Consider the following 56895-nt stretch of genomic DNA (forward strand, 5'->3'; position numbering starts at 1 on the left):
TTGGCGATCCTGCCTCCGCCCACGGAGAGATGGGTAATACCGGGGAGCGAGCGCTGTCGTTGCCATGCCCAGAGATAAGGATGGCGATCACCTCGCCGGGACGAAACTCACGGCTCATCGTCATAGCGCTCACCGCGCGCCAGCCGTCCGACAGCCTCATCAAAGTGGACGGCGTGTTCGTCCGGCATTTCCGAGACACGGTAGGCGCGGCGCGAATCGGCGCCCGCACGCATCCGCTCGTAATGCTCATAGCTCATGAGAACGAAACGGGGGTTATTGTGCCGGGTGAGGACAACCGGTTCGCGGGCGGCGGCATCGGTGACATCGCCAACCTGCTTGTCGAGATCGCGTGTCGTAAACTGTCGCATCGGCATTCCCCTTTCGTTTCTCCATATTGACCATGTTTTCCTTTGCGAGAAAACGGCGCTCAGGCGCGCCCTCTCCTCCGAAGCGCCAGACCTGGATGCCGAGGCGGCGGCTTTTGTCGGTGCGGTCGCCGGTAATGCCGGAGCCTGGGAAGATGATGACGCCGGCGGGCGTGACCGACAGCATATCGTCGTTGCCGCGGAAGGGAGACGCCTTGGCGTGCTTCGTCCAGTTGGGCTAGCAAACCAGGCGTCCGGGATCAGCTACGCGTGACACCAGTCAGCCTTCGGGCTGCTGCCGCGTTTTTGACAGTGAGCGCGATTTTCTTGAGGAAGGCGGGACTGAAACTACCAAGCGGCGTGGCTGACTCGAAATCAAATGCCTTGTCGAGTTCGACCCGGTTGTATTCGTCGAGAACAATCCAGCACGGAAAATCCAGACCGGCGCGACGGCATTCCATTTGGCTGATGGCAAGAGAAAACCGGTCCGTGTCGGGCAACTGAGATGTAATGGGAAACAGGAACACCACGCCCGGTATGGCAGCAGTGCGAACAACTACACAGACTGGTCGGGCTTTACGACCGGATTCTTCGCCCGCTCTGGCTTGGCGCTTCCACAGGTAGAAGAAGCGGAGAACCTGGCCTGGCTCAAGCATTGTCGGCCTCGATAATATCCTCAAGACCGGTCATGAGTTCCTGGTGGATTTCTTCGGGAGCATCCATCAGGCCGTATGCGACGGTGTGGGAATAACCGATGAGCTTGCGGTACTGCTCGGCGGTCACAATGACGAGTTTGTCCTTGCCGCGCTTCGTCAATGTCACAGGTTCGATCAAAGCCGCTTCGAGGATTTCCCCTGAGGCTCTGTTCATATCTGAGAAGGTGAATTGCTTCATTGCCGTGGTCTCCTTGCCGAAATACGTATAATACGTATTCTATGCGATTAACGCAATTGGAATGGCAATTATCGGTTTTTCTTATTGAGGAAACTCTGCTTAATCAGTGAACTGGTGCGCTAATAACCGAACCGGGCGTGCTGCTCGGGAGAGGAGAATGAAGCAAACTATTCGCGGAAGCGGCGGTGGCACAATTAAGGAACACCCTGGAGCGCAGAAAATCCCCGGAAAGATTCATTTCCGGGGATCCGCCGGTTCTCGAATTAGCGGAAACTGACACCTCCGAAGCGCCAGACGGGGATGCCGAGGCGGCGGCTTTTGTCCGCGAGATTGCCGGTAATACCGGAACCCGGGAAGATGATGACGCCGGCGGGCATAACCGACAACATGTCGTCGTTGCGACGGAAGGGAGCAGCCTTTGCGTGCTTCGTCCAGTTGGGCTTGAAGCTGATCTGGGTCACCTTGCGGTTTTCGGCCCAACAGGCGGCAATGCGTTCGGCGCCTTTCGGCGAGCCGCCGTGCAGCAGCACCAGGTCCGGGAATTTGGCGCGGGCGCGATCGAGCGCATCAAAGATGCATTCATGATCGTTGTAGTCCATGCCACCGGAGAAGGCGATCTTGGTACCGGCCGGGATCAATACCTCCGTCTCTGCATGGCGGCGGGCGGAAAGGAAATCCCTGCTATCGATCATCGCCGCCGTCATATTGGCATGGCTGACCTTCGAGCCGGTGCGCGGACGCCAGGTCGAACCGGTCTCAGCCCCGAACAGGTCGGCAGCATAGTCGCGCATGAATTCGAAGGCGTTGCGGCGTTCCAGCAGCGTGATGCCTTCGGCGATGAGACGTTCGAGCTCGACGCTTTTCACCTCGGAACCGTCCTGCTCCTCCTGCCCGCTGTGCTGCGCGTCCTCGTTGCGCTGCAGTTCGCGCTGGATGCGCTCGCCGGCGCGGTGGAAGAGATTGACGCTCGACCAGAGCAGGTCTTCGAGATCGGGTTCCAGCCGCGTGTCGCCGAACATCTCGACGAAGGCGTCGAAGATTGCGGTGATGGCCGACTGGACGACCGGCTCTTCCGGCAGTCCACGTGGGTCTGGCTCGTCCTGGAGGGGGCGGTGGCCGTAGAGCTGCATTTCGTAAATGAAGCGGTCGGTTGGTGACGATGCGTGGTGAGGCTCAAAGCCGTCGTCGAGGGGCGCCAGCAGGTTCATGTCTCGTCTCCTTGGGATTGGGGCCGCGCCTCTCGCGGCCAGACGGCCATCCCCTCCCACGCGCCAGACGGTCCGGAACCGCAAGCGAAGCGAAGCGGCCCAGCGAAGCGCCGGGCGGGGACAAGAAGGTTTCTTGACCCGCGAGGAGCGCCGGCCTGGCGTATCGGCTCGAAACCGGAACCGGTTTGAGGAATAGCCGATACGCAAAAAGAACGCCGGCGCGGGGAAGAAACCTGATTGACCCGCAGAAGGACCTGATGTCGCGTGGTAGGGGTCGCCTCACGGCAGGCCGCGGGCGCGCTCTGTTCTGGAGAAAGACGGACAAGCACCTTGCCCGCACCGAGATGGCGCGCAGTCGCAACTGCCTCCCTCGGCTGGCTACCGTCAAACCGGGAGAAAGGCCATGGCGTCATCCGGGATGAGCTGCTCACGCAGCCGCTCCCTCAGCCGGTCCGGTCCCAGTTGCCGCAGGTCCTCATTGAAGTCACCGAGCTCCGGCTCGATGACCAGCGGCAGGATGCCGGCGGCCTGCGCGCGCCGGCTCAATCCTTCGATGCCGTGGCGACCGGCCGCATCGGCGTCGGCGGCGATGTAGAGGCGCACGGCACCGGGGGGAAATCGGAAGGCGACGAGGTGATTGGCGGTGAGCGCCGCCACCATCGGCATGCCAGGCATCACATGTGTGAGTGACAGCACGGTTTCCAGGCCTTCGCCGCCGGCCAACACCCGCACGGGCCCGCCGACCGGAAAGCGGAAGCGCACTGCGTTGCCGAGAAGGCCGCCCAGCGACCGGCGAGGATCTTCGACCGGCGCCTTTCCGCCGCGCTCCGGATCGAGCCAGGTGCGGTGCACCCCGGTGATCGTGCCGGCTCCGTCGGTAACGGCGGCGATCAGGGCGGGGAATACCGAGGTCCCGCCGGTCACGAGATCCCGATAGTAGCAGGACGGATGGAATCGGAGCGCCGCGTGAGCGGACGCCCGCAGGATGCCGCGCTGGCGCAAATAGGCGTCGGCCAACGTCCCATGCAGCGGCTTGCACATGGCGAACAGCCGGCGTGCTCGGTCGGAATTCGAGCAATTGGCTGACCGGGTGCCAGTCGCCTCATGCTGCAGGGCAGGTTGCGGCTCCGGCTGTGGCAGGCTGAGAAACCGGCGGGTTTCATGGGCGACGTCGCGGAAATCGACGAGGCCGCAAGTCTCGCGGACAAGGTCGAGGAGATCGCCATGCTGGCCGGTCGCCGCATCCGTCCATTTGCCGGTGCGCGGGCCGGTCAGATGAACATAGAGCGAGCGGCCCTTGCTGTTGGCGACATCGCCGACGATCCAGTAATGACCGGCGCGAACGCCGGCCGAAAGATAGTGGCGGCAGACCGCCTCGGCATGCTGTGCGAGACGGCCCGCCAGGTCTGACGCGGACAGCATGATTGGCTCCCTCAATGGCGGCTGGCAACATTGACCAGGCGATCCCGCTCCATCAGGCGCGACAGGATCGTCGGCCTCTCACCCGTCTTGGGCACGAAAACCGGGTTTCCCACGCGATGATCTCGCAGAACAGCCCGATCGCCCTCAACCATTCGCGCTCGCCCTCCGTGAGGCCGGTGAGTTCGGGATGGGCATTGCAACATCCTTTCGGACACGGCGATGCGACCGCCAACAGGGTCGGTCGGCATCGCGATGGAACAGAGGGGGTATCTCTGTGCGGTCAGGCTGCCTGTTCGAGGAGCTTCTTGGCCTTGCCTTCCAACTCGAGACGAGTGTCCTGATGGGTCTTGTCGCGCGCGAGCGCGGTGATCCCCTGCACGAAATCGAAAATGCTCTCTGGAGGACGCCCCTCCTCCGAGAGAACGGTGTCGATGATTTTGCCGGTTTCGCCCTTGGTGAATCCACGGCGCCGCAGGAATGCGTCCCGATCCTCATCGTTGCGGGCGACGATCCGTTCACGGGCAGCCTTGATGCCGGCGACGAATGGAGCAGGCGAGGAGTTGGCGAAACGCGTCAGCGCTGGCGCCGCCTCATGGGCGAAGCGTTGCCCGGCGAACTTCGAATGGCGGATATTGATCTCTTCGAAATTCTCCGTGCCCCACAGGTTGCGGTTGGCGCAAACGGCGCGAAGGTAAAACGACGCTATGCCGAGCGTCTTTGACCCCACCTCGCTGTTCCAGGCATAGAAGCCGCGGAAGTAGAGATCGGGATCGCCGTTCGGCAGGCGACCGGCCTCGATCGGATGCGTGTCGTCCACGAGGAACAGGAACACGTCACGATCGCTGGCGTAGAGCGTTGTCGTGTCCTTGGTGATGTCGACGAAGGGATTGTGGGTCATCGTCGCCCAATCGAGGACGCCCGGGACCTTCCAGATCGTGTCGCCGGTTCCGTTGCCCGCGATCTTCATCACGGCCGAGACCAGCTCGTGATCCCAGATGCGGCCGTAATCCGGCCCGGTCACCGCGCGAAGCTCGACGCGACCGTCGTCGGTTTCCAGTGTCTTCACCAGTTCGGCGCGATGGTTCAGCAATCCATGCTGCAGATTGATGCCGGCAAGCGGTGCCGGCAGCTGACGCATATAGGTTGACGGAGCGCCAATCAGGCTGCAGAGCTGGCCAAAACTCCAGTGGGTCGGTGCGATCGGCCCGGATTGACCGGGAACGATCAGCGTCAGGCGCTGGGCATTGTCGCGGCTGGCTTCAACCCTGACAGCGCTGGTTTCGACCATCCGGGCATGAGCGCGGTCGGCGCGCGATTTGACGGTATCATAGAGTTCGCCAAGCGACAGGTAGCGTTCGTCGTCCGGGCGGGAGAACCATTCGGACGAGACGCGGCCGATGCGCTCGCCGCGCGAGACGTCGACCTTGAAGCCGGTGGAAACCGGGCGGGAATGCTGAACAAGATTATTCATGTTGCAATCTCCTGAAACGGAAAAACCCGGCTGATCCGCTTCAAGCGGGGGCCGGGCTGGTGGAATGGAAAGAAGAGTATGAATTCGGCAGCGAGACGCGGCGCAGCCGCCGCGCCTCGGATCGATTGGGACCGTGTCGAATTACTCTGCCGCGTCGAGGTGGGTTTCCTGAACACCGTCTTGCGCATCGGTGACGGCATCACCGACATCGGCGTCCTCGGTCAGGAAGCCCGGGAGATCGGCTGCTTCGACGTCGGGCTCCGCATCCCCGCTGCCCTGATCGATCGCCGTCGCAGTCTTATCGGACGATGTCTCGTCGCTGTCGAGCCGCAGCGGCTCCGGCAGCCATCCGCTTCCTTCGAGAAGCCGTGCTGCCTCACGGGCCATGTCCGGCCTTTTGAGATGGTCAATCAACTGTGCGGATTGCTCATCCTTCGCCTCGCGAACGGCCTGCAGGATCCTCGCTTTGGTTACCCTTCCGAGGTAGTTGTCGACCGTCGGCGTCCACCCCGCCCCGACCATGCCGAAGCCGATCGAGCGGGCGACTTGATCTGCGTGGGTAATAGCGCGACTGCGCCTGCTCCACGGTTCGATCACTGCGTTCAGCGACAGACTGGCGCAATGGGCAAAGAGCATCTGCCGGCTAACCTCGTCGAGCTGGATCAGGTAATCCCAGAGTGCGCCCGGATCCTTCGGCAGATCCTGCCCCCAGGCTTCCTGTCGCTGATCGATCTCCTTGGCCCAGGGCGTGTCGGCAAGCCCCGGCGTCTGACTGAAGTTCGCGCTCTGCAGCGTGAGTTCCAGGCATGAGTCCAAACCGTAGAGATAGAAGATCTTCAACACGAAGCTGTGGAGCACGGCGACGAACGCCATGACCGGATCGTTGGCAAGTGCATTGCGAAGCGCAACCGTTCGCGCCGCCGTCAGATCGAGGATCAGGCGATCGGGAAGCGGCCGGGTAGTGTCGTCCTCCTCCTCGGATTGATCCGAGGAGACGGCCTTGCCGTTTACGGACATGCCGTCGGTGGACGAAGCAGCACTTGCCACCTGTTCATGGGTGTCGTCTTCATAACTGCCGGCACGACGATCATCAGCTTCGACCGTCGGCTCATCTTCGGGCCGAACAAAACCGCGTTCGATCTTGAGCTCGCCGTTCGCACTGAGCGAGATGAAGACACCGCCGCGTGCGACATCCTGCGGATTGAAGACATACGGCCGGTCGTTCAGGCCATCGAGTTCGGTCCCGAGTTCCTCGAGCCTCTTCTCGGTCTCTTCGGAATGATCCTCGACTTGCGCGTATGCGGCATCGAGCTTGTCATACTCGGCCCTCAGCTCGTCGTAACGGCTGATCTCTTCCGCCGACACCTCAGCCTGTTCGCCGTAGAACCGGCGAAGACCTGACGTATGGCCATAGGGGAAATCGAGGGCTGCCTCGACCCATTTCCAGCCTTCATCAGACTTCAGGGCCTCGGCGTCGGTCTTCAGTTTGTCGAACACCAGTTGCTCCAGCGTTGCCGGATCCTGAAGCCAACCACCCTGATCCTGCTCGAACAGATCGCGCATGACCACGCCGCCGGCCGCCTCGTAGACGTCGACGCCAACATAGACCGCCCGGCGATCGCTGGCGCGGACCGCCGTCTCGGTGAGCAGCCGGCGGATGTAATACGCCTCCTTCACATGCGAGCGCGAGACCGTGTCCCACACCTGTTCCTGCTTGGCGTGGTCATTGGTGATCGAGAAGGCCATGATTTGTTCGAGGCTCATCTCGTCGCTCGCATAGAGGTCGAGGAGACGCGGCGAGACCGAGGCAAGCCGAAGCCGCTGCTTCACCGTCGCCGCGGAGATAAAGAAGCGGGCAGCAATCTCCTCCTCGTCCAGACCTTGTTCACGTAAGGTCTGGAAGGCATGGAACTGATCGAGCGGATGCAGTTGAACCCGATTGACGTTCTCGGCAAGCGAATCCTCAACCTCCAGCGTTTCACTGGTGCTGACGATGCAGGGAACGCCGGCTGTCTTGCCCAGCCGCTTCTGGCTGACGAGCAGTTCGAGGGCACGATACCGGCGCCCTCCTGCCGGAATACGGTAGATGCCTGTCTCCTTGCCGCCACCGTCACGTTCGGGCCTGACGCTCAAGCTCGAAAGCAGGCCGCGGCGAGCGATATCCTCGGCCAGATCCTTGATCGAGACGCCCGCCTTGATCTTGCGGACGTTCTGCTGGCTGAGCACCAGCTTGTTGAAGGGAATATCGCGAGCGGCGCTGAGGGTGATCTTCTGAATGGCCTGTGCCATGTCGTTTCTCCATGACGGGCCGGCCGGAGCCTCTCTCCGAACCTCCAAACCCGTCACAGAATCCCCTTCCCCCCTCTTCCTCTCAGCCGCTCTGCTCCCGCCACATCGAGGGCTCCCCAGGAAGCTCGCGAATGTCGACGCGCCCGGCTCTGTGCAAGGTTTCGACTATTTCGCTCTGTTGACATCCTGGCGATGGGGGGATGCCAATCTGTGATGAAAAATGCACGCTCAGCTGCCGGAAGTACGGCCCTGACTTTGCCCGGCAACGACGGCGCAAGGAAACCGTCGCATCCGCCGAAACACAAAGGCCGCCAAGCGGTTGCTGATCAAGCTTATGAAGAGGCAAGGAACCGCTCCAAGCGCATCGTCGCCGACAAGCTGCGGTCGTATGGAGCAGCGAAACCTCAGGTCATACCGCAGGTCGAGCATCGACTCACAAGGGATTGAACAATCGAGCTGAAAACTCGCATCTACCTTTGCAGGCAGAGTCCGAGGCTCAATCGATTCGGGCGGCGCGCAGCGTCATGTGTCCAGCATTTTCGCAACGGCTGGTCGCACTCCAATTAGGGTTTGGCATCGGCAGCGACCACCTTCCCGCGAGAGATATTTCGTGAACTAGGACCAAAGTCGCTATGCATCTAGGACCAAAGGCTGAAGCGCGCGGATTGAATTCAGGCCAGTATACACGCCATCGCAGTTCGACCTCGGACGGGCGCAACGCAGTCCGGAGGCAAGTCATGGAGAGAAAAGCGGATCCGGTCTGGTACCCCTTCCTGGAGCGCATTCATCCACCCTCGCTCGATCGCGAATTTGCCTCGGTCGAGTTCGAACTGGCTTTTGCCGTCAATATTCGGACGGCCTTGGCGCTTGTTGAAGCCACGCCCGCTTGTCGCCGGTTTGCCGACATCGCCATAAGCAATGCGGCCAGCTACAGCTGTTTACGCCACGGAGGAAAAAAGGGCGAGATTCTCGCCGATGCCTTGCGCGCGATTAACGAGGCACTGTGGCGACTAGCAACGGAATTGCGCAATTGTGAAATGAAGCTGGACACTTTCGTTGATCTCACCGCGCTCTTTACGACCGAGATTACCGATCGCCGACGCAGTCATTTTGATTTTCACAAAGTGCGCCACCAGATATTGGAAGACGATTTGCCTCCCGCCTGGTAACGGCGAAAGTTCGTCTTTCATCGAGTGTGATCTGTGCACCGGAACAATCCGGTACTTTCAATGTTGCGCATATGCCGCTCCTGTCACGGATGCGGCATTTTCAGAACGTAAACCTTTTGGCCCGCTGTTCGCCGAACAGCGGGCCGGGGCAGAAGAGAGCGATCAAACCACGATTTTGACTCAAGGCTCGGTCTCTTTGCGCCAGGCTACGTCTCTGGCGCAATTCACAGCACAGGCACTGTAATCGTATCGGCCTCAACGGCGGTCCCGATGGAAGCAGGGTCATGCTGGCTCCCTATTGGTGGAACCCGGCATACCACTGACGCGGCACGAGGCAAGTGCCTCGATCAGACCCGCCGCCGTGTCTCCGCCATCAGAAATACCGCCAGTACACAGCACAGCAGGCCAAGGGACGATGGCAGCCCCTGATGTCCGATCAGTTGCATCGCCAGTCCTGTCGCGGGCGAGCCCACGATGCCGCCGATGCCCCATACGAACGCGAATGCCGCGTTACCGGCGATCAAGGCTTGACCGGTGAAACGCTCGCCGAGCTGGATCAGCGACATGGTGTAGATCCCGAACGAGACCCCGCCCCAGACGAAAACGAGCGGCCAGATGAGCCACGAGTTGAAGATCGACGGCAACAGCAGGCAGCCGGCCAGCGAAGCCAGTGCACAGCACAACATGGTCCGCGTCGAGCCAAACTGTTCGGCCACGCGCCCGAGCAATATCTGCACCACGGCATTGCCTGCGATGAAACAGGTGATGAGCGAAGCGATGCGCTCCTCGGCGCTGCCGAGCGCGGCGCCATAGACCGTGAACAAGGAAAGCAGGATCTGCTCGAAGGCGGCAGCAGTGAAAACCGCGAACAATAGGAGCGGCGCCAGTGCAAAGAAGCCACCGACCGATGTTGCCTCGCCTTCATGCGGCATCTTCGGCAGGCGCGGCACGACCGCAAGCACGATCAGGCCGCAGAGAAGGAAGGACACGACGCCGATCATGAAGGGCGGCCAACCCTGCGTGCCGACCAGGCCGAGCGACAGCGGGCCGATGGCGAAGCCACCCGAAACAATCGATGAATACAGACCCATGATGCGGCCCCGGCGTGGCGCGGGCGTAATCGAGATCAGCCAGGTTTCGCTGATCACGTAAAGCGGATTGGCGAAGAAGCCGAGCAGGAAGCGCAGCGGCTTCCAGGCCCAGACGTCCTGCGTCCAGGCAATGGCGATCAGGGTAAGCGCCGCCAGGATCGAACACAGGATCGCAAGCCGCGCCCCGCCCACACGCCGCGCCAGCGCCGGAATGAAGGGTGAGGATACAATGAAACCCAGCGGCGTCATCGCCGCCGACAAACCGATCAGGCCGGGCGTCGTCCCCTGTCGCTCCAGGATGAAGCTGAGCAGCGGATAGGTCAGCCCCTGGGCCACGGCGAACACCGTAACGGTCGCGATGATGCCCGCCATCGCGGCCCATGGGATCCGATCCTCTCGCGGTGATGTCGTGCTTTGCAAGAGCCGGCGAACCACAGCGGCACGCGGAAACTGGCGATCCGGTGTCATTGCAGCATTCGCCTTATCGTTGCCAGAAGGGCTTGGCGATCTCTGCCTCGACCTGCCGTCTCGTCAGACCGATATCGTCGATCAAACGGGGATTGTCCTTCGACATTTGCTCAAGTTTCCAGCGAAAATGGGTCCGCTCGTCCCAGGTCGCGATAGTGCTTCGCAGGGCCGCCAGGCTGTAGTGCCGACGCGACACTTCCGCCCGCCCCACGGGCATTTCCGGCTGCGCTGCCTGATGCGGGGCCGACGCAAGGGTATCGTTCATGGCAACCTCCATAGGGTTTGAGGGTCGGAGAACCCTCGACCTGAAAGAGGATGAATTCTGCAAGATACGAGCAGCGTTGTACTTAAGCTCTCCCGAATAGTTCCAAAAACTTCCAAACGGGCTACGTGCGATCTCCTGGTATCGACCCGAAGCTGACCTGACGCGTCGACGCAGTCCGTCTGGCGAGACGCGCGATTAAGCAGGAACGTACGTCAACCTAATCACGTCCTCGCCAACGTGATCGGTGGTAACAAGGCGGAGTGGAGGCCGCGGGCCGGCGAAGAATGGCTTACCGCGACCAAGCACGACGGGGTGGAAGTAGAGTCGATACTCATCAATAAGACCAAGGTCGGTTAGGCTTCGTGCCAGATCTGGTCCGCCAACTTGGATCTCCCCAACAAGCCGAGCCCTCAGGCCACGTATCACCGCCTCGATGTCATCCTCGACAAGTGTGGCGTTGGGACCGACTGACTTTAACGAGCGCGACACGACCCACTTCGGTTGGCGCCGCCACGCCGCCGCGAACTCGCGCTGCTCCGCACTCCACTCAGGACGGTCTTCGTCCCAATAACGCATGATCTCGTACATGCGGCGACCGTACACACTGCCCGTCAGGTCGCGCACTTGCTGTATCCAGTGACGAAAGAGCGCAGGGCCTGTCGGCATTTCCAGGTGGTCGACGTAGCCGTCCAGGGACTGGTTCATTCCAAAGACGAGCTTCGCCATGCTGCAAGATCTCCACCTAAAGGTCTTCAGATTAGCTTGAGCTGCCGTTACGCGGAAGTGAGATTGGGCACAAACGGCACGCCGCTTTGTCGGTGTGACGAATAACCAGAGGTCCGCTTTCGGACCCAAAGTCGATCTTAGCGCGCATCTGGAAGTCGACCAGCCCAACCGGGTTCCGAGGAGAAGATGTCGGGGTCTCCGGTCACTCCTTTTCGCGCATTTGAGACCTTCAAACCGAAGTGAGGAAGCCGCCCTGCCAATGCGGCGCGCAGCTTTCCGCCGCGGCCCGGCTTGGCCCGTCCGTTGCAATTGGCGCTCACGCGACTATTTTGTATGCTTCGCCACCCTCCTATCTGTGGCAGAGAAAAGCGCCCGGGAGCAAGTCATGTGCCGGAATATTAAACCCCTGTTCAATTTTGATCCGCCAGCGACGCACGAGGAGATTCGTGATGCCGCGCTTCAGTTCGTGCGCAAGGTGAGCGGAACAACCAAACCATCGAAACGCAATGAGGCTGCGTTCGAGCGCGCGGTCAACTCGGTCGCGGGATGTGCCCGCGAGCTGCTTGATTCGCTGGAGACTTCCCAACCCCCTCGCGATCGCGAGGAAGTAGCCGCAAAGGCGCGCGCGAGAACGGCGGTCCGGTTCGCGTAATGGAGGCCTGTCACGCACGGGAGATCATAGTCAGGTTTCAAGTTTGGACCTTTGCGGTCCCCACAGTGTGTGACGAGTCTAGCCGGAGCCGACAATAGAGTGATGATATTCTCAAGTGGCCGCTCGTGGCGCGAGAGCGACCATCGGCTTTCGCCGATGCCATTGACCCAAGGGGCAATGCTGCGCCGACGAGCGCGGCAGTCGTCAGGAAATCTCGGCGGTTTAGTGCTGAACGGCTTTCTGCGTTCGATCCGGTTGGTTCGCTTGTTTTGTGCGTGATCTTCTCCTGGTTCTCACGGTCTGGCGAAGGGGCGATCAGTTGCCTGGGGTGGCAACTTCGTCGAACCCCAGAGAGGTCGAGAGCTGCCGATGGGCATCGATCTGCTTCTGGAGACTGGTGATCTTTTGTTCTGCGGTGCTGATGGCGTCTGCGCCTGCAATGAAGCGGGCTGGCAGTTCGTCCAAATTGGTGAGTGTCAGCAAAGCCTGGGCAAGCTTGGCGGGGTCACCGGATTGCTTGCCATTGTAGGACTTCCAGAACGCCAACTGTTGTGCCCGCCGCTCGGCATAGTCCTCGATCGAGGGGACTGCGTAATTGGTCGACTCCTCTGTCAGAAGCTCCGTGCGGAAGAAGCCTGGATTGACGATCATGGTCTGAATGCCGAATGGCGCGACCTCGGCTTGGACCGACTCCATCCATCCTTCAAGGGCGAACTTGGAAGCGGCATAGGCGCTGCCGAACTCGAAGCCGCCGAAAGCCGCGCTCGACGATATCGAGATGATTTTTCCGGCGCGCTGTTTGCGCATGACAGGAAGGACGGCACGTGTGACGTTCATCGGACCGATGAGGCTCGTCATCAGTTGCATGTCCATCTGGGCGGGTGTCAGTTCCTCGAAATATCCAGCGAAGAAGCTTGCGGCGTTGTTGACCAGCACATCGATGTGACCAAAGCGTTCGACCGCCGACCTCACCGCCTGCTCGGCATCCACGGACTTGTTCACGTCGAGTTTGACGACAAGCAAGTCTGCAGACTGTCCAATGGCTTTGGCCACCTTTTCGGGATCACGACCAGTCGCAACCACCTTGTGACCCGCAGCCAGAGCGGCCTTTGCGAAATCCAACCCCATGCCGCGCCCGGCACCTGTGATCATCCATACGTTGCTCATGTCCACATTCCTTCGTTGTCTGAAGGCAAGATACGCCACGAGCAGAGTGCTGATTAGGCGGTATTATCTGCATGTACTTAGAAAGGGGATTTCTAAATAGACGCTTTTTGACGACAACGCCCGGCAGCGATTCCTCGGCTGCCGGGCGGCGTTCTGATGTGTCTTTCTTGGAGACAGAACCGATCGAATTGTCAAACAGCGCTAATGTGAGTGCCAAACCAATCCAGAACGAGCTGCGGGTTCTGGCCGAAGTAATTGTATCCCTGGAAACGTTGGTCAGTCCCTTCAATCCAGAACAGCTTCTTGTCCTTCGACGAGATCGTGTCGTAGATTTCCTGAACATTGGACGGTTTGGTCAGGAAGTCATCGCGAACCTGGGCGACGAGGGTCGGCACGGTGACCGCCTTGGCATATTCCATCGGCCAGACGTCGGCGAGATGAAAGCCGGTCCGCTTGTGAAACGCGACGTCGAAGCGCTCGAGGCCATTCTCGATCTTCTGGTTCTCCACCGCTGTCTGGACGAAGATGCTCGGCGAGACGGGCTGCAGCGCGATCATCGCCTTGATGTGTTCGAACTCCTCCGGGTGCTTCTGCATGCCGACGATGGTCGCGTTGGCTCCAAGGCAGCGGCTGTAGAGAACCGTTTTCATGTCCTTGGTGTCGGGTCTGGATTTCGCGTAGCGCATCGAGCCGATGACGTCACGATATTCGAGGACGCCGTGGCCGTTGACGCCGCCACTGCCCGTGCCGCTGCGGCCATGATTGCGCATGTCATAGGCGATGATGTTGTAGCCCGCATCATGCAGGACCTTGTATTCCGGCAGGAAGTTAACCTCGAAGCCGCCGAAATTGGTCCACGGCTCAAGATGGCCCGGATATCCGTAGCGATTGCAGGGCATCGGATGATTGCAGATGATCAGGCGATCTGAATCGGCGGGAATAAACCAGCCCTCGATCGTCACGCCGTCCATCGCGGGGAAGAAGATTTCCTCGTAGTCCATGCCATACTCATGCGGCCAGCGCAGAATGGGAGTGCGGGTCGAGTGCGCCATCAGATCGGCCATGCCGTTGATGAATTCTTCTGATTTCGCGTCGGTCATCGTCGTTGTCGCTTTCACGTCTGCGGCCTGCGCACTGGCAGAGGCGGCGGCCATGATGGGAAGAGTGGCGAGTGCCGCGCCGGCTTTCAAAAGCTGCCGGCGGCTGTTCGACGCTGCACCGTCATGTTGAAGGGTAGAGTCAATCTGGTTGCCCATTTCAGGCTCCTTCTTGATGAGAGGTCGATGTTTGAGAGAACTCGAAGCGGCGGCGATGTCATGGCCCGCCTCGTTGCCCCGTCACTGCTTGGGAGGAACAAAGCCTTCGGTGATCACGACTGAACCTTCGGTCGACGCGACACGGAACTTTCGGGCAGCCGTATATTCCGGGGAGTCGTAGAACCGTTGCGCGTCCGCAACGCTCGGGAATTCGGCGATGGCCATGACGGACTGCGGCTTGCCTTCGACTGCTGTCGCATTCAGGTTGAAGACTATGATCTTTCCACCGAACTTCGGAGCAAGCGGGCCTGCTTCTTCCATATATTTCTGGTAGCCCGCCTGATCCTTGATCGTGTAGTTGGCGATCATGTAGCCGGGTGCCTGCAAATCCTGTGCGTGGCCCGTCGAGCCGAAAGCCACGGCCATGGCGATGGCTGTGCTGGAAACGAGTTTCTTCATGTGAGATGTCCTTTTTATCAATCGGCCACGTTTCTCCGTCGGCACGATCCGGCGGATCGTGTCGCTTGAGGAAACAGATGGTGTGATGAGAAACCCGGGTGGCGTCTCCGTCCGGCTTTCATGAAGAGGAATGTAACCGGGATCGGTCCGTAAGATTAGACGGCATAATCTGCATGAAGTCAGAAACACCAGAGATAAATCCGTCTCGCAGTTCGAGCTGCTCCGCAGGAGAACGAATGGCGCTGCGACGGGCAGCATATTGGTCCGCAGCCACTATCCCTTGTAGCGGAGCGCTTCGAGCAGGAGTGCGAAGGCCGGGGTGTGCTGGCGTCTGCTCGGATAGTAGAGGTGATAGCCGGAGAAGGGCTGACACCAGTCCTCCAGCACCCGCACCAGCCGTCCTTCCGTAATGTGGTGGGTAACCTGGCTTTCGAACGTGTAGGCCAACGCCAGCCCGTCGAGGGCGGCCGCTTCCAGCATTTCGCCGTCGTTGAGAATGAGCGGTCCATTGACCCGGACCTCGAGCTCGACACCGTCCCGCTCGAACTCCCATGCAAAGAGGCCGCCGCCCGTGGTCTGGCGATAACTGGCGCAACGATGGTCGCCAAGGTCGCGGGGCGTTTCCGGTACCTTATGTTTGGCGAAGTAGGATGGCGAGCCGACGACAGCCATGCGCAAATCCGGGCTGACCTTGACTGCCACCATGTCTTTCTGGACTTGCTCACCCAAACGGATGCCCGCATCGAAGCGACCCGCAACGATATCGGTCAGTCCTTCCTCCAGACTGATTTCGACGGAGATGTCGGGATATTCCGGGAGGAGCTTCGACAGCACGGGCCAGAGCACGGTTTTCGCCGCATGCCGGAATGTGGTGATGCGGATCGATCCAGCGGGCTTGTCGTGAAGCGCCGTGAGCGCCGCGAGTTCACTGTCGATGTGGTCGAAGGCAGGCCGGAGGCCATTGAGCAACTTTTCTCCGGCGTCGGTCAGCGACAGGCTTCGGGTTGTTCGTGACAGCAATCGGACTTTAAGGCGTTCCTCCAGCATGCGGACGGCGTAGCTCAGTGCCGATTGGGACAGCCCCAGCTTGGCGGCGGCTCGGGTAAAACTACCTTCTTCGGCGACTGCAATAAATACGGCCAGGTCGCTGAAGTCGCCTTTTCTCATTTATCAATCCCATTTCTAACTCCATGTGGATTATAAGGGTCGCGGAGTAAAGTAGCAAATGCTGCAAGGGCAAACCGGGGGTCCGAGGAAACGATGTCGGGGTCTGCCTTTGGCCGCCAGAAGCGGCGATCGACGCAGCCGTTTGAGGAGACGCCGAAGAACCCGATGGCCTGCGCGTCCGGAAAAGCGCCCGGTGGGTCGCCAACTACGCCCGCAATCAATAGTAGGATGAGACGCACACCCGTCGCGGACCGTGGAAGGGCTGGAACGTGTTGTCGTAAGCCCTGTAGGACCGGTAGCGCGCATAGCACCAGCGCGTATGTGTGTTGCCGCCATAATAGACCTGGCGGTAATTGCGCGGCGCGTAGTAGCGCGGACGGTAATAGGTCGGCCCGTAGTAGCCCTGATCGTAGTAGCCCTGATCGTAGTAGCTGGGGCCATAATACCTCGGCTGCGCCAGCAATCCGCCGATAATTGCGCCGGTCGCGAGCCCGCCGAGTGCCCATGCCCAATCGTCGTCACCATTGTGGTGTCCATGCCCGCCGTAGCCCCGATAGCCGCCCCGGTATCCACGGTCGTAGCCGCCGCGGTAACGCCTGTACTGGACCGGCTGCGCCTCTGCGACTTCGATCTTCGGCACGGCAACGGTGGGAAACGCCATGGCCGGCGGGCCGCTCGTCAGCGCCGTCATCAGCGACAGGGCAAAGATTGCTAACCTTTTCATTGGCTTCACCTTTCCTCTGCAGCGCCCTGCGTCGAATACGGCGCGCAAGGACGCTGCAGCCCTTTAAATGCACTGCGTAATTTTACCCTAAAATCGATTTTGACTCGAGAAATTATGCATTAGCAATAATGGACCCATTCGCGGTGTCGCATCGCCTCGCGCGAAAAACGCATTTCGTTGATCGCGAACGCTCGTATTGTGGGTCCTCTTTCCATCCGGTGCGGTCCTTCTGCAGGTGAGGCCGCTTTGGGGGCCTAAAGCGGCCGCCTCTCGTGTGGAGGCCTTTTTGTTGACTGCGTAACTTGGAGAAATCGGTCCTCTGCAGACGGCGCATCGGAAAATGCACAAGAACTTTCTGCTACGCACATGCCGCCAAAAATGTTAATGCAGGTAGGGGGGCAGTTTCGTCGAGGGGACATGCGCCGCCTGCAGCAGGGGGGAGTGCCTCGTGCCAATCGCCACCGTGTCAAGCCGGATGCTCGCCGTCACCGAGGAAATGCGCACGGTGATGGATTTTGCACGAAACGTCCTGGAGGGCGACGGCCTGGGGCCTGATGCCTGCGATTTCATGTTCGGCAATCCGCAGGAAACGCCGTTGCGCGGATTTGTCGATGCATTGATCCGCCACGTCGAGCCACGGGATGTTCACTGGTTCGGTTATAAAAAGTACGAAGCGCTGGCGCGCGAAACCGTGGCCCGTTCGCTCAGCCAGGCGCGAAGCCGGGACTACAAGCCAGACGACATTGCGATCACCGCGGGAGGGTTCGGCGCGATAGCGGCTGCGCTGCTCGCCGTGCTCGAGGTGGGAGAGGAAGTCATCTATCCGCGTCCCGGCTGGTTCGCCTATGGTGCCCAGATTCGCGGCGCGGCAGGGACACCCCTCGCCGTCGACCTAGCACCGGGAACTTATGACCTCGATCTCGAAAGGATCGAGGCAGCGATCACTCCGCGCACCCGCGTGGTGGTGGTCAACACGCCGCACAACCCGACCGGTCGCATCTTTCCCCGCGCTCAACTCGACGCGCTCGCCGACAAGCTCGCGGCCGCGTCCGAAAGATTTGGCAAGGTGATTTATCTCCTTGCCGACGAGCCCTATGCGCGACTGGTGTTTGACGGCCATGCGCATATCAGTCCGGCCGAGAGCTACCCGCACACGCTGATCGCCTATTCCTTCGGCAAGACCTTGCTCACGCCCGGCGAGCGCCTGGGCTGGCTCGCACTCGGGGCGGACATGCCCGAGTCCGATCGCATAAGGCTGCGCGAGGCTGTCGACATGGCGCAGGTTTCGCACGGTTGGGCTTTCGCCGGCCGTACCCTGCAGCGGGCACTGCCTGATCTCGAGAAGCTCAGCATAGATGTCGCAGCCCTCGCGCGCCGCCGCGATCGCATGGTCGAAGGCTTGAGGGCAGCGGGATACGACCTGCCGGTGCCTGAAGGTACTTTCTATCTCATTCCACGCTCCCCAATACCGGACGACACGGCCTTCGCGGCACGTCTCGCAACTGAAGGTGTCTGGGTGCTGCCCGGCAGCGTCGCCCAATTGCCTGGACGACTGCGGATCAGTTTGACTGCAAACGACGGCATGGTGGAGCGCTCTTTGCCCGTCTTTGCGCGAGCGATCCGGGAAGTCGCAGCCTAACTCCTGGCGAGCAGGAGCTCACACAAGGGCTGCTGACGTCGGATCGGACACATTTAATCCGCTTGTGGCGCAATCCGGAAGCGGACCGCCTTCCGCTTGCTGCCCCGAAGTGGACAAGTGGTTGCTCTGTCGTCCCCCCTGGCCGGGCTCGTCCATTCGGATTCTGGATGTCAACCTAGCCCCACCTATCCTATGATTCAGCGGAGTTCGTCGTTGCGACAGGAGCTAGAAAATGTTCTCGGTGGGAAGTCCGAGTGCGAATGAACCCGCGTAATGCGCCTGGGCTCCGGGCTGCATCGGATGTTAGCGCGCGCCCTGTATGTCACGGAAGCAGCGCTCCAATCCGGCTCGACGAGAGCCATGAAAACAGTCAGGCAATCTCCAGCCGTGACGAAGCGCCATCAAGTGCCTGCGGTGTTACCGATCTCCACGCAGTCTCGGATTCTTCGTGGGAAGCATTAAGACGGCGGGCTACGACATCGTGGTTGAGCCACCGCACCGGACCGCAAGGCAAAGAGGATTCACCGAAAATCAACTGCCCGGTCGCCTCCACTACAAGCGCGCTCAGGAGGTCGCTGATCATCACCTTACTGTCACGGTGCATCCGTGTGATTTCGTTGGACGTGCCGATCGTCAGGTCGGCCTGTGCCTGGCTGTTGGGCATCGGCCATGCGGAGAAGTCATAGAAAGGGATCATTACTTCGCTTGCCTGCAGGTCACTGATTCTGCGGATAACGTCATCCACTGTGAAACCGTCCACCAGAAGCTCCTCGCATGCACGCCATTGTTCGGCTGCCCATCGGCCGCCGTTCTCTTTCTTCAGCGCAAGCAGAAGGGGTATTAGAGGTAGCTCAATGCCCGTGAACACGTCGGAAGAGTTGGTCCGGATTTCGGGGCAGTTGTAGACGGCCGCCTTCACGCCCACCGCCCATGCATCCTCGGCGATGCCCTCGAGTCGCATCTTGGCGTAGCCCTGCGTGTAGTTCGTGTAGGTCTGCCAACGATATTCGTTGTCGATCAGGATTCCCGTGCCGTGGTAACCGTACGCCGTATATCTGACCTGGCCGCCCGACGCTTCGACGCGCTCGCGGATCGCCGCGCTGAAGTCGATGAGATGGCGGAAGGTGTTCGCCGAGACCTCGTCGAAATTCTGAAGGATCAGTTTGCCCATGTCGCTGTCAAGCAGGGCCTGTGACGACAAATGGCGGGACCCAGTCCCCTTGTAGATTCTGTTGGCAACGACCAGGAAAACCTTTGCCTTGGGAATGCCCCCGGCCATCGTATGGGCGAAGAAGACGTTGCGGCCGTCGGCGATCATGCCGTCTAGGATGGCCATGACCTGCGACAGCGAGTTCGTGAACCGTGCAGTAGCGACGGCCTTACATCTTTCGATGTATTCCCAGTCAAGCTTGTCATGCTCCCAGCTCTCGAGCGTCATTCCGGCCAGGAGGTCGGTAGGGGTGGAACCCTCCGCGGGGGCGTCGAGATCAAAGCCAGCCATAAGAGGAACGTTGATGATCGTCCCGCCCAGCCGGGCTTCGGCAGCCGCAAGCTCATCGTCGGTAAGAGGCCGCAACGCATTGTTCTCGTCACGCCGTCCGACCGTGATACCCACGATCTGCATTCCGGTTTTCCGGGCTTGGTCGAGGAGGCCAGTCGCGTAGCCGCGTCCGAACAATTCGCCGAACAGAACGAAGACATCGCCTCTCCGAAATACTGTGTTTTCGGCAACGGTCTCTAACGCGATCGGGTTTTTCATACGTTCAGTTCTTCCAATCAGGGTCGTCGGGCATTAGCGCCGACAGTCGTTGATGACTACTTGAACCCAGTCGCCCCGATTGGGAAGTCATTTAAAGTGACCGAGTATATCGAAACGTGAAGCGCCGTAAGGACTTGTCGGCTCCAGTCGGGAGACTGCTTTGACTTTGCCAGCCGCTCAGGAGAACGGTGACTGGTACCCCCCCCTGCGGAACACAGGTGTTGTCAGAGGCGCGATCCTTCCGAAAGACGGATGGTAAAGGGAAGGCGCGTGGTCGCTTCAGAGGGCGGCAAGGCTGGTTCCGGCCCTTTGCGGTCATGACACTTCGCTCGACGGCTTCCGCCCCTCAATTCGAGGGGCGGCTTGCAAGCTCGAACGCAATCAATTTTTCAAGTGCCTTTTGAGTGCGTTTCCCGTGTCTGCTTGTCGTCAACATCATGCCCAACGCGACTGCCGGCATCGGTTCACCAGGGCCATGGGCCTTCCGGCCCAGTGAAGCTTCCCGTCGGGCTCTCCATGTCCAGGGCGGCCAGAACAAGCGGGCGCGCCCCCACCTCGACGCTGTCGGTTCCTTGGAAATCGTTGATGGCGGTTGCGGTGTAGCTTGGACTGACCGCACGGACCTTGATGCCGGTGTTCTCAAGTTCGATCGCAAGTGCCAAGGTCATGGCGTTGAGCGCTGTCTTGGATGCGGGATAGGTCACCCCGAAGTGGGACCGGAATGGAAAGTTCGGGTCGGAATTCAGCGTCAGTGAACCCACACCGCTGGAAACGTTCACGATCCGCCCCGACGATGAAGATCGGATCAATGGTAGCATCGCTTGCGTGACGGCGAGAGCGCCGAAGACGTTGGTCTCGAAGACCGCCCGGATCTCGTCCAGCGGCGCGACACTCGCTGCGCTCGCGCGTATGACTTCCTGACCCGATGCATAGCGGCCTGATTGGATGATCGCAGCGTTGTTGACGAGGAGATCGAGGCGGCCAAATTCGGAAGTGACTCGTTCCGCCGCCTTCGCGATACTGATCGCGTCGGTGACGTCAAGTTCTATGGCGGATGCACCTTCCCCTATCTCCTCGGCCGCCCTCTGCCCGTTGGCCAAATTGCGTGACCCGACCAGAACGATGTATCCGTGATCGGCCAATTCCTTGGCGACCTGCTTTCCAAGTCCTTTGTTCGCCCCGGTCACGAGGGCTACCATCTTGTCTTCCATTACTTCTCTCCACAGTGCTGTCGACCAATGAGATGGCAGCGGGGCCAATCTCTGGCGGGTGGCGGAAGCCGCGTGGTGGCGTTCCATCACAACGCGATATGGACACGAGCTAACTTCGGCGGTAGTACATACAAAAAGGTAAGTGTGAGAAAAATTTGATGAACGATGTTCAAAGCACATGTGGCCTCGACGTCTCGTTGGCGGTCATCGGCGGCAAATGGAAACCGTTGATCTTGTATCATCTCCAATGCGGACCAAAGCGGTTCGCGGAGGTCAGACGTCTGGTAGAGGGCATCAGCGAGAAGGTTCTGATCCAGCAGTTGCGCGAACTCATGGCGGTTGGCGTGCTGATCCGCCATGATCATCAGCGGGTGCCGCCGATGGTAGACTACTCGCTCACGCCTTTCGGCGAGACGCTCGTGCGCGCTTTGATTCCGCTTTGCGAGTGGGGCACGCTGAACCGACAGCACGTAGCAAACGTTTTGCTTACCGCCTAGAAGCCTGGCCGACGTCCCCGAACGACCAAACGGTGTTAGCTGACTAGGCCTTTAATGGGTGACGCATTCCAGAACCGTCGCCGAAAACATAGCGCGTTGGAGGCGGAGTCTCGGGTGGTTTTGCAAGCTGACGCTCGTAGAGCGAAAGCTAGTCATGACCGCCTTTGGCGCAAAGAAGCTATCGGCTTCGGCGCGTCAATGAAGAAGGTTGCCCTCTGCAGGATACGAACAGCGTCGTAACTAAGCCCTCCCAAAAAGTTCTCAAAAACTTCCAAACGGGCTATAGATGCGCCGTATGCAGGGATCGCGCTTTGCCTTTGGTCCGTTCGTGCTTGATTCCGGTGCGGGAACGCTCCTTCGGAACGATAATCCCGTTGCCGTTGGCTTCCGTGGACTGAAGCTGCTTGCGGCGCTCGTCGGACGGCCCGGCGAGATCCTGGGCAAGGCCGAGTTGATGGACGCGGCGTGGCCGGGCACAGCCGTCGAGGAAGGCAACCTCACCGTCCAGATTGCGCTGCTGCGTAAGCTGCTTGGTCCGGTCGCCAACGGCGGTGAATGGATCACCACGGTTCCGCGCGTCGGCTACCGCTTCACGGGGGCCATCGAACAGCTCGGTGGCGCGAAGCGAAAACCTTTGCCGCTGCCCACCAAACCATCGATAGCCGTGCTGCCTTTCGTTAATGTCAGCAACGATCCCGAGCAGGAATCCTTCGCGGATGGGTTGACCGAAGACCTGATCACCGAATTGTCCAGGACCTCCGGCCTGTTCGTCATCGCGCGCAACTCGGCCTTTGCCTACAAAGGAAAGGCGATGGACGTGCGCGCGATCGCTGAGGACCTTGGCGTGCGCTACCTGCTGGAGGGTAGTGCAAGACGCGCCGCGGGGCGCGTGCGCATCAACGCCCAGCTGGTCGACGCGGCGAGTGGCGATCACCTATGGGCGGAACGCTTCGATCGCAGCCTGGACGATATCTTTGCCGTTCAGGATGAAGTGACGGCCAAGATCGTGGAGGCGTTGCTCGGCCGGCTACACGCATCGCCGCCGCGCAATCGACCCAAAAATCTCGAGGCTTACGATCTCTGCGTGCGGGCGCGCAAGCTGATGGATGACACGCCGCAGGCGGCGCGGGAAGCGCATCTGATGCTCACGCGCGCGGTTTTGCTCGATCCGGGATACGCCGAGGCCTATCGCTGGCTCGCCATGAACCACTGGATGGGATGGGTGCATTCGGGCGGACCGACTGATTCTTCCCGCAGCGTTGCCTTGGAACTGGCGCGAAAAGCTGTGGCGATCGATCCCAACGATGCCGGCTGTCGCTGGATACTGGCATACCTGCTCGCCTATGAGCGCAGCTTCGCCGAGGCGGATGCGGAATTCGCCAGGGCGATCGAGCTCGACCCGAACGAGGCCGACACCTTTGCGGCATTATCCGACATCACGGTCCTGGCCGGGCGGGTCGAGGAGGGCCTTGAGCACATCGCCAAGGCGTTCCGGCTGAATCCGTTTCCGGCAAGCTGGTACTATCTGACGCTCGGTCAGGCGCAATATGCGGCCGGCGAATACGAAGCCGCTGTCGAGACACTGCGCAGGGACGAGACTTATCGCACAAGCTCACGCCGTTTCCTGGCGGCAAGCCTTGCCCAACTGGACCGGCTCGACGAGGCGCATGCAGAGGTCGAACTGTTCCTCGTCGGCAATCCGCATTTCACAACCCGCCACTGGGCCACGACGGAGCCATTCCGCGATGCTGCGACGCTTGAGCATTTCGTTGATGGCTACCGCAAGGCCGGGCTTCCGGAGTGACGCGCCGACGTGATCTCCCAAACGGCCATTCGATCCGAAAGCTGCCGGTCGCCCGACCGGGCGGGAACGCGTCGTTCTTCCGTAGCAGGCGATAGTGATCATCGCTTCCAGGCGGACTGAGCCTATCAGAACCGCTGCGGGGCAGCCGGCTTGTTTCCAACGATCGCGTCGATACGGGCCAACACGTCGGGGGTCAGCTTGTCTTTGTGGGCCAGCGCCGCCAGGTTGTCCTCCAGTTGGCTCATGCGCGACGCACCGAGGATTACCGTCGACACATTGCGGTTGGAAAGGCACCAGAGCAGAGCGAGATGGGTGATCGAAATGCCGATCTCTTCTGCGAGATCAGCCAATTCCGCCACCTGGGCGAGTTGAGCACGGCCAACGTCGCTAGACCATTTCTCCTTCAGCCATTCGTAACCGGGCAAGTTCATGCGGCTATCGTTGGGCATTCCCTTGTTGTACTTGCCGGTCAGAACGCCTGATGCAAGCGGGGACCAAATCGTGGTGCCCAAGCCCATTAGATCGTAAAGTGGCAGGTAATCGCCTTCAACCTTCTGGCGTTCAAAAAGGTTGTACTGCGGCTGTTCCATCGTCGGAGGCGTGATGCGCAGATCACGAGCCACGGCATAGGCTTCGGTCAATTGCTGGGCCGACCATTCCGACGTGCCCCAATAGAGGATTTTGCCTTGGGTGATGAGGTCGTGCATAGCACGAACCGTTTCCTCGATCGGGGTATCGATGTCAGGTCGGTGGCAAAAATAGAGATCAAGATAATCCACCTGCAGGCGTTTTAGCGCAGCGTGAGCAGCATCGGTAACGTGCTTGCGCGACAGGCCCTTTTGTGTCGGTTTCTGACCACCCCAAAACACCTTGCTGGAAACGATGAAGCTGTCTCGGCTCCAGCCGAGAGTCATCAGAGCTTCGCCCATAACGACTTCGGATTTTCCGCCCTCATAGCCCTCGGCATTGTCAAAGAAATTGATGCCATTGTCATAGGCATGCGCCATCAAACTTACGGCATCGCTGCCTTCGACCTGTCTGCCGAAGGTAACCCATGACCCGAACGAGAACTCGCTGACCTTCAGGCCCGATTTTCCAAGACGACGATATTCCATGATGCATTTCCTAAGGGACAACGGATGTGGCAACATAGGCTCATAGCGGCAGCGAAGACAATCACCTTCCTGCCCGGCTCATCGAGCACAGAAACGCCAGATTTGCGCGCTGCCCTGCTCGTCAGCTGTCTGCACGAGCTGTTGTTACGCCACAGGCCGCCTCGACAACAATGCCCGACCTGAGAGATAGGTGACGTACCGGAGACATGGGTAACACTTTTCGCTTTGGCGGGAGGTGTTGATGCCGTGGAGAGCGACCTCGGTGATAGAGGAACGCCTGCGTTTTGCTGCCCGTCTTCTGGAAGGCGAAGGCAGGAGCGAGGTGTGCCGCGAGTTCGGCATCTCGCGCGAGACCGGCTGCAAGTTCTTCTGCCGTTGGACTCTCGCCAAATATTTCCGGGAACCTTTCCAACGATGCTGCATCCAATGTCCGTCGTTGAATACAGGCGTCACCTGTTTCGGCGGGACCAGCGATAATTGGACATCAGGGAGTTAAATCATGTTGAAGCACATCCTGGCAGCGACCTTCATGGCTGCATCATTGGGCGCCGGTGCGATGGCTGACGACACCAAGCCGACCGATCCGCAGATCGCCCATATTGCCTACACGGCGGGACAGATCGATGTCACCGCCGCGGAGCAGGCACTGAGGAAGAGCAAGAACGCCGATGTCATCGCATTCGCGAAAGTCATGGAACGCGACCACAAGGCGGTCAATGAACAGGCGTTGGCTCTGGTCAAGAAGCTGAACGTCACGCCAGAAGACAACGCTATCAGCCAGTCCTTGTCGTCCCAAGCGATAAAGGAATTGGCAACGCTCGACGCGCTCGATGGTACCGCCTTCGACCAGGCCTATGTCGAAAACGAGGTGGCCTACCACAAGGCGGTCAATGGTGCGCTCGCAGACACCCTGATCCCGTCTGCGCAAAATGTCGAACTCAAGGCGTTGCTGGAAACCGGCCTGACGTTGTTCAAGCAACACCAGATGCATGCCGAGCATCTGGCCGCGATGATCAAATAGGCGCAACGATGGGCTTGGCATTCAGAACAGTCTTGCTCACCGTTGCGGTCGCGGCATCCTTCTCCATGGCATCACCTGCTGCAGTGGCGGCAGAATATCGGATCACCATCGCCAAGATGAAGTTCGGTGCGCCAGCGGAAACGCTTCACGTGGGCGACGTGATCGTTTGGCGAAACGATGATATCTTCCGTCACACGGCCACGGCGCGCGACAAGAGCTTCGACGTCGATCTTCCGCCGAAGTCCGAGAAACGAATGACGGCCAGGCATAGCGGAGCTGTCAACTTCTACTGCCGTTTCCATCCTGCGATGGTGGGAGTTCTGGACGTCCGGCCATAGGGCTGGGCATTGCCCGGCAACAGACGAAAAACGGAGAAATCATGGTTACTCCACTGGTCCCAGCCGAACGGCAAAATCTCGAAACGTTTGCGCTCGCCGAAACGCAGCTCGTCGACCTCGCACGAGAGGGGAACGAGCGTGCGATCCGCATGATCATCCAACGGTACAATCAACGCCTGTTCCGGACAGCACGGGCCATCATTCGCAACGATGCCGAGGCGGAAGATATCGTGCAGGCGACCTATGTCCAGGCCTTCACACATCTGGCTTCATTTCGCCGCGAGGCGCAGCTGTCCACCTGGCTGACGAGAATAACCCTCAACGAAGCGCTCGGGCGCATACGCCGGCAACGGAAGACCACCGGGCTCGAGGATATCGACATGCAGATGAACAGCCATGGAGGCCAGGTGTTGCAGTTTCCAATGTCGCCCGCTGTGTCCGATCCAGAAACAGAACTTTCACGCAGTCAGACTCGCACTTTGCTCGAGCATGCGGTCGATGGGCTGCCAGTCGATTTTCGCGCTGTCTTCGTGCTCCGCGACGTGGAAGGCATGAGCACTGAGGAAACTGCGACACATCTCGATATCCGGATTGAGACGGTCAAGACCCGTCTGCACAGGGCGCGAAAGCTGATGCGCGTGGCGATAGAAAAGCAGCTTGCAGGAGCGTTCTCGGCCCTGTTCCCCTTCTATGGCTCCCGCTGCTCATCCATGGCCGATCGGGTGATCGTGGCGCTGCAGTCCCGCACGAAGGCTTGAGATCGATGCGATGCTACCCTGATGTGTAAGCTGCATGGCAGGCATGCATCGAGGATGCTTGTATTCCGCAAGCGCATTCACCAAATCATACTCAGTTGATGCACATGGTGGCTTTTTCCTCCCAGTGCCACCGCGTCAGCTGTTCCCCTCTGGAGGTACAATTACCTTCACACTTATCAAGGGCCCGAGTTTTCTCGCGGCCCTTTTTTTTGCCGAAAGACTCTGCCCGCCGACTTTCAGCCAGATATTCGCTGTGTCTTCATCCGACTGAAATAAACCGAGGGCGAGCGACCAGTCGGGCCGTTCGCGTCATCCTCACACAATGGCTTGTTTCTAGTAGCTGCTGAATAAGGTTGTTGACGGCTGCGCGCCTTCGCGACTTTCGGACATGGCTTGCCCCCTTCGAAATGGCGCTGTGGCGTTTCTGGCTTGTTAAATTTCGTGTGATCGCGTCGGAGTCGAAGTTGCCGTCCCTCCGCATAAAAGGATTCCTCCCGTCAGCATTCCCCGGCTAGCCACGATACTCGCCCGCGTGTTGAACCCTGAAGGCCGACCCAGGCGATGTGAGTGTCAGCTTTCTCCCGTGGGGCTGAGGGCCATCGAAGCGCTGGGTCTGGGTTCGGGCGACATTGTTCTCGATGCAGGGTGCAAAGCGCTGTTGCGGGACCACCTTTCGGGCCTGAGCTCAAGCCAAGACGCCGGCATCGATCAAACGCGATCTAGGAACTCAAGCACTCGGATGGTGAGTAGCGCGGTTGCATCCGCGTCATACGACGGGAGCGAGCTGTCGGCGAAGTAGTGCTGATCGCCGGGGTACAGGAAAAGCTCCGCTTCCTCGACCTTCTCCACGATCTCGCGGGCGGCGGCGATGTCGCCCTCGCCGACGAAGATCGGGTCGTTGTCCATACCGTGAATCTGGACCGCTACGCCGTCCGGCCAGGGTCCAAAGGCCCACTCGCCACTGATCGGCAGGCAAGAGTAGAAGAGCAGAGCTCCCCGGGCTCCGGGCCGTGTCTGTGCCAGCTTCTGCGCCGGCAGCACACCGAACGAGAACCCGGCGTAGACGAGCTCGGGAGGCAGTTTGTCGGCGCAGCGGACGCCGCGCTCCCGCATGTCGTCGAATCCGATCTCACCGATATGGGCGAGACCCTCATCGATGCTCTGGAACGTGCGTCCGTCGAACAGGTCCGGAGTGTGCACGATGTGACCGGTGGCCCGCAAGTCGTCGGCGAACGCGCACACACCCGGGGTCAGCCCCTGTGCGTGGTGGAACAACAAGACCTCGGCCATACGGAGCCTCCGGGTGTGGGATGGTCTGGCGCACGTTCGGCCACTCTAGCGAGTCATCGCCTCGCCGGGAAGAGTGCGGACACGTTACAAGAAGTAACGTCGGCGACCCGGTGACGGTCGTCTTTGAAGAAATCGGTTACGCGAAAAAGGGCACCTGAGACTAATCCTGGAATAAAGCCTCGCTCATATAATCAATGAAGACTCGAAGCTTTGGCGAGATGTGTTGGCTTGACGGCCACACGATCCAGAAATCCCCACGCCTGGCCGTGAAGTCGTCCAACACACTTGTGAGCAATCCACGATCGATAGCGTCGTGAGCAAGAAACTCGGGCATATAGGCAAGGCCCAGACCTCTTACAGCGGCTGCGAGGACTGCCTCCATGTTGTTACTTGTGATCGTTGTTTTGAGCCGAGGCGTCGGACGATCTGGGAGGTCAAGGGACCAGTCCTGCAGTTTTCCTGTTCGAGGATATCTAAATCGGAGGCAGGAATGGTTGCTGAGATCTTCGGGCTCCCGCGGCACGCCATGTCTCTCGAGATATTCGGGCGATGCGCAAATGACGAAGCGATATGGTCCCGCCCGTCGCGTCATGAAGCGTGAACCGGACAAATCGCCGCCTCGTATTGCAACGTCTTTGCCTTTGTCGATCAAATCGACCACTTGGTCACTGAAGTCCAGATCCAGTTCCAACTGTGGGTATTTCTGAAGGAATGCCGGGAGAACCGGCAACAAAAAGCGATACCCAATTGTGGGTAGCGTCACCAACAGCTTGCCCCTCGGCGAATCGAGCGTGTTGAGCATCTCGGCTCTGGCGTCTTGAAGATCGTCCATGATCCGCCTGCACCGTTCGTAGAAGATATTTCCTTCTTCGGTGAGGTGACCCGGCGGGTCGTTCGCTGAAGCAGCCGAACCCCTCCTCGCAGGATTTCTCATAGAATATCTGGGTTGGCGATCCGTGTTTCTGTCGAGCGCCATAGTGGGTGTCGTGTCACTCGTCTTCGGAACCCCTCATATGCCGGAATCCAAGGACCCAAATGCAGCTGGCTTGGATTGGCCCGGTGCGGCTTCCTTCATCGCTACGCTGGCATTTTTTACATTCGCTGCAATTCAGGCCCCGGCAAGTGGCTGGCGGTTGTGCTCGGTTCACTCCTTGCGTCGGCTGTGGGAGCGGTCGCATTCGTTACGATCGAGCTGACCGTAAAAAGACCGATGCTGGATCTTTCACTTTTCCGGTTTCCAAAATTTGTGGGCGTCCAGGCTTTACCCATCGCGACCTGTTATTGCTATGTCGTGCTGCTCGTTCTGTTGCCGCTCCGACTGATCGGTATCGAAGATTTAACGGAACTCCATGCGGGCATCGTAATGATTTCATTGTCTGCGCCGATGCTCGTGGTTCCATTCGCGGCGGCGTCCCTGGTGCGCTGGATCAGCGCCGGCATAATCTCCGCGGTCGGGCTGGTGATCGCCGCCGGCGGCCTTTTGTGGCTTTCGAATGCAGCTCCAGGTGCGGACGTTTGGTCGTTTGCGTGGCCTATGATGGTCATCGGGCTCGGTGCCAGCATGCCCTGGGGGCTCATGGACGGCCTGTCGGTGAGTGTCGTACCAAAGGAGAGAGCTGGCATGGCGACGGGCATTTTCAGCACCACGCGCGTTGCCGGCGAGGGGGTGGCGCTTGCCATCACCAGCGCGGTTCTGGCGGCGTTTATAAACACGGAACTTCGGCAAGCCGCCAATGGAAGCGGTCAGGGTTTGCCAGGAATTCAGATGTCTTCTCAGCATTTGGCCCTCGGAGATATCAACGCTGCGCTTGCTGATATCCCGGTGATCGACCATGCGACGATGGCGCATGTTGATGGCAACGCTTTTCAGAATGTCTTATACATTCTGGCGTCAATAACCGTCGCCTCTGCGGCGATCGTTTTTGCGCTGCTTAGGAATCCTAAAAGTGAAGTTGGCCGGGACGAAGATGGTCGTATGGCTTCACTTGAGCCTGCTGAATGACAATCAGGAAGTGCAATCAGGAGCACGACATGAACCGGCAGCTCTGTGAACGACGAGAATTTCTGCTCATGGGACTGGTCCTTTCGGCTGTTGCTCCCTCGCTGCTGTTCGCCGATGAAGCCCTCGGAGCCGCGAGTCCGACGCCGGCTTGCGGATCTCATGGTGGCGCGACGGCGTCCCAATCGGCAGGGCCATATTACCGGCTGGACTCCCCATTCAAGGACGATTTTACGAGCGATGTATCTTCCGGAGACCAGATCACCGTCAGAGGATACGTATTGGACAGTGGCTGCCGGCCTATTTTCGGGGCATTGCTGGATTTTTGGCAAGCCGACCAATCCGGCAGTTACGACAATGTTGGGTATCGGTTGCGCGGCCATCAATTCACGGATGATCAGGGTCGCTATGTTTTGAGGACAATCGTCCCGGGTCACTATCCTGGACGGACTCGACATATCCACGTTCGAGTGCAGCGGCCGAACGGGAGGCCACTCACGACGCAGCTCTACTTTCCCAGCCAATCGCGGAATGCTTCAGATGCGCTCTATCGTCCAGAGCTTCTTTTGAAAATCGACGGCGACGGAAACGTTGGCCGTTTTGATTTTGTTCTCCGTTGATGTGTCTCGGCGTGGAGCTGTCCTCGCTAGAACAACAACTCGCCCATGAAGAGCTTTCTAAGCGCGGCGGCGACATTGGCGACCAGCGCTTCCTTTTTCGGGCCATGTTCCGGGTAGCGGGTCATGTTGTCGCCATTGTGCATGAAGACGTATCCCTCGTCAGGTTAGGGTCGACGCCCTCCGCAACAAAACTGTCACGCCATCGGCCTTACGGAAACTGTCGGCTTATCGCAGCAGCTGCTCAGGTAAAGTGAACATTCTTGAATTCAGAGGGTTAATATCAGATCTAAATCAAGAGGCACTGCCGTGGATTTCGTGCAGATGGTTCGACCGCTTGAAATCTGGTTCAGGACATTCGTGTTGAGCGAATGGACGTTCTACCAGCTCGGGATTATCGCGGTCGGTTACGCTTTCGCCTCCTTCGTCGCATCCAGAACCGAGCCGGCGATGGAAACCAGGGCCCGGCGCATCAAGGGCAACCCAGATCTGCTGCGCGTCATCATCGCCTTCATGCGCCGCCTGAAATGGTTATTTCTGATCCTTTGGCTGTGGCTTGCGAACGTCATACTCACGCAGGGTACCTGGCCCTCGCAGCGCTGGCTGGTCTCGACGGCGCTGACCCTGGCGGCCGCCTGGTTTGTAATTTCCGTGCTGACCAAGATCATCCGCAACCCGACCCTGTCGCGTGTGGTCGCCATCGCAAGCTGGGGGTACCTCGCCCTATACGCCACCGGGCTTGACGGTCCTGTCCTGTCGGCGCTGGATGGTGCCGCCGTCAATCTGGGAGCGATGCGTCTCTCGCTTCTGATCGTCCTAAAGGCGGTTGTCCTAACAATCGCCCTTATTTGGGTCGCAGTGCTCCTCGGCAATGTGCTTTCCCATTGGCTCCAACGCTCGGGCGACCTTTCGCCGTCGTTCAAAGTGCTGATCAGCAAGGTCATCAAGATCGGACTGATCGTGATCGCCGGTGCGATCGCATTGTCCGCGACGGGTATCGATCTCACGGCGCTAACGGTCTTTTCGGGTGCTGTCGGTGTCGGAATTGGCTTCGGACTGCAGAAGGTAGTGTCCAATTTCATTTCCGGGATCATCATCCTGCTCGACAAGTCTATCAAGCCCGGCGACACGATCACGCTTGGCGACACGTTCGGATCCATTCGCGATCTCCGTGCACGTTTCGTGTCAGTCATTACCCGCGACGGGAAGGAATACCTTATCCCCAACGAGGACTTCATCTCGCAGCAGGTGGTAAACTGGTCCTTTTCCAGCGACTACGTCCGTATCGATGTCGATTTCGGCACGTCGTATGATAGTGATCCGCATGAGGTGGTGCGGATCGCCATCGAAACTGCATCGGCCGTTCCCCGCGTCGCTAACGACTACAAGGCCCCGGTCTGCTGGATGACGGCCTTTGGTGCCTCCTCGCTGGATTTCCGCCTCCGCTTCTGGATCTCCGATCCTGCAAACGGCCTGACCAATATTCGCGGCCAAGTCCTCATGGCATTATGGGATGCGTTCAAGGAGAAGGGGATAACCATCCCCTTCCCACATCGAGAAATTATCATGAAGACGCCTGTGGAGATTCAACGACCACCGGGACGATAGGCATCGTGAAGGCAGACTAGTCAGAGACTTCGGCCAGCTTGGCTTCGACAATAGCGGAAATTGGGCAGAAGTCTCCAGCGCTCAGCCCTTGCCATATTCCCCAGTCTGGCCGGCGTCTGTCGCTCAGGGTCATGGGCGACGTCGCCTTGCGGCCGAACGAAAAATCTCACCGGGGTTCGATATCGCGAAGGCGTCGCTTTTCGGCGCCGATGGATCCCTTGGCTCTTTTATTACAAAAATTTAAGCATTTATAACGGCTTGGTGATCGGCCGTCGCGAAATATGTCTTTTTTGCGCCGCAATATCGGGGGCTCTATAGCGTTTGGAACGCATAGCGCAAACTTTCCAAAACCCGGTCGTTCGCATGAAAAAATTTTGGCCAATTGTATGCGTTGTTGCAATCGTCGGTGCCGGCGTGTGGGAGAGTGGCCGCATTCCCTATCTTTCGCAATTGACCAGACAGTCAGTTCATCAAGCTCGCGGCGATGGCCAACGGGCCGGCAGCGTGCAAGCCGGCGATCAGGCAGGTGGTAGCCAGCACCGGCGCGGCAATGACGGACCGATACTCGTCAAGACGGTGGCGGCAACCAAAACGACGCTGCCGATAGACGTCACCGCAGTAGGCTGGGCCGAAGCCGATGACACAACGGCAATCGCCGCGCAGGAACAGGGCGTGGTCACCGCGATCGATGCGACGGATGGCGCGGTTGTCAAACAAGGTGATTTGATTGCCGAACTCGACGATCGCACGGCGCAGGCCGCCGTCGATCGGGACAATGCAACGATCGTTCGGGACAACGCCACCTTGACGGAGACAGAGGCCGCTCTGAACCGAGCGAACGATCTTCTTGTTCAGAACGCTGGAACACAACAGACCTACGAGCAGGCGAAGGCGGCGCGCGATACGGCATCCGCTACGGTGGAGGTCGACAAGGCCAACCTTGCCGCCGATCACGTTCTCTTGGAGAATACCCTTGTCCGCGCGCCCTTTGATGGCCGTCTGGGCGGTATCGGCGTCAGCCGCGGCGCCTTCCTCAATGCGGGGGCGGCGATCGTGACGATTGCCAAATATGATCCGATCTATGTGAAGTTTCATCTGGAGGAGCGCAATCTGCGCCGGTTGAAACTGGCGCTTGCCGCCGGACCTGTCGAGGTGACGACGGTTCCACAGTCGGACAAGGGCAAGGCTCGTCAGGGGCAGATAAGCTTCTACGACAATACGGTGGACACTGCTTCGGGCACGATCCTTGCCAAGGCAAAGTTCGAAAATGCCTCGGGAGCGCTCTGGCCCGGGCAATCCGTCAATCTTGTGGTGCACTTCAACGATCCCGAGCAGCAGATCGTCGTGCCGACCGTCGCGGTCAACCCGGGCGCAGACGGCTTCTACTCCTACGTCGTCAAGGATGGCAAGGTTAAGCTGATGCCGGTCACTGTCGCCCGTTCCGAAGGCGGTTTCACTGTCCTTGCACAGGGTCTCACAGACGGCGACCACGTGGTGATCGAAGGCCAGGCACAGCTGAGCGACCAACAGCATGTCAACGAACAGTTCCGCGGCCGGACGGAGAACTTGGCTTCTGCCGATCAGCCGGGGGAGCAACCCGAAACTATCCAGACAGCCGCGCAACCATGATCCCGACCCTCTGCATCCAGCGCCCTGTCGCGACCACGCTTCTTGCCATCGGTGTCGTGCTCGCCGGTATCGCAGGCTACCAGCGGGTGCCCGTCTCAGCGCTGCCGCAGGTCGATTTTCCGACGATCAGTGTGTCAGCGTCACTGACTGGCGCATCGCCGCAAACCATGGCGACTTCCGTTTCGACACCGCTCATCAAGCAGTTTCAGACGATTCCCGGCATCGACGAAATCAGCGCGACGAACTCTCTTGGCAATACCAGCATCGTTCTGCAATTCGATTTGAACCGGAATATCGATGCCGCCGCCGTCGATGTCCAGGCGGCGATCTCGCATGCAACCCGGCAGTTGCCGGACAACATGACCACGCCCCCCAGCTATCGCAAGACCAATCCGGCGGACGCGCCGGTGATGCTGCTTGCCGTGCAAAGTGACACGATGCCGTACAGCAAGCTGGATGAGATAGCCGAAGACGTCATCTCGCCTTCGCTGTCGACACTTCCGGGCGTTGCCGAGGTCACCGTGTTCGGCGCCCAGACCTACGCTGTGCGTGTCGAAGTCGATCCGGACAAACTGCTCACCCGGAACATCGGCATTGACACCGTCAACCAGGCAATCGCCGCCGCTAACAATCAGGCTCCAGTCGGCTCTCTGCAGAACGATGTGCAGAGCATGACAATCAATGCCGAAACGCAGCGCACGAATGCCCAACAGTTCCGCTCGCTGGTCATCGCCAACCCCAATGGCGCACCGATCCATCTGGAAGATGTCGCCGATGTTCAAGACAGCGTCGAGAACCAGGATACGGGCAGCTGGTATGATGGAAAGCGCGGCATTACCCTTGCCGTCCAACGCCAGCCGGACGCCAATACCGTCGATGTCGTCGACGCTATCAATGCGAAGTTACCGGGCTTGCATGCCGAGATGCCGGCATCCGTCTCAGTGAAGGCCATGAACGATTCGGCAAAGCCGATCCGCGGCGCTATCTCGGACGTCAAATTCACGTTGCTGCTGACGATCGCCCTGGTGGTCCTCGTTATCTATCTCTTCACCGGTCATCTGACCGCGACGATTATTCCGGGCCTCGCCGTGCCGCTTTCGCTAATTTCGACTTTCGGCATGATGGATGTGCTCAGCTACAGTATCGACAACATCTCGCTGCTTGGTTTGACCTTGGCGGTCGGTCTCGTCGTCGACGATGCGATCGTCATGCTGGAGAACATCCTCCGCCACATCGAAGACGGAATGCCGGCGCGGGAGGCGGCGATCAAGGGTGCCGCCGAAGTCAGCTATACCATCATCTCGATGTCGGCCTCGCTGGTGGCAGTCTTTATCCCGATCCTGCTGATGGGCGGCCCCGTGGGGCGCATCTTCAACGAATTCGGCATGGTGGTCGCTATCGCGATCATCTGTTCGGCAATCGTTTCCTTGACGGTTACTCCGATGCTTGGCTCGCGCCTTTCCAGCCGGCACAGCAGGGCACCCTTCATCCTGCGTCTTTTCGATGCCGGTTTCGAGCGGGCATTCAGGGGATATGACAGATCGGTGGCCTGGTGCCTCAGCCATCGTCCGGCAATTCTACTGCTGTTCTTCTCGTCCATCGGGCTCACGGCTTATCTATTCATGACGATACCCACGAGCTTCTTCCCGACTGAAGACATAGGTCGACTGACCATCTCGACCCGTGCGCGGCAGGACATCTCCTACTCCGCGATGCGGGATCTGCAGAATAGGGCGGCTGCACTGGTGAAGCAGAACCCGGCCGTGAACCACGTCATGTCGATCGTCGGCGGCAATGTCCGCAGCCCGATCAACAACGGCACGATGTATGTGGAGCTCAAGGACAAGGCACAGCGTCCAGCGCTCGACCAGACACTGCGCGAATTGCGCACTAGCATCAGCAAAATCCCCGGCCTGCAAGCGTTCATCACACCGCAACAGAGCCTGCGCTTCGGCGGACGCCAGACAGCCAGCCAGTATCAGCTTGTCGTCCAGGCGCTGAGTGCCGACCAGACGACCTTGTGGTCCGGCCGCCTTGAGGCCGCTATGCTTGCCGATCGGCGATTCACGGATGTGACCTCGGATGCACAGAACAACGCCCTGCAGGCCAATGTTGTCGTCGACACGGAGAAGGCCGCAGCCTACGGCATTACCGACAGCCAGTTACGAACGACGCTGCAAGAATCGTTCGGCAGCTATGCAGCGGCGCAGATTCAATCGACCGGGGACAGTTACAACGTGATCGTGGAATACGATACGAAGAAGCCTTGGGATGACCAGAAGCTGCAGGAAATCCGCGTCGCCTCCGACACCGCCACCCTAGTGCCCTTGTCCAACTTTGCAAAGGTCAGCAGAGCAACCGGGCCGGTCACGATCAACCAGACGGGACAACTCGTCTCGACCACGGTATCGTTCAATCTTCCCGCGGGCGAAGCGCTGAGTGACGCCACGGCGGCGATCGACCAGATAAAGAGGGACATAGGCCTGCCGGCGGATATATTCACTTCTTATGGAGGAACCGCACAAATCTTCCAGCAGTCGCAGGGAAACACTCCGATGCTGATCCTTGCAGCGATACTGACGATCTATGTTGTTCTCGGTGTCCTCTACGAGAGTTTCATCCACCCGCTGACCATTCTCTCAGGTCTGCCGTCGGCCGCTCTCGGCGCGCTGCTGGCGCTCAGAATAATGGGCTTCGACTTGTCGATTATTGCTCTCATCGGACTGCTGATGCTGATCGGCATCGTCAAGAAAAATGCAATCATGATGATCGACGTGGCGCTGGAGAATTTGCGATCTCCAGGCATGACTGCGTCGGAAGCAATCCACGAGGCCTGCGTGCGGCGATTCCGGCCCATCATGATGACAACATTCTGCGCCCTCCTCGGCGCCCTGCCGATTGCGCTCGGCACCGGCGCCAGCTCCGAACTGCGCCAGCCGCTCGGCATTGCCGTCGTCGGCGGCTTGATCATTTCGCAGGCGCTGACGCTGTTCATCACGCCGATCATCTTCGTGGAAATGGACAGGCTGAACAGCTGGATGGCCAATCTTGGGAGCAGAAGAAAGCACGCCGAGGGAGCGCGTCCACCAGCGGCAGCCGCCGCGGAATGAACACCAGGTCGGTATTCTACGCTTTATGCGGATCAGTGAGAGTGCGGAAATTGGACAGCGGATGTCCAGAAATCACCGAGTATTTGGCTCCCTTGCCGGAGAGATGAAGCGGTGATGTCATGTCTGGATGGCGAAATCTCCGAGCATGAGCAACTATATCCACAATGAAGGCGCGAGTGACGAATGGTGGCGCCTCATATGGACGATGATCGACGACACGCCATGTGTGGACGGCCATCACTTGATCGAGTAACCCCGCTTCGACCCGTAACGGCCTTTGGTCGTCGCGGCTTGACCTACCAGATCGGCAACTGATCTTCAGTGCAAGAGCATTCGGGAGTCTTCTCCCCCTTGAGGTCATTCGCGACATTTGGCCTCTCCATCGTGTCGTCCATGACATGGATCACGATTCGCTGTTTACCGCTTGCTCGTGGGCCTATGTTAGGCCATTCTCATGTTGGATCCTGGCTGTACGGCATGACGAAAGGTCAGGCCTTGCAACGCTCAGTATCGACCTCGGCAACATAGCGGAGGCCGAACGCTGTTTTGCCTTGGAGCAGGACGTTTCGCCCAGCACGGACTCGACCTCGAAGCACTTGCCGTGCTGCCTTTCTTGACAGATCCCTGGGCGAGGAGGTTGTCCATGTCTACGCCGTATGTCGACCATCCGTTACAGCCGGGCGACCAGGCCCCGAACATGGTGCTGGATGCGATCTCGCGCGAGGGGAAGATCGCACTTGATGATTTTCGCGGCCGCAGCCCGTTGTTGATCGGCTTGTTTCGAGGCCTGCATTGTCCGTTCTGCCGGCGCCATGTCGCGGCGATGGCACAACTCAACCCGGCCCTGCGTGAAAAAGGCGTTGAATCTCTCGCGGTGGTAAACACCCCGGTCGAGCGCGCGCGCCTCTATTTCCGTTACCATCCGATACCCGATCTTCTTGCCGCATCCGACCCGGTACGGGCCTTGCACCGCGCCTTCGGCTTACCCATCATCGAATTCACGGAGAACGAAACGGATTGGCCGTACAAGGTCGGAATGGACGAGGTCATGACGATGCGGGTCGATCGGCCGGAGGAGTTGCCCGAACCGATGGACCCGGCCACAGCAGGCGACCTTCTCAGCAAGAAGGATGGGTACGAAATCACAGAAGCAGATCAGCAGATGAGGATACCCGGCCATATGCAACTTGTCGGCCACTTCCTTCTCGATCGAGAAGGTGTGGTGCGCTGGAGCTTCACGGAAGTTGAAGGAGAAGGCCGAAATGTGTGCCGGGCGCTGAAACCTGAAGAATTGATGGCGGCAGCTTCCCAAGTCGCACATAAATAGCAGCCCACGACCACCGTCGCGTGTGGTACTGTGGGTTCGAACAATCCTTGCGATGGTCAAGCGCGGCGGCCACGGTCTGCCCGCAGGCTTCGTGATAGCTCTCATGGAAGCGCACCAGAGGCGCCGGCTTTCCACCGAGCCCGTGTGAAAACGGCGCGTTTCCACAAAGGCTCCGAAGCGGAGGTTCGTTTGATCCGGACAAACTCGCACTTATGGCCGATACTGTTGGAAAAGTCGGTTTTCTATAACGTCTGATTTTTTGGGGCCGGAGAGGCCGATACTGAAAATTGGCTGGGGGGACCTACCAATTTTGCGATCAAGCAACGTGTGAGGCGCGTAGCCAAATTGGGACGGTATCGAGCGGCAACATTCGCTTAGACCGCGAAATGGCGGACTTTTCGGCGCGCCCCGATTTGGACTTTTTCTTCAACAATATCGGCCCAGAGCGGACACTGCGCTTTGGCCGCATTGGGGTGTTAGCGTGGATGGTCTGAGCTAACAGAAATCCACAACAATCAAAAGCCCGCGACGGTCCACGCTGTGTGAGAACCGATCGATCCATCTGATTGGCGGGGTCAGCTATGGATCATGCAGTCCCCATGCGGGGGGCTGATCTGAGCTTGATGCTGCGGACTGGTCGGGTGCTGGTAAACTTCCATTCGCTCTGCACCGAGGGCTACGCCGCGCTCCACCAACTGGTCGATATTAATTTCTGCGGCTGGGCCGTTAATTCCGAGTGCTGCAGCAGAGGAACAGACATGGCCTCCATCCGCAGGCTTATCAGCCGTTACCCGCTCATTGCGTTTTTCGCCATCGCTTACATCCTGACCTGGCTCGGCTGGATCCTGCCGGAGCGGATCTATGCCGGCACGCTCCTCTCCGGCGCGCTCGCCTTGCCTTTCCTCCTCATGGTGCCCGGTCCGCTCTACGCGGCCCTGATCGTGACCGCGATCACCGGAGGTAAGCCCGGCGTCGGCGCACTCCTTAAGAAGTTCACCATCTGGCGGGTGGGCTGGGGATGGTTTGCTGTCGTCCTGATCATCGCGCCGGTGATCGGCGTGACGCCCGCTTATCTGAACATGGTCTTCGGCGGGCCGAACCCCACGGCGGCGTTGATCGCTTCAATGCCGACCATTCTGATGATGTTCGCCATTCGCCTCGTCAATCCCCTCGACGGACCGATGCAGGAAGAACTCGGCTGGCGTGGCTTCGCCCTCCCGCGTTTGCAGGAACGGCACTTGCCGCTCGTCGCGAGCGCCATCCTCGGCGTGCTGGTTGTCATCTGGCACGTGCCGCTCGTCCTCCTCGACATGCTGCCAGCTTATGCACTGTTTGGGACCTTCGCCTTCACGATCGTGTTCGGCTGGCTCTTCAACAACACCAAGGGCAGTGTGCTCATGACCTTGATCGCCCACGCCGCAGACGGCTTGGTCATCACCGGCAATCTCGGCCTGAACGCGATCGACAGCGAACGCCACATCATGCTGCTGGTTGCGACGTGGTGTGTGACTGCGCTGGTCGTTGTTATCCTCTATGGGCCGACGCTTACCCGCAAGCCGAATACCCACGTGCCCCCGAAACCAACCTAGAGCGTAGGCCGTTCCTGGCGCAAATGAACAGTCTCTCAGATGGCCCCGCGCACGACCGCTTTTCCACCGAGCCTGTATGAAAACGCCCGGATATGGTAGTCTTTTCCGAGTTGAGCGGGGGATTCGGCATGGTGGGTTTCATCGAGGGGAAGGACCGCCGGGAACAGCTTCTCCTGCCGGATTGCCTTGATGATTGTGTCGCTGAAGACAGCCCGGTGCGCGTCGTGGACGGCTCTAGGGATGCGGCTCTACCGTCTGCAGCGTCATCCTGCATTCCTCACGCTGCCCACGCTCTATTTGGGAAACCCATATTTCTCAGTAATTCTCCAAAAGCACCGATTTATGTCAATCAATGACTTTATGCTCTCCTTGATCCGATTGATCTCGTGATCATCAAGCTCTTCGATCTTGCCGTATTTTATCTCGTCCCTGCTCTCGAAAATCCGCATCGACTGCGTAAGTCCCCGGCCGCTGTCCGGATCAAACGAATAGATACAGTGATTGTACTTGTTCCGGAGCTTGGCCTCCTCGGACAAGCGCCTTGTCGCGTCCAGAATTTCGTTTCGGCAAGCGGCCGGGGTTTTTTGCATCTTTGCCAGACGCTCCACGAGATCAATCCGTGCGCGCGGAGTGTTCAGCGTTAGAAAGATGACGATTGCCGTCTCCTTGTCCGACAATGCGAGCCCGGCGATCATGTGAATGAGGAGGCTTTCAGTATTTGTCCAGGTATAATTCAATTGCCCCAGCAGGAGCAGGATGTCCTGGAATTTACGCATTGCCGCTAGGCACCAGACCGTCGCGCCAACGAGGGTGGCCGTCCGGCGGGTCGGCGGCATGCCGCACACTCAGACAAGGCAATTCCCGCTCGATAGCCGCCGCCATCGCTCCGGATATGACATCAGCAGAGCCGACAGACAAAAGTGTGCGCAGATAAGGCCTTGCCTTCAAGGAGGCCGCCAAATCCGCGCTGACGTCTTGTACGCGAGGCGCAGTAGGCATCATCTGGCTTGCCTCCCCGGATGTGGTATCGCGGCGGGCGCCAACAGGTGCTCTCTCCGCCCTCTCAAAACCGTAAACCAAAGAGCCTCGGTTAGGAATAGACCGAAGGAACTACCCAGTGGGCGTTCGCGCGCCCTCTGAGAGCTGAAGCAGCGTTCAGCACTAAGAGGCAGCTGGGAATAGGATCTACCTCTTTTGGTGCATCTTGCCCGAAAATACTTGACTCAAGCTGGCGACCGACCTGTCACATGATATTCCATGACCGATGATCCCTGATCGTGCGCACGCGTATCGCGGCACGGAACCCCATCCGTCGGAAAACGTAAGTATGTTTATCCCATCAGGAAAACGCGGTTTTCATGTGCGTGCGCACTCCTGCCCGCACCAGGCGGGCAACAGGTTTCATTAATCCGCCCCCTACAACTCTCAGCTCCCTGTGGGTGGAAGTGGTCGTCCGTAAGAGACTGCTAACGCGCCTCGTTCCACCTGAGAACCCACGCGCAGCGAGGGTACTAGCTCTAAAGAGCAACTTACCTTCTCCGGGCAATGTGCCCAGTCTTTGGGTTGCGGCTTGCGTCTAAAGGCCGCTTGGGGATGCGTCGGCTCAGTGTAGCGAGCCTTCAGACGAGCCCTCTCAATCAACTTTTCTGGGAGGATTATTCAATCAAAAGATCACGACTATGCAAGCAGGAGTAAGCGGTCTTGCGATGCATGTCCGCTTTTCGCGCAATAGTTCAATTTCAACATCTGCGTGGTCAAGACCGTATAGAAGATGAATGACGGTCAAGCTGTCGCGGATCCAGACAAAGGACACGACAATGTCGGACAAGTTCAGGAATAACTACGATCTCTACGACGGCGACCAGGAACAGGAACAGGAACAGGAGCAGGAGCAGGAGCAGGAGCAGAGCAGTGAATCGGAGAACTACAACCTAAACGGCAACGGCAATCTCAACGGCAATGGGAACCTCAACCTTAACGGTAACGGCAACCTGAATGGCAATGCCAATTACAACACCAGTGAGAACACCAACGAAAACGTCAATACGACAACCGTCGACGTCGGTGTGACGGTGGATGTTGGGTTGGAAGGCTACCTGCCCAGTGACGATGACTTCGCCGACATCGATGTCAGCGGTGGCAGCTCCATCGACGGTCTATTCAACATCAGGTTCGACGACATTCTTAACGATGCCCTGGACGGCGCCGGAAACGACGTCGCAAACGTCATCAACCAGGTCGCCAACCTGCAAGACAACGATCAGCTAGACAACGCCGAGGTCAGCAACGACGGCACTTTCGAGCTGAACAACAATGCCAATGGCGGATCGGCATCGGCTGCCGACGGCATCAACGGCGGCGGCTCCGGCGGCGACGGCGGTAGTGACGCCGATGCCGATGGCGGCGATGGCGCTGGCGGCGGTGACGCCACTGGCGGCGACGGTGACGGCGGCGACGGCGCTGGCGGCCTAGCTCTCAGCCTGGCAGCCGGAGGCATCAGTGAAGGCGGCCATGCCGACGGTGGTTCAGCCACTGGCGGTGCCGCTTCAAGCGGCGCCGCCGACGGCGGAAACGGTGACGGTGGCCGCGGCGGAAACGGCGGCGAAGGCCTTGGTGTTGGCTTGGGGCTCGGCTTGGGGCTCGGTGCTGGCCTGGCTTTTGCCGGTGACAGCACCAACGGCGGCAACAACACGGCTGGCGACGGCGCAGACGGCGGAAACGGTGGAAACGCCAACGGCGGCGATGCTTCGGACGGCGGAGACGGTGGTGACGCCACTGGCGGCGCAGCCAACACCGGGATTGGCGCTGTCCTCGGCCTGATAGACCCCGTAATCGTCGAGAATGAAGGCGGTGATGATAACACTGGCGGTGCTGGCGGTGGCAACACCGCAGGTGCCGGCGGCGGTGCGGGTGACGGCGGCGCAGGCGGTGCAGGTGGCGGTGCGACGGACGCCGGTGACGGTGCGCGCGGTGGCGACGCACTTGGCACGGGCACTGGTACGGGCACCGGCACTGGCAACGGCACTGGCAACGGCGGCGACGGCGGCGATGGCGGCGCCGGAACCGGCGGCGAAGCGGCCAGCGGCAGCGCTACGAGCGGCGACGTCTATGGCGGTTGGGCTGAGGCTGGTGGTGGAGACGGCGGCGCTGCTTTGAGCGGCGCATGGGCCGACGGCTTCGGCGGCGACGGCTACGGCGGTTGGGCCTATGGCGGCGCCGGGGGTGCCGGCGGTGCCGGCGGCGTGGCCACCACGGGCTATGGCGGCGCCGGCGATGGTGGTTCGTGGGGCTCTGACAATGGTGACGACGGATACGTCACCGGCACGAGTTCGGCCACAGCTGATGGCGTCATCGAAACCAACGCCTTCAACCAGGAAATCGTGATGGGCGCAAACCTGCAACAGAACGCGGTCGATATGACCGTGGTCGGTGGCAGCCTCACCAGCACGGTGGCTGGCGAAGATGGCGACGACGACGCATAAGAGCAAACACGCTCTCAACCAGTTGTGAACACGCAACCTCGGCTGCGCAGATCCCTGCGCAGCTACCTCACGCCGCCAAGCTTCGTCGTGGCGGCGATTGACCGGGAGTTCGTGCCGTGACGATGTTAGACAAGATCACCGAAGAGATTGCCCATTTCATTGGCGTCTTCCACGTCAGCGTCGAAGACGCTCGCTTCAGGGAGACGTATCTAGAATTCTCCTTCGATCCGGTCGAGGCCGAACTGGATCCGCTTCCGGTTGTTGAAACCAGTTTCGAAGCACCCTATGAGCTGCTGGGTTACGATCCCGGACTGGACTACCGATCGCCCGCGCCCCAGCCCTGGCATCTCGATCCGCAATCAGCAAAGTTCCAGGACGTACCACCTTTCCACGGCGCCGATGAAACCATCCCTGGCAATACAGGATACGACTGGCCGGAGCATGCAGCCGCCACACACGGCACGACGAAATTTATTCCCCCGGAGATCGAGCCTCCCGGATCGGTCGTCAATCATCTCAATCAGGCCATCGCCCTTTCCGACAATGACTATGTTGGTGTTGGCGGGCACGGCCTCGTCTATTCCCCAGATCCCATCGACAATTCCGATTTGCTCGAGGGCGCAGACGCCGCAGCCTCGCTATCGCCCATCAGCGATCTGGAGCGGCCCGGTTCGAGCGCGGAGATCATCGCGGTCATCAAGACAGCCAGTAGCCAGCTTGAGGCCGCCCAAACCGGTGCTGGCGACGTCGTGGAAAAGCTCGTCACTGCAGAGACCCTCGAAGGTGTGTATGTCAACGGAGAGCTGGTTTTGGAGGCACCCAAGCTCGAGGACTACCACTTGTTCGAGGAGGAGAACTCCGAAGAAGATCCAGGCTCCAATACCGCCACATTGGACGACGGAACTGTCGCCATCGACGTTTCGGTCGAGGTAAAGGCCGGCGGAAACACCTTGGTCAACGACGCCGTCCTGAAGAGCTACTGGACCGGCGGGACAGTGACCGCGGTCGTCGGTGACCATGTCGAGATGAATGCAATCGTCCAGATCAACGCGTTGTGGGACGTCGATGCGATCACCTCTTCGGTCGGCGTTCCGACGAGCGGTGACGCCAACGAGCTGTTCAACAGCGCAACGTTCGAACGTTTGGACGCCTCCAAGGAACCAGACACCGATCCCGGAATTGTCGACGACTATCCAAAATACTGGTCAATCACGGAGATCGAGGGAGACCTCATGATCGTGAACTGGCTCAAGCAGTTCATCTTCATGAGCGACAACGATGTCGGCATTCTCTCCTCGTCCGGCGTCACGACAAGCGTTGTGAGCGGCGACAATCTCGGCGTGAACCATACGTCCATCTTCGAACTGGGCTTTGCCTACGACCTGATTATCGTTGGAGGCTCGGTTTACGACGCCAACATCATTCAACAGATGAACGTCCTGTTCGACAACGACGTCGTGGGCGCGGTGTCCGGTTTCCAGACCACCGGGGTGGGCACGGTCTCCTCGTCCGCGAACCTGCTCTGGAACCAGGCCCACATCGCCAATATCGGAGATCCGGACCGGTTTGACGTGTTACCGCAACACTATCTGGATGCTGCAAACGCGCTGGCAGGCGGCAGCAGGGATATTTCGCACAAGGTGCTTTCCGATGAGGCGTTTGCGGGTCTGACGGGGCTGCGGGTCCTCCATATTGGTGGTGACCTCCTCAACCTTCAGTTCATCCAACAGACAAACATTCTCGGCGACAGTGATCAAATCGCGCTCGCGATGGATGCGATATCCCCCCATCTCGATGCCGGATGGTCGATCTCGACGGGTTCCAACGCGCTGTTGAACAATGCCGCCATCATTGATCTCGATTCCTTTGGAAAGACTTATGTCGGCGGCGATCAATATTCTCAAGAGACGCTCTTCCAGGCCGAACTGATATCGCACCAGCCTGACTTTGGCGGTCCCGATGCGGACGCACTCGTCAACGAAGCCGTGCTTTTCCTCGACGATTCCATGCTGGACCCGACCGATGTGGCGGCATCCCAGCCCTACACTGCAGAATACGATGTGCACCCGGACGACGGGGTGAACAGCGTGCTTGGACATTAGGGGGATGAATGTTTGATATCCGCAAACGCCTTCCCGTCCCGACCGGACCGATGGAGGCCAACACAGAGAACACAAGCCCGCCTCGGCGCGCATATGACAGTATGGAGGAAGTCTGTGCGGAATTCGAGCGTGCCGTGGACGAATGCCTGAACGCCAGCTTGGGCGCACCCTCGCCAGAAGTAGGCATATCCCGCAAGCAGTCCGCGACGGGTGGTCAGCCGATGCAACCGCCATATAGGGTCCACAATTCCTTTGCCCCACCTCAGGGCGCAGGCCGCGCCGCCTTTGCGCCGGCTAGCAAGGCCCCGGCTGAGCCGCCGGCACGCGGCGTGCCAGAGGTCAAGGTAGTCGATGGCATGAAGATCGTAGAGGGCGACTGTGGTCCCGTTACAGCCGATCCTCCTTTGGCTGGCAAGCCGTTTTCCGGTGGAAGTGGCAATGGAGCGGGCAAAGGGCGCGGCACGTTCCACAAGCGTCTCGGGCCGATCGACTTCACTGCCAGTCTCAAGGCAGGCATCAACGCAGTACGGCACAACCTGATGATCGTCATGTTGTTCACGGTCGCGAGCAACGTGCTTGTCCTGGCGATCCCGATCTATCTGTTCCAGATTTCCGATCGTGTTCTGACAAGCCGCTCGATCGACACTTTGATCATGCTCACGGTCGTGATCGTCGGCGCAATCATTCTGCAAGCGATGTTCGACGCATTGCGGCGTTTCGTCCTGATGCGTACGGCCGTGGAAGTTGCCGCCCAACTTGGTGCGCCGATCCTGAGCGCCGCGGCCCGCGCTTCGCTGCATAGCAATGGTCGGGAGTACCAGACCCTCGGCGACCTTCAGCAGGTGCGATCTTTTCTCGTCTCAAGAACGCTGCTGTCATTTCTGGATGCGCCGATCGCCCCCGTTTTTCTTCTCGCTGTTTTCCTCATTCACCCGCATCTCGGATTTATCGTCGTGACGACAGCGATCCTGCTTTTGATTCTCACACAAATAAACCAGCGCATGACAGCCACACCCTTCGCGGATGCAAACACAGCCCAGGTGAAGGCCAATCTTCACCTGGATTCGATGACGCGCAACTCGCAGATCATCAATGCGCTGGCGATGATACCGGAAGCAGTGCAAATCTGGGGAAAGGACACCGCCGCTTCCCTGAAAGCGCAAGTCATTGCCCAGGACAGGAATATCGCGATCTCAGCGATTTCAAGGGGTACACGGCTTTTGACCCAGGTTACGATGCTAGGCTGGGGTGCATATCTCGCGGTTGAGGGCGAATTGACCGGCGGCATGGTAATCGCCTCATCGATAATCGCCGGTCGCGCGCTCGCGCCGATTGAAGGCGCAATCGAAGGATGGAACCAATTCAGCCAGTCCCGTGCCGCCTATGGCCGGATAGCAGCCTTGCTGAAGGCTTCGCCTTTCAATTTCGAACGCCTCAATCTGCCGAAGCCCGAAGGACGCCTTGACGTCGAACGGCTGCTCTACGTGCCGCAGGGGACGAAGCGCGTCGTGCTCAACGGAATCTCATTCGCTCTACAGCCCGGAGATTCACTGGCGGTTATCGGCAACTCCGGCGCGGGAAAGACCACGTTAGGCAAGATGCTCGTCGGATCGATCCTGCCAACTTCGGGAAATGTCAGACTGGATCTGATGGATCTCCGCAACTGGGACCAGCGGCAGTTCGGCGAGAATATCGGCTACCTGCCGCAGGATGTGCAGCTCTTTCCCGGCACAATCAAGGCCAATATTGCCCGGATGAGAATGGACGCCGAAGATGAACAGGTCTACCGGGCAGCCATGCTGGCCGACGTTCATGAGATGATTGCGACCCTGCCGCACGGGTATGAGACGGTGGTTGCCGCCGATGGTTCGCCCCTTTCCGGCGGCCAGAAGCAACGTATTGCCCTTGCCCGCGCGTTCTTCGGAGATCCCCATCTGGTGGTGCTGGATGAGCCCAACTCGAACCTCGACAACGCAGGCGATGCTGCACTCGTGCAGGCCCTCCAGCATGCGAAGGAGCAAAAGATCACCGTGGTAACCATCACTCAGCGGCCCGCGCTTCTCAAAGGCGTCGACAAGATACTCCTGCTGGTGAACGGGACGGTGGCGCTGTTTGGTATGCGCATCGACGTTTTGAAAGCGCTGGAGACGCGCGGGATAAACATCGAGGGCGGCGCCTTCGGTCATCAACTGCAGTAGGAGACGACCACTATGTCTGACATCGCCAAGGTCCACGATATAGAATGGTATGCCGACGTTCCAAGATCGATCTGGAAGCAGACAACGGTCGGGTTGGTCCTGTTGGGCGTATCATTCGGTGGTTTCGGGACCTGGGCGTCCACGGCCCCTCTCGCGGCAGCGGTCATCACGCAGGGCAGTTTCGTTGCCACGGGCCAGAACAAGATTTTGCAGCACCTGGAGGGCGGCATCATCAAGCAAATTCTCGTCAGCGAAGGCGATCAGGTGGTCGAAAATCAGCCGCTGGTACGGCTCGATGAGACCGCAGCGCTGGCAAAAAAACGGGAGCTGTTTCTGCGCCGCATGAGATTGGATGTTACAGCGGCCCGTCTGACGGCGCAATTCGAGCGCGCCGATGTTCTCGATATATCGAGCTTGCTGAGCAAACACCGCGACGATCACGATGTCTGGTCGATCCTGGTCAGCCAACAACTCAATTTCAAGGCCCAGCAGCTTAAGCTTTCCGGCGAACTCTCCCTGCTTGAGCAAAACATAAAGGCCCTGCAATTTCGCGAGGTAGGATACACTCGGCAGCGTGATGCGACCGTGCGGCAGCTCGAGCTGCTCAAGGATGAGCATCAAAGCAAGAAGGCCCTGCTGGCCAAGGGATTGGTGCGTGCAAATGAGGTGAAGGCCATACAGCGGGCGATTGCCGAGGCTGAGGGACAGATCGGACGGCTTGAAGCAGAGATAGCGGAAACACAAGCGCAATCGGTGAAAGGGCAACAGGAGGTCCTTCGGGCGGAAGGTATCTATCGAGAAGAAGCTCTCGAACGACTGCAATCGATACAAAGTGAACGCGATGCGGTTCGCGAGCAATTGCGCGAAGCCGAAAATGTGCTCGAGCGCGCGACTATCAACGCGCCCGTTTCCGGGACTGTTGTTCGCACCCACTACCATACGACAGGTGGCGTAATCGAAACCGGCAAGGCAATTCTCGAAATACTTCCTGCGGGCGTGCCGCTGATCATTGAAGCGCAGATATCCCGCAACGACATCGACAGCGTGAAGCTGGGACAGACAGCCACCATACGCTTGGTCGCATTAAACCAGCGAACAACACCGGTGCTGCAGGGAACTGTATTCTATATCTCGGCGGACGCCGTGCAAAACAGCAAGACAGGCTTGGCAGAGCATGACGTTTATCTTGCTCGCATCAATATCTCCCCTGGAGAAATCGCAAGGGTCCATGGTTTCGCACCAACGCCAGGCATGCCCGTCGAGGTCATGATTCAGACAACGGAAAGGACTTTCTTCAGTTACATTGCAAAACCAGTCACGGACAGTATGTCCAGGGCCTTCGCCGAACAATGATGCTCTACCTGCACTCAAACTGCGACAGCGACGGTCGTCATGCGCGTGCCGAAATCTACCTATCCTCTCAGAATAGCAGATCATGTCATGGAAGAAGCTAAGCGAGCAGCGGCTGAAGACAACCTGTCACTGAACCAGTTGCTTTCGGCGTTTATCGTTGACGGCATTGGTCATCGACGTGCCATCACGAACCTGAGAAAGCGGGCGACACGCGGAAATGTCGATGCGGCGCTTGCCATCCTTGATCGCGCACCTGATGTCGATCCTGATCCCGGTGACGAACTGGTCGAGGCACAGGGAGCATCGAGCGACCGTCCATAATCGTATCCAAGGCGGCTGAATCAAGCCGTCTTTCTTTTCGCTGCTTACCTTTGTTCGTAGATAGGTGCGTAATATTTTATAGCAGAGCCTCAATCCCAATAACGAAAAAGCCTGCCGCGGGAGGAGGTGCGGCAGGCTTTCGAAAAGAACCGAACAGCGACTGGGAGGAGGAGTGCCGCTGTTCCAACAGACGTCCCTGGGAGGAGGAGTGGGCCGTCTGAAACACGAAGCTCTGCGGGAGGAGGTGCATTGCTTCGATGCGTTTAATCATACGCCGATCATCGGTGTTTCATAGGCACAATGCTGCACTGCAGCTATGCAAGAAAAACATGTCGGAAATGCCGACCACAAAACGAGAACCGGACAGCCTCAGGCATCGACACTTGATACAAAAAACGCCCGCGTCATGAGCGGGCGTCGTGCAGTGCCAAGCAGGTGCAATCTGGTGCTCTTAGCGAGCAACCGATGCGCGGGCAACGCGGCGGATGTCGGCCCGGTCGATACCGAGGTCCTGCAGTTCACGGCTGGACATGCGGTCAAGTTCGGTAACGGTCTGACGGAACTTGCGCCAGTTGTTGAAAGAGCGTGCTACGTTCATGATAATCCCCTTCCTGAGGGCTTTCTGACGTCAGCAACCTTACTTGGCTCCGGCGTCGTTTCGATGATTGGAACATAGGCCTTTCAAACGTTTGAAAACAGCGACAATACCTCACGCCACCCATGCGCTTGGCGCATGGGTTCTACGAATTCGGCAGGAGATGATCGTTTTTTAAGCTCTGAAGCGATCGAATGCCGTCAGACGCTTGGTTGGCGGATCGGCATCCGGGTAGCGATAGATCTCGGTCCTGAGATAGTGAAGCTCTGCTTCCAGCGCTTCTTCATCAACTTCGATCCACCAGGATTTCGGTCGCCCGTCGCTTCCATCCGACCAGCGATAGCCCCGCCCCTTCAGGTGGTCCTTCATATCGAAGGGGCTGTTTTCGGCGAAGATACGGACCCGCGAGCGCTGACTCGTCGCGTATAGCTCCGCGAATGCAGTGCCAAAGCCGACTTTCTCCTGCGCCAAAACTTCCATCAGGGCAAAACAGTCATCGACGGCGCGATGACCATCATGAAAGTAACCCGCCTGCCCGATCAGATAGCCAAGCTTCGTGCCCTCGAACCCGCGTGATGACCAGTCTATTTCGGCGTTTGAGCACGCCCAGGCCTTGCCTTTGAACACGGAAGAAAACGCTTCACAGAAAGGCCGGTCGAAACCGGCATTGTGGGCAATAATGAGATCGGCAGGTTCGATCAACGAACGCAGCGTCACAGTGTCGATCACCTGTCCAGCGACCATCTCATCGGTGATGCCAGTAAGTTTAGTGACTTCGGCGGGGATTGATCCCGTCGGCTGCTGCAGTCCGCCGTAGATCCCTGTAACATCACCGAGCATTCCACACTCATCGAAGGTAAACGCGATCACGCCAATCTCAATGATCTCGTCTTTACGATGATTGAGGCCTGTAGTCTCGGTGTCGAGAATGACACCTCGGAGGGGGTATTCCGGACGCATAGACGGCACAATCGCACGGGGCTCAAGCTTCTTCAGGATGCGGTAGCGACCAGTTTCCATCAGGTGCTGAACCATACTCGCTTCACTCATCGCGGTCGGCGGGTGTCGCTTCGTTTGTGCATTGCGACTGGAGTTTGGAGAGACCTCGCCTGCTCCATTCGAAAACATGTCGAACTGTGCTGTCATTCCCGCCGTTCTCTGCTGCTGCACCTGCCGAAATCAATACCATACCAAGATAGGCACAGGATCAGCTGTTGTGGTTTGCCAAGTTGGATATAAGCCAAACATCAAAACAAATCAGGAGAAAGCGTATGGAAACGACCGAGATCGGCAGCCGCAGCGATTTCGCGCTATGGGCCGTTCAGCGCGCGCAGGAAATCGTAACCACCGAAGCGGCTGCGTTTGCGATGGCTGCACGCGACATGAACGAGGCTGCATTGGCGACAACCGCTGCTGACCTAGGCAAAGCAATTGCCGATGCCATGCTGGAGGTATTTGACGGCTTGATTGAGGACTAGGAAGACGGAGGTGCCTCAGACCATAGGGTGCGCCGTGGAGGTAGGCGCAAGGTCTTCGCATCAGCATATTGAGGTCGCTCTGGTCCGTGTACACCTTGGGCCATGTCATCGACCACGGGGCCAACGAGATCGCCAAGCTCTCGCTCCTTGAGCGTCGGCGGTTAGTCGAGCGCGCCTTGCTTACCATCACAGATCAACGCCACATTTTGACCGAAGGCGGCAACGTCACATCCTTGCCGTCAGCAGTGCTGCTCGACATCAAAAATATCATGGGCCAGTTCGACAACAGCCCGGACTTTCTGGCATCCCTTGTCTTGATGGAATGCGCCGACGAGATACGAAAGCTTCATATATTGATCGCAGAGAGTTGAGATCGGTTCCGACGGTGGGATATGGGAAGTGCCCGACGCAAAACTGTTTGAGCTCAACAGCGGCATGCTCGAAGCCATCATCGAGTGCTGCCAGAACAGCTTTTTCATCGATGCACTGAAGCGACTAGACAGGCTGCGGCGCCTGATCGCCTACAGGCAGATGCTGGACAGAAAAAGCGCGCGGGGCCGCTACTTAGAGCACATTCAATTGCTGGATCTTATCCTGGCGGGCAGGAACAGTGATGCTTCGCTATTTATGGCTCGGCATCTTGGAGAGCTAAGCAATCTTAAGACCGTCGCTCGCGAGCGCCGGGGCTAATTTTTCCCTTGGCCCACGTGGTGGATCCGCCACGCCAATCCAACATGCTACGATGGCAATAGTTTTCTTTTTCTCACGGGGCAGTAACGCTACTTCTAGCGAGGAACAATTATGCCGCAGGCAAATATTGGACCAACGGAAACGCAACTTGCTGATTCGGTGGCTGGATTTGGCTGGGATGGCAATCTGCTCGAACCAGGCATTGCACTGGCGATGTCGGGCGGCGGCTTCCGCGCTATGCTTTTTCACGCCGGCGCATTAATGCGGCTGAACGAGCTTGGCCTGCTATCGAAAATCAAACGGATCTCCAGTGTGTCCGGCGGCTCCATTGCGGCTGGACATCTCGCCACGGCTTGGGCCGGGTTAGGGCGACCCGACGCAAATGGAGCATTCGGGAACTTCAAGGCGCTATATGTTGCACCGATCCTTACCTTCTCGCGACACAATCTCGACGTGAAGACAACACTTATAGGCCTTCTGCCTGGCTTCTCTGCCGCAGCCCTGTTGGCGAAAAGCTATGAGAAGTACCTGTTCGGCACACGGACGCTGCAGGACATACCGGACAGTCCGCGATTTGTATTTTGTGCAACCAATCTCCAGAGCGGCGTTCTATTTCGGTTCTCCAAACCCTACGCGGGAGACTATGTGATTGGTCGGCTCGATAAGCCTAAGATCAGACTGTCGCAAGCGGTCGCGGCTTCCTCGGCTTTTCCGCCGGTGCTCTCGCCGTTGGAACTGAGATTGCCGGAAGGCAGCTTCACCCAATGGCCGACTCGATCTGGCGTCTCGTCGCTGTCGCGAGATGAACTTGCCGCATTGCGCAGGCGGGTCGTGCTGACCGACGGTGGCGTGTACGATAACCACGGACTGGAACCGGTGGTTAAGCGCTACATGACGATACTGGTGAGCGATGGGGGTGCGCCGTTCGGGCGAAGTGCCCAGATCGGCTTTGATTGGGTGCGGCAGCTCAGGCGCATTCTTGAGGTAACAGACAACCAAGTCCGAGCCTTGCGACGGCGCAATCTCATCGACAGGTTGTCGGCCGGCAAAACCGCCTTCGACAACGGCACACTCAGCGCCAATGAGACGCGCGCGCATGAAAGGTTTGGCGCCTTTTGGGGAATTGATACCGATGCCGCTCGGTTCACGCCGCCTGATGCGTTGCCCTGTGATGGTCCGCTCACCGATCGCCTCGCACGGACATCCACGCGCCTCACCGACCTCGGCGAAACTACGTCTAAACAGCTCATCAATTGGGGATATGCGATTTGCGACCGCAGCATCCGAACTCACTACCGCGGAGCGGATCCGTTAGACAAAGTCCGCCCAGCATGGCCGTACGCGGAAGCAAATTTGTGAGGGCCCGCACTTCGTCCATTCTTGGCGTTGTGTCAGCGTTCAATAGCGTAGCTCTACATCCATGGGTGACCGCTCTGACACGATCGGACGTTCGAGCGAAAAGACCTTGAGCTCCTCCTTCGCCTTAAAGGGATCCAACCTTGCGGCCACCCCGAACGTCGCCCTGTCGCGCCCAGTGCCTGACGATGCACGGGTTGTTTGACAGATGCCGGTCAAGACAAATCCTTGCGGAGCCCGATGGTGCGCGATGAGGCGCCCACCGCTCGTCACCACAATGACACGCGGTGCCTTGTTAACTTCGTGTTAACCATTTTCTCGCTACACCGAGGCAACAGAAAATTTACCAAGTTGAATGATGTGTTAACTCAATCTCGGCCAATTCGTCTCAAGGGACGATCGTTCCTTGCGCTCTCATTGACTCCCGAACTGCCGTTCGAAGACTGGCTGGTCCAGCTCGACGAGCTTGCTGCCCGTTCCGCCGGGTTTTTCCTTCGGCGGCCAATTGTGCTGGACGTTCAAGGACTTGAGATCGATCGTGCGCAACTGCGCGATCTCGTTAGTCAGTTGGGCATGCGGAACGTCAGAATTATGGGGATCGAAGGTGCTCGCTCTTCATGGCTTGGCCCGGACCTGCCACCCGCGATGAGCGATGGTCGTCCTGCTTCAGACGTCGAATTGCAGACCACTGAGGAAGCGGAAAAAGCAGTTCCCGCCGAGAGCATTGTTGCCTCTGGCCCGCCCTCGGCAAAGGCAATCCCGTCGATCGTCGTGAGCCAGCCTGTTCGTTCAGGGCAATCGCTCCTCTACCCCGAGGGAGACGTAACCATCGTCGGTTCGGTCGCATCCGGTGCGGAATTGGTCGCCGGCGGATCGATTCATGTCTACGGGGCGCTCCGAGGACGGGCAATGGCTGGTACCATGGGGAACTCCTCGGCACGCATCTTCTGCCGCAAGCTAGAGGCAGAGCTGATCGCGATCGACGGATTCTATCAGACTGCCGAGGACATGGATCCACGACTCCGTGGGAAAGCGGTCCAGATTTGGCTCGAAGGCGAAACGATCAAAGCTGAAGCGCTCAGCTAAACCGAAGGCGTATTCCTATTTAATTGGAGAGGTACATGGGCAAGGTAATCGTGGTTACGTCGGGCAAGGGCGGCGTCGGAAAGACGACATCTACCGCAGCATTGGGCGCCGCCCTCGCACAAAACGGCGAGAAAGTGGTGGTCGTGGACTTTGACGTCGGCCTGCGCAATCTCGACCTCGTGATGGGTGCGGAAAGACGCGTGGTCTATGATCTCGTCAATGTCATTCAGGGCGAAGCCAAGCTGACGCAAGCACTGATCCGCGACAAGCGAGTGGAAACACTCTACCTGCTCCCGGCCTCGCAAACCCGCGACAAGGATAATCTCACACCGGAAGGCGTCGAGAAGGTTATTGCCGCACTCAAGAGTGCTTTTGATTGGGTCATTTGTGACAGTCCTGCGGGCATCGAGCGCGGGGCGACGCTCGCCATGCGCCATGCCGACGTAGCCATCGTCGTTACCAATCCGGAAGTTTCCTCGGTGCGCGATTCCGACCGCATCATTGGTCTGCTCGATTCCAAGACCCTGAAAGCCGAGAATGGCGAACAGATGGAGAAGCACCTCCTTCTCACCCGCTACGACTCTTCTCGCGCTGAGCGCGGCGACATGCTCAAGGTTGATGATGTTCTCGAGATTCTGTCGATCCCGCTTCTTGGCATCATTCCGGAAAGCATGGATGTCTTGCGTGCGTCCAACGTGGGCGCTCCTGTTACCCTGGCGGATGGTCGCAGCGCTCCCGCAATGGCCTATTTTGACGCTGCACGCCGGCTCAAAGGCGAAAGCCTGCCTGTCACCATTCCTGGTGAAAGGCGGGGTTTGTTCGGCAAGATCTTCGGAAGGAAAGCGGCATGAATCTTTTCCGTTTGTTTTCCCGATCGCAGTCCGCACCAGCTGCTCGCGAGCGGCTGCAGGTACTGCTGGCCCACGAGCGTGCCTCGGCCGGCGATTCGGACCTTGTCATCAAGTTGCGCGACGAGATCCTTCGCGCTATCTCCAAGCACATGCAGATCGATAGCGAAAAGGTCGGTGTAAAGTTGGAGCGCGGCATCCAGGTCTCAACGCTCGTTGTCGATGTTGAAATTCCCTTCGATGCAGCGAGGAAGGCGGCTTAAGGGCCGCCTTCCTCGCATGCAAGCAGAAGCGAGACCGTCAGCCGTGCCAGGGATCAACCGCAACGACGCCGGTGCCTTCGAAATCTCTGATGTTGCGCGTCACGACGATCATGTCGTGGACCAGCGCGGTCGCAACAATCAGCGCGTCGGCCTCATTGCGCCGGTCCGGGGACGTCCGCTTTCGGGAATGTTGAGGAGACGACGTGCGGCGCGGACAATCTGCTCATCGACGTGAACGGCCGCCCTCGGATTTTCTGTTTCGATATGGCTGAAGATGTTGTCGCGATCGTCGAGAGCGTATTACGCCCAGACGAGCCTCATCGGTCATCGGCCTTGCGCAGTGCTGCCGCTCGGCGTTCACGGAAGTGGGTCTTGGCGTCGACATCCTCAACATCAGGGCGCGTGTCCTCAAGCGCCTTGGCACGGAACCAGGCATCGTGGACGTCGCTGTTGCTAACGAGCTCTAACGGCAGAGCGCCTCCATTCGCGGTCCGGGTCAACAAGATGCGAACGACATCCGAGACCGTCAGCCCCATATTCTCGAGAACTGCCGTTGCGCGCTCCTTGACGGCGGCATCGATCCGCGTGGCGATGCTCAACCCTGAGACCGAGCATCTCGCCAGCTTTCGGATCGGACAGGTCCGCCCCGTGGCTGAGCCACTGCGGCGCAGTCGCCCGCAGCAAATATGCGTCGCATGCCGAGTCAGCAAATACTATCGTAGGTTACAGGGGCATTGCCTCCGCAAGGCGCTGAGGACCGCGAAAAAATCTGCTGGCAGGCCACGCTCCCGCGGGGATTTGGCGTAGCTCCATTGTACTATAGATTAACTAACTGATATAATTATATATTTACTTCTACTCTTGGACTATACTAGACCGTAGAGGGTGCCCTACTCCCATCCTCTCGTGGAAGAGCATCCCAGCCGGATATCTTCCGTCGCAATACTGAAAAAATTTCTCCATCCTTGCCCGTGGCATCGTCTCCGCGGGCATTCTTCTTGCCGGTAAGAGACGGCTTA

At 59.0% G+C, this 56895-nt stretch carries 52 protein-coding genes and 6 pseudogenes; 30 read left to right on the forward strand and 28 right to left on the reverse strand.

What is annotated here, in order from left to right; genetic code table 11:
• Positions 1–107 precede the first annotated feature (107 nt).
• The 8 genes from WI754_RS27605 to WI754_RS27640 form a co-directional block, all read right to left on the reverse strand.
• Positions 108–368 (reverse strand): type II toxin-antitoxin system Phd/YefM family antitoxin, encoded by a 261-nt coding sequence (locus tag WI754_RS27605; protein ID WP_341487164.1) that lies wholly within the window; start codon positions 366–368, stop codon positions 108–110.
• A gap of 257 nt (positions 369–625) precedes the next feature.
• A complete protein-coding gene (locus WI754_RS27610; RefSeq protein ID WP_341487165.1) occupies positions 626–1021 on the reverse strand; it encodes a hypothetical protein in 396 nt (131 codons plus the stop codon).
• Entirely contained in the window at positions 1014–1259 is a 246-nt protein-coding gene (locus tag WI754_RS27615; protein WP_341487166.1) for a type II toxin-antitoxin system prevent-host-death family antitoxin, read from the reverse strand. The genes WI754_RS27610 and WI754_RS27615 overlap by 8 nt, the downstream gene beginning before the upstream one ends.
• Positions 1260–1522: 263 nt before the next feature.
• Entirely contained in the window at positions 1523–2467 is a 945-nt protein-coding gene (locus tag WI754_RS27620; RefSeq protein ID WP_341487167.1) for a DUF2493 domain-containing protein, read from the reverse strand.
• Positions 2468–2851: 384 nt separating this feature from the next.
• Positions 2852–3889 (reverse strand): toprim domain-containing protein, encoded by a 1038-nt coding sequence (locus tag WI754_RS27625; RefSeq protein WP_341487168.1) that lies wholly within the window; start codon positions 3887–3889, stop codon positions 2852–2854.
• Positions 3890–3900: 11 nt separating this feature from the next.
• On the reverse strand, positions 3901–4041 hold the full coding sequence (locus WI754_RS27630; RefSeq protein WP_341487169.1) for a hypothetical protein: 141 nt from the start codon (positions 4039–4041) through the stop codon (positions 3901–3903).
• Positions 4042–4169: 128 nt separating this feature from the next.
• Positions 4170–5360 (reverse strand): DUF932 domain-containing protein, encoded by a 1191-nt coding sequence (locus WI754_RS27635; protein WP_341487170.1) that lies wholly within the window; start codon positions 5358–5360, stop codon positions 4170–4172.
• A gap of 141 nt (positions 5361–5501) precedes the next feature.
• The gene (locus tag WI754_RS27640; protein ID WP_341487171.1) at positions 5502–7649 is read right to left on the reverse strand and encodes a ParB/RepB/Spo0J family partition protein; all 2148 of its coding nucleotides are present in this window, start codon (positions 7647–7649) and stop codon (positions 5502–5504) included.
• Positions 7650–7935: 286 nt separating this feature from the next.
• Here WI754_RS27640 and WI754_RS27645 point away from each other — a divergent pair.
• Both WI754_RS27645 and WI754_RS27650 read left to right on the forward strand, forming a co-directional pair.
• Positions 7936–8128 (forward strand): annotated as a pseudogene (locus WI754_RS27645) (DDE-type integrase/transposase/recombinase); the annotation flags it as partial.
• A gap of 258 nt (positions 8129–8386) precedes the next feature.
• The gene (locus tag WI754_RS27650) at positions 8387–8818 is read left to right on the forward strand and encodes a hypothetical protein (protein ID WP_341487172.1); all 432 of its coding nucleotides are present in this window, start codon (positions 8387–8389) and stop codon (positions 8816–8818) included.
• 347 nt (positions 8819–9165) lie between these two features.
• Here the strand turns inward: WI754_RS27650 and WI754_RS27655 are convergent, their stop codons facing one another.
• The 3 genes from WI754_RS27655 to WI754_RS27665 all read right to left on the reverse strand — a co-directional run bounded on the left by WI754_RS27655 (position 9166) and on the right by WI754_RS27665 (position 11368).
• Positions 9166–10377: an MFS transporter gene (locus WI754_RS27655; protein WP_341487173.1), complete on the reverse strand. Its 1212-nt coding sequence runs from the start codon at positions 10375–10377 to the stop codon at positions 9166–9168.
• Between the two features lie 13 nt (positions 10378–10390).
• Positions 10391–10594: a DUF1127 domain-containing protein gene (locus WI754_RS27660; protein WP_341488024.1), complete on the reverse strand. Its 204-nt coding sequence runs from the start codon at positions 10592–10594 to the stop codon at positions 10391–10393.
• 243 nt (positions 10595–10837) lie between these two features.
• A complete protein-coding gene (locus tag WI754_RS27665) occupies positions 10838–11368 on the reverse strand; it encodes a dihydrofolate reductase family protein (protein ID WP_341487174.1) in 531 nt (176 codons plus the stop codon).
• A 385-nt stretch (positions 11369–11753) separates the two neighbouring features.
• Between WI754_RS27665 and WI754_RS27670 the strand changes: the two genes are divergently transcribed.
• Complete coding sequence (locus tag WI754_RS27670) at positions 11754–12020, forward strand: DUF2277 domain-containing protein (RefSeq protein WP_341488025.1); 267 nt, start codon at positions 11754–11756, stop codon at positions 12018–12020.
• Between the two features lie 315 nt (positions 12021–12335).
• On the opposite strand, the gene WI754_RS27675 is transcribed toward WI754_RS27670, so the two are convergent.
• The 5 genes from WI754_RS27675 to WI754_RS27695 form a co-directional block, all read right to left on the reverse strand.
• On the reverse strand, positions 12336–13187 hold the full coding sequence (locus WI754_RS27675; RefSeq protein ID WP_341487175.1) for an SDR family oxidoreductase: 852 nt from the start codon (positions 13185–13187) through the stop codon (positions 12336–12338).
• Between the two features lie 191 nt (positions 13188–13378).
• Complete coding sequence (locus WI754_RS27680) at positions 13379–14443, reverse strand: alpha/beta hydrolase (protein ID WP_341487176.1); 1065 nt, start codon at positions 14441–14443, stop codon at positions 13379–13381.
• A gap of 81 nt (positions 14444–14524) precedes the next feature.
• Positions 14525–14902, reverse strand: a complete 378-nt coding sequence (locus WI754_RS27685; RefSeq protein WP_341487177.1) for a DUF1330 domain-containing protein — start codon at positions 14900–14902, stop codon at positions 14525–14527.
• Positions 14903–15175: 273 nt separating this feature from the next.
• Complete coding sequence (locus tag WI754_RS27690; RefSeq protein WP_341487178.1) at positions 15176–16069, reverse strand: LysR family transcriptional regulator; 894 nt, start codon at positions 16067–16069, stop codon at positions 15176–15178.
• Between the two features lie 217 nt (positions 16070–16286).
• Complete coding sequence (locus WI754_RS27695) at positions 16287–16793, reverse strand: BA14K family protein (protein WP_341487179.1); 507 nt, start codon at positions 16791–16793, stop codon at positions 16287–16289.
• 448 nt (positions 16794–17241) lie between these two features.
• Between WI754_RS27695 and WI754_RS27700 the strand changes: the two genes are divergently transcribed.
• Positions 17242–18432 (forward strand): aminotransferase class I/II-fold pyridoxal phosphate-dependent enzyme, encoded by a 1191-nt coding sequence (locus WI754_RS27700; protein ID WP_341487180.1) that lies wholly within the window; start codon positions 17242–17244, stop codon positions 18430–18432.
• A gap of 225 nt (positions 18433–18657) precedes the next feature.
• On the opposite strand, the pseudogene WI754_RS27705 reads toward WI754_RS27700, so the two are convergent.
• From WI754_RS27705 to WI754_RS27715, 3 genes and pseudogenes are all read right to left on the reverse strand, one after another.
• Positions 18658–18777 (reverse strand): annotated as a pseudogene (locus WI754_RS27705) (acyl-CoA dehydrogenase); the annotation flags it as partial.
• Between the two features lie 25 nt (positions 18778–18802).
• Positions 18803–20191 carry a hypothetical protein gene (locus WI754_RS27710; RefSeq protein WP_341487181.1) on the reverse strand — a complete coding sequence of 463 codons (1389 nt, stop codon included), beginning with the start codon at positions 20189–20191 and terminating at the stop codon, positions 18803–18805.
• A gap of 464 nt (positions 20192–20655) precedes the next feature.
• Positions 20656–21402 (reverse strand): SDR family NAD(P)-dependent oxidoreductase, encoded by a 747-nt coding sequence (locus WI754_RS27715; RefSeq protein WP_341487182.1) that lies wholly within the window; start codon positions 21400–21402, stop codon positions 20656–20658.
• A gap of 158 nt (positions 21403–21560) precedes the next feature.
• Between WI754_RS27715 and WI754_RS27720 the strand changes: the two genes are divergently transcribed.
• Positions 21561–21899, forward strand: coding sequence for a helix-turn-helix domain-containing protein (locus WI754_RS27720; protein WP_341487183.1), 339 nt, complete (start codon positions 21561–21563; stop codon positions 21897–21899).
• A 295-nt stretch (positions 21900–22194) separates the two neighbouring features.
• A complete protein-coding gene (locus tag WI754_RS27725; RefSeq protein ID WP_341488026.1) occupies positions 22195–23703 on the forward strand; it encodes a winged helix-turn-helix domain-containing tetratricopeptide repeat protein in 1509 nt (502 codons plus the stop codon).
• Positions 23704–23828: 125 nt separating this feature from the next.
• Here WI754_RS27725 and WI754_RS27730 read toward each other — a convergent pair whose 3' ends face one another.
• Complete coding sequence (locus WI754_RS27730) at positions 23829–24818, reverse strand: aldo/keto reductase (protein WP_341487184.1); 990 nt, start codon at positions 24816–24818, stop codon at positions 23829–23831.
• Between the two features lie 241 nt (positions 24819–25059).
• On the opposite strand from WI754_RS27730, the pseudogene WI754_RS27735 reads away from it, so the two are divergent.
• The 4 genes and pseudogenes from WI754_RS27735 to WI754_RS27750 all read left to right on the forward strand — a co-directional run.
• A pseudogene (locus WI754_RS27735) lies at positions 25060–25197 on the forward strand (helix-turn-helix domain-containing protein); the annotation flags it as partial.
• A 120-nt stretch (positions 25198–25317) separates the two neighbouring features.
• Positions 25318–25839, forward strand: a complete 522-nt coding sequence (locus WI754_RS27740) for a DUF4142 domain-containing protein (RefSeq protein ID WP_341487185.1) — start codon at positions 25318–25320, stop codon at positions 25837–25839.
• Positions 25840–25847: 8 nt separating this feature from the next.
• A complete protein-coding gene (locus tag WI754_RS27745; RefSeq protein WP_341487186.1) occupies positions 25848–26177 on the forward strand; it encodes an amicyanin in 330 nt (109 codons plus the stop codon).
• Positions 26178–26218: 41 nt separating this feature from the next.
• A complete protein-coding gene (locus WI754_RS27750; protein WP_341487187.1) occupies positions 26219–26935 on the forward strand; it encodes an RNA polymerase sigma factor in 717 nt (238 codons plus the stop codon).
• 708 nt (positions 26936–27643) lie between these two features.
• Here the strand turns inward: WI754_RS27750 and WI754_RS27755 are convergent.
• Positions 27644–28225 (reverse strand): dienelactone hydrolase family protein, encoded by a 582-nt coding sequence (locus WI754_RS27755; protein WP_341487188.1) that lies wholly within the window; start codon positions 28223–28225, stop codon positions 27644–27646.
• A 160-nt stretch (positions 28226–28385) separates the two neighbouring features.
• Positions 28386–29057 (reverse strand): LysR substrate-binding domain-containing protein, encoded by a 672-nt coding sequence (locus tag WI754_RS27760; protein WP_341487189.1) that lies wholly within the window; start codon positions 29055–29057, stop codon positions 28386–28388.
• 378 nt (positions 29058–29435) lie between these two features.
• On the opposite strand from WI754_RS27760, the gene WI754_RS27765 reads away from it, so the two are divergent.
• From WI754_RS27765 to WI754_RS27800, 8 genes and pseudogenes are all read left to right on the forward strand, one after another.
• A complete protein-coding gene (locus tag WI754_RS27765) occupies positions 29436–30227 on the forward strand; it encodes an MFS transporter (RefSeq protein ID WP_349438023.1) in 792 nt (263 codons plus the stop codon).
• A gap of 29 nt (positions 30228–30256) precedes the next feature.
• Positions 30257–30844 carry an intradiol ring-cleavage dioxygenase gene (locus WI754_RS27770; protein ID WP_341487191.1) on the forward strand — a complete coding sequence of 196 codons (588 nt, stop codon included), beginning with the start codon at positions 30257–30259 and terminating at the stop codon, positions 30842–30844.
• Between the two features lie 306 nt (positions 30845–31150).
• A complete protein-coding gene (locus WI754_RS27775) occupies positions 31151–32449 on the forward strand; it encodes a mechanosensitive ion channel domain-containing protein (RefSeq protein ID WP_349438024.1) in 1299 nt (432 codons plus the stop codon).
• 363 nt (positions 32450–32812) lie between these two features.
• Entirely contained in the window at positions 32813–34078 is a 1266-nt protein-coding gene (locus WI754_RS27780) for an efflux RND transporter periplasmic adaptor subunit (protein ID WP_341487193.1), read from the forward strand.
• A complete protein-coding gene (locus WI754_RS27785; RefSeq protein WP_341487194.1) occupies positions 34075–37188 on the forward strand; it encodes an efflux RND transporter permease subunit in 3114 nt (1037 codons plus the stop codon). Before WI754_RS27780 ends, WI754_RS27785 begins: the two co-directional genes overlap by 4 nt.
• Positions 37189–37831: 643 nt before the next feature.
• The gene (locus WI754_RS27790) at positions 37832–38515 is read left to right on the forward strand and encodes a redoxin family protein (protein ID WP_341487195.1); all 684 of its coding nucleotides are present in this window, start codon (positions 37832–37834) and stop codon (positions 38513–38515) included.
• 581 nt (positions 38516–39096) lie between these two features.
• A complete protein-coding gene (locus tag WI754_RS27795) occupies positions 39097–40104 on the forward strand; it encodes a type II CAAX endopeptidase family protein (RefSeq protein ID WP_341487196.1) in 1008 nt (335 codons plus the stop codon).
• 128 nt (positions 40105–40232) lie between these two features.
• Positions 40233–40334 (forward strand): annotated as a pseudogene (locus WI754_RS27800) (hypothetical protein); the annotation flags it as partial.
• Between the two features lie 63 nt (positions 40335–40397).
• Here WI754_RS27800 and WI754_RS27805 read toward each other — a convergent pair.
• Positions 40398–40880 carry a hypothetical protein gene (locus WI754_RS27805; protein WP_341488027.1) on the reverse strand — a complete coding sequence of 161 codons (483 nt, stop codon included), beginning with the start codon at positions 40878–40880 and terminating at the stop codon, positions 40398–40400.
• 1041 nt (positions 40881–41921) lie between these two features.
• Between WI754_RS27805 and WI754_RS27810 the strand changes: the two genes are divergently transcribed.
• The 5 genes from WI754_RS27810 to WI754_RS27830 all read left to right on the forward strand — a co-directional run bounded on the left by WI754_RS27810 (position 41922) and on the right by WI754_RS27830 (position 49560).
• On the forward strand, positions 41922–43586 hold the full coding sequence (locus WI754_RS27810) for a hypothetical protein (RefSeq protein WP_341487197.1): 1665 nt from the start codon (positions 41922–41924) through the stop codon (positions 43584–43586).
• Between the two features lie 122 nt (positions 43587–43708).
• On the forward strand, positions 43709–45688 hold the full coding sequence (locus tag WI754_RS27815; RefSeq protein ID WP_341488028.1) for a hypothetical protein: 1980 nt from the start codon (positions 43709–43711) through the stop codon (positions 45686–45688).
• Positions 45689–45696: 8 nt separating this feature from the next.
• Positions 45697–47886 carry a type I secretion system permease/ATPase gene (locus WI754_RS27820; RefSeq protein ID WP_341487198.1) on the forward strand — a complete coding sequence of 730 codons (2190 nt, stop codon included), beginning with the start codon at positions 45697–45699 and terminating at the stop codon, positions 47884–47886.
• Positions 47887–47898: 12 nt separating this feature from the next.
• Positions 47899–49239, forward strand: coding sequence for an HlyD family type I secretion periplasmic adaptor subunit (locus WI754_RS27825; protein ID WP_341487199.1), 1341 nt, complete (start codon positions 47899–47901; stop codon positions 49237–49239).
• A gap of 39 nt (positions 49240–49278) precedes the next feature.
• Positions 49279–49560: a hypothetical protein gene (locus tag WI754_RS27830; RefSeq protein ID WP_349438025.1), complete on the forward strand. Its 282-nt coding sequence runs from the start codon at positions 49279–49281 to the stop codon at positions 49558–49560.
• 451 nt (positions 49561–50011) lie between these two features.
• Here the strand turns inward: WI754_RS27830 and WI754_RS27835 are convergent, their stop codons facing one another.
• Positions 50012–50158 carry a DUF1127 domain-containing protein gene (locus tag WI754_RS27835; RefSeq protein WP_341487201.1) on the reverse strand — a complete coding sequence of 49 codons (147 nt, stop codon included), beginning with the start codon at positions 50156–50158 and terminating at the stop codon, positions 50012–50014.
• Between the two features lie 171 nt (positions 50159–50329).
• The gene (locus tag WI754_RS27840) at positions 50330–51301 is read right to left on the reverse strand and encodes a 3'-5' exonuclease (protein ID WP_341487202.1); all 972 of its coding nucleotides are present in this window, start codon (positions 51299–51301) and stop codon (positions 50330–50332) included.
• Positions 51302–51426: 125 nt separating this feature from the next.
• Here WI754_RS27840 and WI754_RS27845 point away from each other — a divergent pair, with 125 nt between their 5' ends.
• From WI754_RS27845 to minE, 7 genes are all read left to right on the forward strand, one after another.
• Entirely contained in the window at positions 51427–51633 is a 207-nt protein-coding gene (locus tag WI754_RS27845) for a hypothetical protein (RefSeq protein WP_341488029.1), read from the forward strand.
• Between the two features lie 86 nt (positions 51634–51719).
• A complete protein-coding gene (locus WI754_RS27850) occupies positions 51720–52004 on the forward strand; it encodes a hypothetical protein (protein ID WP_341487203.1) in 285 nt (94 codons plus the stop codon).
• 28 nt (positions 52005–52032) lie between these two features.
• Positions 52033–52323 carry an FCD domain-containing protein gene (locus tag WI754_RS27855; RefSeq protein ID WP_341487204.1) on the forward strand — a complete coding sequence of 97 codons (291 nt, stop codon included), beginning with the start codon at positions 52033–52035 and terminating at the stop codon, positions 52321–52323.
• A 111-nt stretch (positions 52324–52434) separates the two neighbouring features.
• Entirely contained in the window at positions 52435–53682 is a 1248-nt protein-coding gene (locus WI754_RS27860) for a patatin-like phospholipase family protein (protein WP_341487205.1), read from the forward strand.
• 348 nt (positions 53683–54030) lie between these two features.
• A complete protein-coding gene (minC, locus tag WI754_RS27865; RefSeq protein ID WP_341487206.1) occupies positions 54031–54765 on the forward strand; it encodes a septum site-determining protein MinC in 735 nt (244 codons plus the stop codon).
• Positions 54766–54800: 35 nt separating this feature from the next.
• A complete protein-coding gene (minD, locus tag WI754_RS27870; RefSeq protein ID WP_341487207.1) occupies positions 54801–55616 on the forward strand; it encodes a septum site-determining protein MinD in 816 nt (271 codons plus the stop codon).
• Positions 55613–55876: a cell division topological specificity factor MinE gene (minE, locus tag WI754_RS27875; RefSeq protein WP_341487208.1), complete on the forward strand. Its 264-nt coding sequence runs from the start codon at positions 55613–55615 to the stop codon at positions 55874–55876. Before minD ends, minE begins: the two co-directional genes overlap by 4 nt.
• A gap of 37 nt (positions 55877–55913) precedes the next feature.
• Here the strand turns inward: minE and WI754_RS27880 are convergent.
• The 3 genes and pseudogenes from WI754_RS27880 to WI754_RS27890 form a co-directional block, all read right to left on the reverse strand.
• Positions 55914–56045, reverse strand: a pseudogene (locus WI754_RS27880) (VapC toxin family PIN domain ribonuclease); the annotation flags it as partial.
• A pseudogene (locus WI754_RS27885) lies at positions 56018–56152 on the reverse strand (type II toxin-antitoxin system mRNA interferase toxin, RelE/StbE family); the annotation flags it as partial. The pseudogenes WI754_RS27885 and WI754_RS27880, both read right to left, overlap by 28 nt.
• A 41-nt stretch (positions 56153–56193) precedes the next feature.
• On the reverse strand, positions 56194–56475 hold the full coding sequence (locus tag WI754_RS27890) for a type II toxin-antitoxin system RelB/DinJ family antitoxin (RefSeq protein WP_341487209.1): 282 nt from the start codon (positions 56473–56475) through the stop codon (positions 56194–56196).
• Between the last annotated feature and the right edge of the window lie 420 nt (positions 56476–56895).

Origin of the sequence: Pararhizobium sp. A13, assembly GCF_040126305.1 — a bacterium.
Lineage (GTDB): Bacteria > Pseudomonadota > Alphaproteobacteria > Rhizobiales > Rhizobiaceae > Pararhizobium.

Bases quoted from the DNA above. Each gene is read 5' to 3' on its own strand.
- WI754_RS27605 (WP_341487164.1), bottom strand. From the start codon at position 368: ATGCGACAGTTTACGACACGCGATCTCGACAAGCAGGTTGGCGATGTC.
- WI754_RS27610 (WP_341487165.1), bottom strand. From the start codon at position 1,021: ATGCTTGAGCCAGGCCAGGTTCTCCGCTTCTTCTACCTGTGGAAGCGC.
- WI754_RS27615 (WP_341487166.1), bottom strand. From the start codon at position 1,259: ATGAAGCAATTCACCTTCTCAGATATGAACAGAGCCTCAGGGGAAATC.
- WI754_RS27620 (WP_341487167.1), bottom strand. From the start codon at position 2,467: ATGAACCTGCTGGCGCCCCTCGACGACGGCTTTGAGCCTCACCACGCA.
- WI754_RS27625 (WP_341487168.1), bottom strand. From the start codon at position 3,889: ATGCTGTCCGCGTCAGACCTGGCGGGCCGTCTCGCACAGCATGCCGAG.
- WI754_RS27630 (WP_341487169.1), bottom strand. From the start codon at position 4,041: ATGGTTGAGGGCGATCGGGCTGTTCTGCGAGATCATCGCGTGGGAAAC.
- WI754_RS27635 (WP_341487170.1), bottom strand. From the start codon at position 5,360: ATGAATAATCTTGTTCAGCATTCCCGCCCGGTTTCCACCGGCTTCAAG.
- WI754_RS27640 (WP_341487171.1), bottom strand. From the start codon at position 7,649: ATGGCACAGGCCATTCAGAAGATCACCCTCAGCGCCGCTCGCGATATT.
- WI754_RS27650 (WP_341487172.1), top strand. From the start codon at position 8,387: ATGGAGAGAAAAGCGGATCCGGTCTGGTACCCCTTCCTGGAGCGCATT.
- WI754_RS27655 (WP_341487173.1), bottom strand. From the start codon at position 10,377: ATGACACCGGATCGCCAGTTTCCGCGTGCCGCTGTGGTTCGCCGGCTC.
- WI754_RS27660 (WP_341488024.1), bottom strand. From the start codon at position 10,594: ATGCCCGTGGGGCGGGCGGAAGTGTCGCGTCGGCACTACAGCCTGGCG.
- WI754_RS27665 (WP_341487174.1), bottom strand. From the start codon at position 11,368: ATGGCGAAGCTCGTCTTTGGAATGAACCAGTCCCTGGACGGCTACGTC.
- WI754_RS27670 (WP_341488025.1), top strand. From the start codon at position 11,754: ATGTGCCGGAATATTAAACCCCTGTTCAATTTTGATCCGCCAGCGACG.
- WI754_RS27675 (WP_341487175.1), bottom strand. From the start codon at position 13,187: ATGAGCAACGTATGGATGATCACAGGTGCCGGGCGCGGCATGGGGTTG.
- WI754_RS27680 (WP_341487176.1), bottom strand. From the start codon at position 14,443: ATGGGCAACCAGATTGACTCTACCCTTCAACATGACGGTGCAGCGTCG.
- WI754_RS27685 (WP_341487177.1), bottom strand. From the start codon at position 14,902: ATGAAGAAACTCGTTTCCAGCACAGCCATCGCCATGGCCGTGGCTTTC.
- WI754_RS27690 (WP_341487178.1), bottom strand. From the start codon at position 16,069: ATGAGAAAAGGCGACTTCAGCGACCTGGCCGTATTTATTGCAGTCGCC.
- WI754_RS27695 (WP_341487179.1), bottom strand. From the start codon at position 16,793: ATGAAAAGGTTAGCAATCTTTGCCCTGTCGCTGATGACGGCGCTGACG.
- WI754_RS27710 (WP_341487181.1), bottom strand. From the start codon at position 20,191: ATGAAAAACCCGATCGCGTTAGAGACCGTTGCCGAAAACACAGTATTT.
- WI754_RS27715 (WP_341487182.1), bottom strand. From the start codon at position 21,402: ATGGAAGACAAGATGGTAGCCCTCGTGACCGGGGCGAACAAAGGACTT.
- WI754_RS27720 (WP_341487183.1), top strand. From the start codon at position 21,561: ATGAACGATGTTCAAAGCACATGTGGCCTCGACGTCTCGTTGGCGGTC.
- WI754_RS27725 (WP_341488026.1), top strand. From the start codon at position 22,195: ATGCAGGGATCGCGCTTTGCCTTTGGTCCGTTCGTGCTTGATTCCGGT.
- WI754_RS27730 (WP_341487184.1), bottom strand. From the start codon at position 24,818: ATGGAATATCGTCGTCTTGGAAAATCGGGCCTGAAGGTCAGCGAGTTC.
- WI754_RS27740 (WP_341487185.1), top strand. From the start codon at position 25,318: ATGTTGAAGCACATCCTGGCAGCGACCTTCATGGCTGCATCATTGGGC.
- WI754_RS27745 (WP_341487186.1), top strand. From the start codon at position 25,848: ATGGGCTTGGCATTCAGAACAGTCTTGCTCACCGTTGCGGTCGCGGCA.
- WI754_RS27750 (WP_341487187.1), top strand. From the start codon at position 26,219: ATGGTTACTCCACTGGTCCCAGCCGAACGGCAAAATCTCGAAACGTTT.
- WI754_RS27755 (WP_341487188.1), bottom strand. From the start codon at position 28,225: ATGGCCGAGGTCTTGTTGTTCCACCACGCACAGGGGCTGACCCCGGGT.
- WI754_RS27760 (WP_341487189.1), bottom strand. From the start codon at position 29,057: ATGGACGATCTTCAAGACGCCAGAGCCGAGATGCTCAACACGCTCGAT.
- WI754_RS27765 (WP_349438023.1), top strand. From the start codon at position 29,436: ATGCTGGATCTTTCACTTTTCCGGTTTCCAAAATTTGTGGGCGTCCAG.
- WI754_RS27770 (WP_341487191.1), top strand. From the start codon at position 30,257: ATGAACCGGCAGCTCTGTGAACGACGAGAATTTCTGCTCATGGGACTG.
- WI754_RS27780 (WP_341487193.1), top strand. From the start codon at position 32,813: ATGAAAAAATTTTGGCCAATTGTATGCGTTGTTGCAATCGTCGGTGCC.
- WI754_RS27785 (WP_341487194.1), top strand. From the start codon at position 34,075: ATGATCCCGACCCTCTGCATCCAGCGCCCTGTCGCGACCACGCTTCTT.
- WI754_RS27790 (WP_341487195.1), top strand. From the start codon at position 37,832: ATGTCTACGCCGTATGTCGACCATCCGTTACAGCCGGGCGACCAGGCC.
- WI754_RS27795 (WP_341487196.1), top strand. From the start codon at position 39,097: ATGGATCATGCAGTCCCCATGCGGGGGGCTGATCTGAGCTTGATGCTG.
- WI754_RS27805 (WP_341488027.1), bottom strand. From the start codon at position 40,880: ATGCGTAAATTCCAGGACATCCTGCTCCTGCTGGGGCAATTGAATTAT.
- WI754_RS27810 (WP_341487197.1), top strand. From the start codon at position 41,922: ATGTCGGACAAGTTCAGGAATAACTACGATCTCTACGACGGCGACCAG.
- WI754_RS27815 (WP_341488028.1), top strand. From the start codon at position 43,709: ATGTTAGACAAGATCACCGAAGAGATTGCCCATTTCATTGGCGTCTTC.
- WI754_RS27820 (WP_341487198.1), top strand. From the start codon at position 45,697: ATGTTTGATATCCGCAAACGCCTTCCCGTCCCGACCGGACCGATGGAG.
- WI754_RS27825 (WP_341487199.1), top strand. From the start codon at position 47,899: ATGTCTGACATCGCCAAGGTCCACGATATAGAATGGTATGCCGACGTT.
- WI754_RS27830 (WP_349438025.1), top strand. From the start codon at position 49,279: ATGCGCGTGCCGAAATCTACCTATCCTCTCAGAATAGCAGATCATGTC.
- WI754_RS27835 (WP_341487201.1), bottom strand. From the start codon at position 50,158: ATGAACGTAGCACGCTCTTTCAACAACTGGCGCAAGTTCCGTCAGACC.
- WI754_RS27840 (WP_341487202.1), bottom strand. From the start codon at position 51,301: ATGACAGCACAGTTCGACATGTTTTCGAATGGAGCAGGCGAGGTCTCT.
- WI754_RS27845 (WP_341488029.1), top strand. From the start codon at position 51,427: ATGGAAACGACCGAGATCGGCAGCCGCAGCGATTTCGCGCTATGGGCC.
- WI754_RS27860 (WP_341487205.1), top strand. From the start codon at position 52,435: ATGCCGCAGGCAAATATTGGACCAACGGAAACGCAACTTGCTGATTCG.
- minD (WP_341487207.1), top strand. From the start codon at position 54,801: ATGGGCAAGGTAATCGTGGTTACGTCGGGCAAGGGCGGCGTCGGAAAG.
- minE (WP_341487208.1), top strand. From the start codon at position 55,613: ATGAATCTTTTCCGTTTGTTTTCCCGATCGCAGTCCGCACCAGCTGCT.